Annotated in this window: 56 protein-coding genes and 1 riboswitch (1 of these 57 cut by a window edge); of the genes, 41 read left to right on the top strand and 15 right to left on the bottom strand. The window is 67.3% G+C overall.

The genetic code is table 11. The features are described 5' to 3' along the window. From ubiB to K5880_RS18540, 19 genes are all read left to right on the top strand, one after another. Nucleotides 1-1470: ubiquinone biosynthesis regulatory protein kinase UbiB (ubiB, locus tag K5880_RS18450; protein ID WP_297655741.1), on the top strand; the 1470-nt coding region annotated here is incomplete at its 5' end. A gap of 129 nt (nucleotides 1471-1599) precedes the next feature. Further along, entirely contained in the window at nucleotides 1600-1938 is a 339-nt protein-coding gene (locus K5880_RS18455) for an FmdB family zinc ribbon protein (protein ID WP_297655743.1), read from the top strand. A 10-nt stretch (nucleotides 1939-1948) separates the two neighbouring features. Next, nucleotides 1949-2626, top strand: coding sequence for a DUF502 domain-containing protein (locus tag K5880_RS18460; protein WP_297655745.1), 678 nt, complete (start codon nucleotides 1949-1951; stop codon nucleotides 2624-2626). Nucleotides 2627-2673: 47 nt separating this feature from the next. Then, on the top strand, nucleotides 2674-4476 hold the full coding sequence (gene aspS / locus K5880_RS18465) for an aspartate--tRNA ligase (RefSeq protein WP_297655747.1): 1803 nt from the start codon (nucleotides 2674-2676) through the stop codon (nucleotides 4474-4476). A 136-nt stretch (nucleotides 4477-4612) separates the two neighbouring features. After that, nucleotides 4613-4933, top strand: a complete 321-nt coding sequence (locus K5880_RS18470; protein WP_297655749.1) for a YqjD family protein — start codon at nucleotides 4613-4615, stop codon at nucleotides 4931-4933. Between the two features lie 16 nt (nucleotides 4934-4949). Beyond that, entirely contained in the window at nucleotides 4950-5336 is a 387-nt protein-coding gene (locus K5880_RS18475) for a phage holin family protein (RefSeq protein ID WP_297655751.1), read from the top strand. After that, nucleotides 5333-5638 (top strand): YqjK family protein, encoded by a 306-nt coding sequence (locus tag K5880_RS18480; RefSeq protein ID WP_297655753.1) that lies wholly within the window; start codon nucleotides 5333-5335, stop codon nucleotides 5636-5638. Before K5880_RS18475 ends, K5880_RS18480 begins: the two co-directional genes overlap by 4 nt. A 13-nt stretch (nucleotides 5639-5651) precedes the next feature. Continuing rightward, the gene (nudB, locus tag K5880_RS18485; protein ID WP_297655756.1) at nucleotides 5652-6104 is read left to right on the top strand and encodes a dihydroneopterin triphosphate diphosphatase; all 453 of its coding nucleotides are present in this window, start codon (nucleotides 5652-5654) and stop codon (nucleotides 6102-6104) included. Nucleotides 6105-6147: 43 nt separating this feature from the next. Beyond that, nucleotides 6148-6876, top strand: coding sequence for an endonuclease/exonuclease/phosphatase family protein (locus K5880_RS18490; protein WP_297655758.1), 729 nt, complete (start codon nucleotides 6148-6150; stop codon nucleotides 6874-6876). Then, nucleotides 6876-8165, top strand: a complete 1290-nt coding sequence (clsB, locus tag K5880_RS18495) for a cardiolipin synthase ClsB (protein WP_297655760.1) — start codon at nucleotides 6876-6878, stop codon at nucleotides 8163-8165. The genes K5880_RS18490 and clsB overlap by 1 nt, the downstream gene beginning before the upstream one ends. 106 nt (nucleotides 8166-8271) lie before the next feature. Continuing rightward, nucleotides 8272-8982: a GTP cyclohydrolase I gene (gene folE, locus K5880_RS18500; protein WP_297655981.1), complete on the top strand. Its 711-nt coding sequence runs from the start codon at nucleotides 8272-8274 to the stop codon at nucleotides 8980-8982. A gap of 8 nt (nucleotides 8983-8990) precedes the next feature. Next, nucleotides 8991-9416: a BLUF domain-containing protein gene (locus K5880_RS18505; protein ID WP_297655762.1), complete on the top strand. Its 426-nt coding sequence runs from the start codon at nucleotides 8991-8993 to the stop codon at nucleotides 9414-9416. Nucleotides 9417-9486: 70 nt separating this feature from the next. Then, on the top strand, nucleotides 9487-10368 hold the full coding sequence (locus tag K5880_RS18510; protein ID WP_297655764.1) for a DMT family transporter: 882 nt from the start codon (nucleotides 9487-9489) through the stop codon (nucleotides 10366-10368). Between the two features lie 7 nt (nucleotides 10369-10375). Then, a complete protein-coding gene (locus tag K5880_RS18515) occupies nucleotides 10376-11221 on the top strand; it encodes a DUF429 domain-containing protein (protein WP_297655767.1) in 846 nt (281 codons plus the stop codon). A 78-nt stretch (nucleotides 11222-11299) separates the two neighbouring features. Next, nucleotides 11300-11469, top strand: a riboswitch (FMN riboswitch). Nucleotides 11470-11558: 89 nt separating this feature from the next. Continuing rightward, complete coding sequence (locus tag K5880_RS18520; protein ID WP_297655771.1) at nucleotides 11559-12056, top strand: 6,7-dimethyl-8-ribityllumazine synthase; 498 nt, start codon at nucleotides 11559-11561, stop codon at nucleotides 12054-12056. Nucleotides 12057-12123: 67 nt separating this feature from the next. Next, nucleotides 12124-12972, top strand: a complete 849-nt coding sequence (locus tag K5880_RS18525) for an AraC family transcriptional regulator (RefSeq protein ID WP_297655774.1) — start codon at nucleotides 12124-12126, stop codon at nucleotides 12970-12972. A gap of 77 nt (nucleotides 12973-13049) precedes the next feature. After that, nucleotides 13050-13508 (top strand): VOC family protein, encoded by a 459-nt coding sequence (locus tag K5880_RS18530; protein WP_297655778.1) that lies wholly within the window; start codon nucleotides 13050-13052, stop codon nucleotides 13506-13508. A gap of 149 nt (nucleotides 13509-13657) precedes the next feature. Next, on the top strand, nucleotides 13658-13879 hold the full coding sequence (locus tag K5880_RS18535) for a hypothetical protein (protein WP_297655781.1): 222 nt from the start codon (nucleotides 13658-13660) through the stop codon (nucleotides 13877-13879). A 38-nt stretch (nucleotides 13880-13917) separates the two neighbouring features. Next, nucleotides 13918-14409, top strand: a complete 492-nt coding sequence (locus K5880_RS18540; RefSeq protein ID WP_297655783.1) for a thermonuclease family protein — start codon at nucleotides 13918-13920, stop codon at nucleotides 14407-14409. 11 nt (nucleotides 14410-14420) lie between these two features. Here the strand turns inward: K5880_RS18540 and moeB are convergent, their stop codons facing one another. From moeB to gpmA, 3 genes are all read right to left on the bottom strand, one after another. Continuing rightward, nucleotides 14421-15173 (bottom strand): molybdopterin-synthase adenylyltransferase MoeB, encoded by a 753-nt coding sequence (gene moeB, locus K5880_RS18545; protein ID WP_297655786.1) that lies wholly within the window; start codon nucleotides 15171-15173, stop codon nucleotides 14421-14423. A gap of 43 nt (nucleotides 15174-15216) precedes the next feature. Continuing rightward, nucleotides 15217-16698, bottom strand: a complete 1482-nt coding sequence (locus K5880_RS18550) for a S41 family peptidase (protein ID WP_297655984.1) — start codon at nucleotides 16696-16698, stop codon at nucleotides 15217-15219. 149 nt (nucleotides 16699-16847) lie between these two features. Then, nucleotides 16848-17591, bottom strand: coding sequence for a 2,3-diphosphoglycerate-dependent phosphoglycerate mutase (gpmA, locus tag K5880_RS18555; protein WP_297655789.1), 744 nt, complete (start codon nucleotides 17589-17591; stop codon nucleotides 16848-16850). Between the two features lie 136 nt (nucleotides 17592-17727). Between gpmA and K5880_RS18560 the strand changes: the two genes are divergently transcribed. The 4 genes from K5880_RS18560 (at nucleotide 17728) to K5880_RS18575 (ending at nucleotide 20058) form a co-directional block, all read left to right on the top strand. Further along, a complete protein-coding gene (locus tag K5880_RS18560; RefSeq protein WP_297655792.1) occupies nucleotides 17728-18138 on the top strand; it encodes a rhodanese-like domain-containing protein in 411 nt (136 codons plus the stop codon). Between the two features lie 40 nt (nucleotides 18139-18178). Then, a complete protein-coding gene (gene grxC / locus K5880_RS18565; RefSeq protein ID WP_297655795.1) occupies nucleotides 18179-18436 on the top strand; it encodes a glutaredoxin 3 in 258 nt (85 codons plus the stop codon). Between the two features lie 113 nt (nucleotides 18437-18549). Further along, a complete protein-coding gene (gene secB / locus K5880_RS18570; RefSeq protein WP_297655798.1) occupies nucleotides 18550-19008 on the top strand; it encodes a protein-export chaperone SecB in 459 nt (152 codons plus the stop codon). Nucleotides 19009-19035: 27 nt separating this feature from the next. Next, complete coding sequence (locus K5880_RS18575) at nucleotides 19036-20058, top strand: NAD(P)H-dependent glycerol-3-phosphate dehydrogenase (RefSeq protein WP_297655801.1); 1023 nt, start codon at nucleotides 19036-19038, stop codon at nucleotides 20056-20058. Between the two features lie 12 nt (nucleotides 20059-20070). Here K5880_RS18575 and panC read toward each other — a convergent pair whose 3' ends face one another. Next, entirely contained in the window at nucleotides 20071-20937 is an 867-nt protein-coding gene (gene panC, locus K5880_RS18580; protein ID WP_297655804.1) for a pantoate--beta-alanine ligase, read from the bottom strand. A 109-nt stretch (nucleotides 20938-21046) separates the two neighbouring features. Next, nucleotides 21047-21934 carry a 3-methyl-2-oxobutanoate hydroxymethyltransferase gene (gene panB / locus K5880_RS18585; RefSeq protein WP_297655807.1) on the bottom strand — a complete coding sequence of 296 codons (888 nt, stop codon included), beginning with the start codon at nucleotides 21932-21934 and terminating at the stop codon, nucleotides 21047-21049. 74 nt (nucleotides 21935-22008) lie between these two features. Here panB and nadC point away from each other — a divergent pair, with 74 nt between their 5' ends. Continuing rightward, the gene (gene nadC / locus K5880_RS18590; RefSeq protein WP_297655809.1) at nucleotides 22009-22872 is read left to right on the top strand and encodes a carboxylating nicotinate-nucleotide diphosphorylase; all 864 of its coding nucleotides are present in this window, start codon (nucleotides 22009-22011) and stop codon (nucleotides 22870-22872) included. Nucleotides 22873-22899: 27 nt separating this feature from the next. Further along, complete coding sequence (gene nadA, locus K5880_RS18595) at nucleotides 22900-24015, top strand: quinolinate synthase NadA (protein WP_297655812.1); 1116 nt, start codon at nucleotides 22900-22902, stop codon at nucleotides 24013-24015. 6 nt (nucleotides 24016-24021) lie between these two features. Here nadA and nadB read toward each other — a convergent pair whose 3' ends face one another. The 4 genes from nadB to K5880_RS18615 all read right to left on the bottom strand — a co-directional run bounded on the left by nadB (nucleotide 24022) and on the right by K5880_RS18615 (nucleotide 28436). After that, entirely contained in the window at nucleotides 24022-25620 is a 1599-nt protein-coding gene (gene nadB, locus K5880_RS18600; RefSeq protein ID WP_297655815.1) for an L-aspartate oxidase, read from the bottom strand. A gap of 18 nt (nucleotides 25621-25638) precedes the next feature. Then, the gene (locus tag K5880_RS18605) at nucleotides 25639-26472 is read right to left on the bottom strand and encodes a ScpA family protein (RefSeq protein ID WP_297655818.1); all 834 of its coding nucleotides are present in this window, start codon (nucleotides 26470-26472) and stop codon (nucleotides 25639-25641) included. A 29-nt stretch (nucleotides 26473-26501) separates the two neighbouring features. Further along, on the bottom strand, nucleotides 26502-26714 hold the full coding sequence (locus tag K5880_RS18610; RefSeq protein WP_297655821.1) for a DUF3460 family protein: 213 nt from the start codon (nucleotides 26712-26714) through the stop codon (nucleotides 26502-26504). Between the two features lie 78 nt (nucleotides 26715-26792). After that, nucleotides 26793-28436: a SulP family inorganic anion transporter gene (locus K5880_RS18615; RefSeq protein WP_297655823.1), complete on the bottom strand. Its 1644-nt coding sequence runs from the start codon at nucleotides 28434-28436 to the stop codon at nucleotides 26793-26795. 103 nt (nucleotides 28437-28539) lie between these two features. Here K5880_RS18615 and K5880_RS18620 point away from each other — a divergent pair, with 103 nt between their 5' ends. Then, entirely contained in the window at nucleotides 28540-29064 is a 525-nt protein-coding gene (locus K5880_RS18620; protein WP_297655826.1) for an outer membrane protein assembly factor BamE, read from the top strand. Between the two features lie 13 nt (nucleotides 29065-29077). Here K5880_RS18620 and K5880_RS18625 read toward each other — a convergent pair whose 3' ends face one another. Both K5880_RS18625 and metG read right to left on the bottom strand, forming a co-directional pair. Next, nucleotides 29078-29818, bottom strand: a complete 741-nt coding sequence (locus tag K5880_RS18625; RefSeq protein ID WP_297655828.1) for a YoaK family protein — start codon at nucleotides 29816-29818, stop codon at nucleotides 29078-29080. A gap of 11 nt (nucleotides 29819-29829) precedes the next feature. Beyond that, nucleotides 29830-31917 carry a methionine--tRNA ligase gene (gene metG / locus K5880_RS18630; protein WP_297655830.1) on the bottom strand — a complete coding sequence of 696 codons (2088 nt, stop codon included), beginning with the start codon at nucleotides 31915-31917 and terminating at the stop codon, nucleotides 29830-29832. A 157-nt stretch (nucleotides 31918-32074) separates the two neighbouring features. Between metG and apbC the strand changes: the two genes are divergently transcribed. Further along, nucleotides 32075-33166 (top strand): iron-sulfur cluster carrier protein ApbC, encoded by a 1092-nt coding sequence (gene apbC, locus K5880_RS18635; protein ID WP_297655832.1) that lies wholly within the window; start codon nucleotides 32075-32077, stop codon nucleotides 33164-33166. 61 nt (nucleotides 33167-33227) lie between these two features. Here apbC and K5880_RS18640 read toward each other — a convergent pair whose 3' ends face one another. Both K5880_RS18640 and K5880_RS18645 read right to left on the bottom strand, forming a co-directional pair. Next, on the bottom strand, nucleotides 33228-34799 hold the full coding sequence (locus tag K5880_RS18640; RefSeq protein WP_297655834.1) for a benzoate-CoA ligase family protein: 1572 nt from the start codon (nucleotides 34797-34799) through the stop codon (nucleotides 33228-33230). Nucleotides 34800-34833: 34 nt separating this feature from the next. Then, nucleotides 34834-36417, bottom strand: coding sequence for a 3,4-dehydroadipyl-CoA semialdehyde dehydrogenase (locus tag K5880_RS18645; protein ID WP_297655835.1), 1584 nt, complete (start codon nucleotides 36415-36417; stop codon nucleotides 34834-34836). A 197-nt stretch (nucleotides 36418-36614) separates the two neighbouring features. Between K5880_RS18645 and K5880_RS18650 the strand changes: the two genes are divergently transcribed. The 9 genes from K5880_RS18650 (at nucleotide 36615) to K5880_RS18690 (ending at nucleotide 47188) form a co-directional block, all read left to right on the top strand. Then, the gene (locus K5880_RS18650) at nucleotides 36615-37541 is read left to right on the top strand and encodes a helix-turn-helix transcriptional regulator (protein WP_297655987.1); all 927 of its coding nucleotides are present in this window, start codon (nucleotides 36615-36617) and stop codon (nucleotides 37539-37541) included. Between the two features lie 148 nt (nucleotides 37542-37689). After that, nucleotides 37690-39363 carry a 2,3-epoxybenzoyl-CoA dihydrolase gene (gene boxC, locus K5880_RS18655; protein ID WP_297655837.1) on the top strand — a complete coding sequence of 558 codons (1674 nt, stop codon included), beginning with the start codon at nucleotides 37690-37692 and terminating at the stop codon, nucleotides 39361-39363. Nucleotides 39364-39401: 38 nt separating this feature from the next. After that, complete coding sequence (boxB, locus tag K5880_RS18660) at nucleotides 39402-40829, top strand: benzoyl-CoA 2,3-epoxidase subunit BoxB (RefSeq protein ID WP_297655839.1); 1428 nt, start codon at nucleotides 39402-39404, stop codon at nucleotides 40827-40829. A gap of 115 nt (nucleotides 40830-40944) precedes the next feature. Then, a complete protein-coding gene (gene boxA, locus K5880_RS18665; RefSeq protein ID WP_297655841.1) occupies nucleotides 40945-42246 on the top strand; it encodes a benzoyl-CoA 2,3-epoxidase subunit BoxA in 1302 nt (433 codons plus the stop codon). A 201-nt stretch (nucleotides 42247-42447) separates the two neighbouring features. After that, the gene (locus tag K5880_RS18670) at nucleotides 42448-43074 is read left to right on the top strand and encodes a DUF3305 domain-containing protein (RefSeq protein ID WP_297655843.1); all 627 of its coding nucleotides are present in this window, start codon (nucleotides 42448-42450) and stop codon (nucleotides 43072-43074) included. Continuing rightward, entirely contained in the window at nucleotides 43071-43913 is an 843-nt protein-coding gene (locus K5880_RS18675) for a gamma-glutamyl-gamma-aminobutyrate hydrolase family protein (RefSeq protein ID WP_297655845.1), read from the top strand. The genes K5880_RS18670 and K5880_RS18675 overlap by 4 nt, the downstream gene beginning before the upstream one ends. After that, on the top strand, nucleotides 43910-44527 hold the full coding sequence (locus K5880_RS18680) for a DUF3306 domain-containing protein (RefSeq protein WP_297655848.1): 618 nt from the start codon (nucleotides 43910-43912) through the stop codon (nucleotides 44525-44527). The genes K5880_RS18675 and K5880_RS18680 overlap by 4 nt, the downstream gene beginning before the upstream one ends. After that, a complete protein-coding gene (locus tag K5880_RS18685) occupies nucleotides 44454-46556 on the top strand; it encodes a 4Fe-4S binding protein (protein ID WP_297655851.1) in 2103 nt (700 codons plus the stop codon). Before K5880_RS18680 ends, K5880_RS18685 begins: the two co-directional genes overlap by 74 nt. Before the next feature lie 14 nt (nucleotides 46557-46570). After that, nucleotides 46571-47188, top strand: coding sequence for a molecular chaperone TorD family protein (locus K5880_RS18690; protein ID WP_297655854.1), 618 nt, complete (start codon nucleotides 46571-46573; stop codon nucleotides 47186-47188). Here K5880_RS18690 and K5880_RS18695 read toward each other — a convergent pair. Together K5880_RS18695 and K5880_RS18700 are read right to left on the bottom strand one after the other, a co-directional pair. Then, complete coding sequence (locus K5880_RS18695; protein ID WP_366883233.1) at nucleotides 47185-49398, bottom strand: cache domain-containing protein; 2214 nt, start codon at nucleotides 49396-49398, stop codon at nucleotides 47185-47187. The genes K5880_RS18690 and K5880_RS18695 overlap by 4 nt on opposite strands. Further along, a complete protein-coding gene (locus tag K5880_RS18700; RefSeq protein ID WP_297655860.1) occupies nucleotides 49313-50701 on the bottom strand; it encodes a sigma-54 dependent transcriptional regulator in 1389 nt (462 codons plus the stop codon). Before K5880_RS18700 ends, K5880_RS18695 begins: the two co-directional genes overlap by 86 nt. A gap of 488 nt (nucleotides 50702-51189) precedes the next feature. On the opposite strand from K5880_RS18700, the gene K5880_RS18705 reads away from it, so the two are divergent. The 5 genes in view from K5880_RS18705 to K5880_RS18725 are tightly spaced (at most 18 nt apart) and all read left to right on the top strand, a layout consistent with a single transcriptional unit that may run on beyond the window. Beyond that, nucleotides 51190-51420, top strand: coding sequence for a formate dehydrogenase (locus K5880_RS18705; RefSeq protein ID WP_297655863.1), 231 nt, complete (start codon nucleotides 51190-51192; stop codon nucleotides 51418-51420). An 18-nt stretch (nucleotides 51421-51438) separates the two neighbouring features. Continuing rightward, nucleotides 51439-54402, top strand: coding sequence for a formate dehydrogenase subunit alpha (locus K5880_RS18710; RefSeq protein ID WP_297655865.1), 2964 nt, complete (start codon nucleotides 51439-51441; stop codon nucleotides 54400-54402). Nucleotides 54403-54417: 15 nt separating this feature from the next. After that, entirely contained in the window at nucleotides 54418-55020 is a 603-nt protein-coding gene (gene fdh3B, locus K5880_RS18715; RefSeq protein WP_297655869.1) for a formate dehydrogenase FDH3 subunit beta, read from the top strand. Beyond that, nucleotides 55017-55268, top strand: a complete 252-nt coding sequence (locus K5880_RS18720; protein WP_297655872.1) for a hypothetical protein — start codon at nucleotides 55017-55019, stop codon at nucleotides 55266-55268. The genes fdh3B and K5880_RS18720 overlap by 4 nt, the downstream gene beginning before the upstream one ends. A 9-nt stretch (nucleotides 55269-55277) precedes the next feature. Beyond that, on the top strand, nucleotides 55278-55945 hold the 5' portion of the coding sequence (locus K5880_RS18725; RefSeq protein WP_297655875.1) for a formate dehydrogenase subunit gamma. The gene runs 562 nt beyond the window's last position; the window shows 668 of its 1230 coding nt (coding positions 1-668); the start codon lies at nucleotides 55278-55280; the stop codon falls past the right edge of the window.

Raw genomic sequence — 55945 nt, forward strand, 5'->3', positions numbered from 1 at the left:
CGCCTGCTCACGCGCATCGTCTCGATCGGGCGCAGGCTCGACGCGCCGCGCGGCGCGCGCCTGCGCGAGGCGCTCGAGCGCCTCGGACCGATCTTCGTGAAGTTCGGCCAGGTGCTCTCCACCCGGCGCGACCTGCTGCCGCCCGACATCGCCGACGAGCTCGCCCACCTGCAGGACCGCGTGCCCCCATTCCCCAGCGAGGTGGCGGTGGCCAGCATCGAACGCGCGTTCGGCAAACCGCTGTCCGAGGTGTTCACGCATTTCGAACAGGTGCCTGTGGCCAGCGCGTCCATTGCCCAGGTGCACTTCGCCACCCTGCGCGACGGCCGGCACGGCGGGCGCGAGGTGGCGGTGAAGGTGCTGCGGCCCCACATGCTGTCGGCGATCGAGAAGGACCTCAGCCTGATGCGCATGATGGCGGGCTGGGTGGACCGCCTGTCGGCCGACGGCAAGCGCCTCAAGCCACGCGAAGTGGTCGCTGAGTTCGACAAGTACCTGCACGATGAGCTCGACCTGCTGCGCGAGGCCGCGAACGCTGCCCAGCTGAGGCGCAACATGCAGGGGCTGGATCTGGTGCTGATCCCCGAGATGCTCTGGGACTACTGCCACACCGATGTGATGGTGATGGAGCGCATGCACGGTATCCCCATCAACAAGGTCGACGAGTTGCGCGACCTGGGCGTGGACATCCCCAGACTGGCGCGCGATGGCGTCACGATCTTTTTCACCCAGGTGTTCCGCGACGGCTTCTTCCACGCCGACATGCACCCGGGCAACATCCAGGTGAGCACCGCGCCGGCCACCTTCGGGCGCTACATCTCGCTCGATTTCGGCATCGTGGGCACGCTCACCGAATTCGACAAGGAATACCTGGCGCAGAACTTCACCGCCTTCTTCCGGCGCGACTACAAGCGCGTGGCAGAGCTGCACATCGAGTCCGGCTGGGTGCCGGCGAAGACGCGCGTGGACGAACTCGAGTCGGCCATCCGCGCGGTGTGCGAGCCCTACTTCGACCGGCCGCTGAAGGAGATCTCGCTCGGCATGGTGCTCATGCGCTTGTTCCAGACCTCGCGCCGCTTCCATGTGGAGATCCAGCCGCAACTGGTGCTGCTGCAGAAAACCCTGCTCAACATCGAGGGGCTGGGGCGGCAGCTCGATCCGGAGCTCGATCTCTGGAGCACCGCCAAGCCGTTCCTGGAGAAGTGGATGGTCGAGCAGGTGGGGCCGCAGAAGCTGCTGCAGCAGCTCAAGGAAGAGGCGCCGCAATACGCCAAGCTGCTGCCCGCGCTGCCCCGTCTGCTGCACGACTATCTGCAGCGCAAGCCGCACGAACTGCGGCACGAACTCGACGCCCTGCTGGCCGAGCAGCGTCGCACCAACCGCCTGCTGCAGGGCATCATCTACGGCGGGCTTGGCTTTCTGCTGGGGCTGATCGCGATGCAGGTGCTGCTGCGCATTCGCCTCTGGTAGATCGGAGCCCCGCGGGACACCCCTCAATTTATAATGACGGGTTTTGTTCCGCGCCTTGAGTGGGAGCACCCGGCGCGCGCCGGTGTCCGATTGCCCAAGGCAGCTTTGCCCTTCTTTCAGGTTCATGCCATGCCCATCTATGCCTACAAGTGCGAGTCCTGCGGCCATGCCAGGGACGTCCTGCAGAAAATGTCGGACGACCCACTCAGCGTGTGTCCGGCCTGCGGGCAACCCAGCTTCCGCAAGCAGCTGACGGCCGCTGGCTTCCAGCTCAAGGGCTCGGGCTGGTACGTGACTGACTTTCGCGAAGGCAGCAAGCCCGCGCCCGCCGCACCCACTGTCGGCGCCGATACGGCCCCCGGGGCCGCGGCCACGCCCGCCCCCGACAGTGCGCCAGCGCCAGCCGCCCCGGCCGCAGCAGCACCTGCCGTATCCGCGCCTGCCAGTCCCCCGACCGCGTCCACCTGAGCCGTCGTCAATGCCTTCCCTGCGCAAATGGCTGTTCTCGGGCCTGCTGGTCCTGGTGCCCCTGATCATCACCCTGTGGGTGCTGGAATGGGTCGTCAGCACGCTCGACCAGACACTGCACATCCTGCCGGTGAGCTGGCAGCCAGACCAGATCTTCGGGGTGCACATTCCCGGCCTGGGCGTGGTGTTCGCGCTGGTGGTGGTGCTCTCGATCGGTGCGCTGGCGTCCAACATCATCGGCAACCGGCTGGTGAACTGGTGGCATGCGCTGTTGCACCGCATCCCGGTCGTGCGCTCCATCTATTCGGGCGTCAAGCAGGTCTCCGACACACTTTTTTCCGAAAAGGGCAATGCGTTTCGTCAGGCCTTGCTGGTCGAATGGCCGCACGATGGCATGTGGACCATCGCCTTCCTGACCGGATCGCCCGCCGGTGACGTGCTGAAACACTTGCGTGGAATGCCCGGTGCGGGGGAGCACGACGAGTTTCTGAGCGTGTACGTGCCGACCACGCCCAACCCCACCGGCGGCTACTTCGTGATGCTGCGCAAGAGTGCGTGCATCGAGCTCCAGATGAGCGTGGACGAAGCGCTCACCCACATCGTCTCCATGGGGGTGATCGTGCCGGGTGGCCCGCGCAATCCCCAGTTCCGGGCCGTGACCTCTCCCGTCACCCCGCCCGCATCCTGATGTTTCCCGCGGGCCCGCCCCGCGCACCTGTTGAAAGAAGAGTCGAAATGGCGATGCGTTCCCACTATTGCGGTCTGGTGACCGAGGCCCAGCTGGGCCAAACCGTGCAGCTCTGTGGCTGGGTCAACCGGCGGCGCGACCACGGCGGCGTGATCTTCATCGATCTGCGCGACCGCGAAGGCTACGTGCAGGTGGTCTGCGACCCCGACCGCGCCGAGATGTTCAAGACCGCCGAGGACGTGCGCAACGAGTTCTGCGTGCAGGTCACAGGGCTGGTGCGCGCGCGCCCTGCCGGCACCACCAACGACAAGCTCAAGAGCGGCCAGATCGAGGTGTTGTGCCATGAACTCAAGGTGCTCAACCCCTCCGTCACCCCGCCGTTCCAGCTCGATGACGAAAACCTGTCGGAGACGACGCGCCTCACCCACCGCGTGCTTGATCTGCGCCGCCCCTACATGCAGAACAATCTGATGCTGCGCTACCGCGTGGCCATGGAGGTGCGCAAGTTCCTCGACGCCAACGGTTTCATCGACATCGAGACGCCGATGCTCACCAAGAGCACGCCCGAGGGAGCGCGCGACTACCTTGTGCCCAGCCGCGTGCACGATGGCCACTTCTTCGCCTTGCCGCAGTCGCCCCAGCTGTTCAAGCAGTTGCTGATGGTCGCCGGCTTCGACCGCTACTACCAGATCACCAAGTGCTTCCGCGACGAGGACCTGCGCGCCGACCGCCAACCCGAGTTCACGCAGATCGATATCGAAACCTCGTTCCTGACCGAGGAGGACATCCGCGACATGTTCCAGGGCATGATCAAGACGGTGTTCCAGAACACGCTCGGGGTGGATCTGGGCGAGTTCCCGGTGATGGCCTACAGCGAAGCGATGCGGCGCTTTGGCTCCGACAAGCCTGATCTGCGCGTCATGCTCGAGTTCACCGAACTCACCGACGTCATGGCCGACGTGGATTTCAAGGTGTTCAGCGCACCGGCCCAGATGGCCAACGGCCGCGTGGTGGCCCTGTGTGTGCGTGGTGGCAGTGACATGAGCCGCAGCGAGATCGACGCCTACACCGAGTTCGTGAAGATCTACGGCGCCAAGGGCCTGGCCTGGATCAAGGTCAATGACGCGACCCAGGGCCGTGACGGCCTGCAGAGCCCGATCGTGAAGAACCTGCACGACAAGGCCGTGGCCGAGATCCTCGCGCGCACCGGCGCTCAAAGCGGCGACATCATCTTCTTCGGCGCCGACAAGGCCAAGGTCGTCAACGACGCCATCGGCGCGCTGCGCCTGAAGATCGGCCACAGCGAACTGGGGAAGAAGAATGGCCTGTTCGAGGACCGCTGGGCGCCGATGTGGGTGGTGGACTTCCCCATGTTCGAGCACGACGAGGAAGCCGACCGCTGGACGGCGGTGCATCACCCTTTCACCGCGCCCAAGGATGGCCACGAGGACTGGATGGTCAGCGCGCCCGAGAAGTGCATTGCCAAGGGCTACGACATGGTGCTCAACGGCTGGGAAATCGGCGGCGGTTCGGTGCGTATCCACACCGCGGCCGTGCAGCAGAAGGTGTTCGATGCGCTCAAGATCACTCCCGAGGAGGCGCAGCTCAAGTTCGGTTTCCTGCTTGATGCGCTGCAATACGGCGCGCCGCCGCACGGTGGTCTGGCTTTTGGCCTGGACCGTATCGTGACGCTCATGACCGGCGCCGAGTCGATCCGCGACGTGATCGCCTTCCCCAAGACCCAACGCGCGCAGTGCCTGCTGACGCAGGCTCCCAGCCCGGTGGATGAGAAGCAGCTGCGTGAGCTGCACATCCGTCTGCGCAATGTGGATCTGGCCAAAACGGCCTGACTGCGGCCATCGCCTCCGAAAGGGCGCCTGTTGGCGCCCTTTTGTCTTTTATCGCAGCGTTTTCTTCGGTTATCTGCTGGCAATTTTCGGCAATTGGCTGACCTTGTTACCATGGACCTTTAAAAGGAGTCCATTCATGCCCAAAACCAGCCAAGACACTCTCGCCGGCAAGGAGAAGCTCATTGCCGACCTCCAGCGCGTGATCGCCGACGCCGAGGAACTGATGCAGGCCACCGCCCACCAGACCGAAGGCAAGGTGGTGGAGTTGCGCGAACGCATCAACGACAACCTGCGCCAGGCCCGCCACAAGCTGGCGGACGCGGAGGACGCCATCAAGGAAAAGACACGGGAAATGGCGCGTGCCACCGACGATTACGTGCACGAGCACCCCTGGCCGTCCATCGGTGCGGCCGCAGGCGTGGGCCTGGTCATCGGCCTGCTGATCGGCCGCCGCTGAGCTCCGGGCGCCATCCATGGCTTCGCCGCAGCGCCTGACGTCTTCCGTGAAGGGCCTGGCAGCCACCGTGCTGGAGCTGGTGCAGCTGCGCATCGAGCTGTTCAGCATCGAAGCCCAGGAGGAAGTGCTGCGTGTCGGCGCCCTGCTGGTCTATGGCGCGGTGGCCGTGGCCTTTCTCAGCCTGGGCGTGGTGCTGCTGGCGCTGCTGATCACGGTGGCGCTGTGGGACAGCCACCGCCTGCTTGCGCTGGGCATTTTCACGGGGCTGTTCCTGCTGACGGGCGCTGTCGCCGCCTGGTTGGCGCGCGAGCGCGTGCGCTCCGGCACGCAACTGTTTTCGGCCAGCGTGGACGAGCTGCGGCAGGACCGAGAGGGTCTGCGCTCCACCAAGGACGCGGCGTGAGCCCACGCGGAGCCGGGTTGGCCAGCCGGCGCGAGCGCCTGGTGCGCCGCTCGGGTCAGTTGCGCCGGCAGATGGTCAACGAGTTGCAGGACTTGCAGCCGGCACTGTTGTGGGCGGACCGCTTGTACGACGTCTGGCGCTGGCTGCGCGCCCACCCCCTGGTGGCCGTTGCAGGGGGCGTGGGGCTGGCTGCCTCGCGTCCGCGGCGCTGGCTCGGCCTGGGCCTGCGTGCCTGGTCGATGTGGCAACTCGTGCAGCGGCTGCGTGCCGCGGGCTCGACGGTGTCCCGCCAGTCCCGCTGAAGACGGTACGTCCGTGAAGATTCCGCAGTCGGTGCTGGTGGTGATCCACACGCCGGCGCTGCAGGTGCTGCTGATCGAGCGCGCTGACGCCCCCGGTTTCTGGCAGTCCGTCACCGGATCCAGGGACAGCGTGGACGAGACCTTCGAGGCCACGGCGGCGCGCGAGGTCTGGGAAGAGACCGGACTCGATGCACATGCGCCTGGCCATGCGCTGACCGACTGGGGCCTGGAGAACGTGTACGAGATCTACCCCCAGTGGCTGCACCGCTATGCGCCGGGCGTCACGCACAACACCGAGCACCTGTTCGGCCTGTGCATCCCGCGTGCGGTGCAGGTCGCGCTGAGCCCGCGAGAGCACCGCGATCAGATCTGGCTGCCCTGGGCCGAGGCTGCGGAGCGCTGCTTTTCGCCATCGAACGCCGAGGCCATTTCCTGGCTGCCCCGGTTCGCGCTCAGCGGGCACTGAGAGGGGGCCTCGCCGTCTGCGGTGTTGGTGGCATCATTTGCGCATGGCCACTCTGCGCGTAGCGACTTACAACATCCACAAGGGGGTACAGGGCCTGGGTCCCGGGCGCCGGCTGGAGATTCACAACCTCGCGCACGCGGTGGAGCAGTTCGATGCCGACATCGTCTGTCTGCAGGAGGTGCGCCGCCACCACCGCAAGCTCGAGAGGCAGTTCACCCGCTGGCCTGACCTGGACCAGGCGGGCTACCTCTCGCCCGAGGGCTACGAATCGGTCTACCGCACGAACGCCACCACGCGCCATGGCGAGCACGGCAACGCGCTGCTCTCGCGCTGGCCAGTGATCGACGTGCAGCACTCCGACGTGTCGGACCACCGTTTCGAGCAGCGCGGCCTGCTGCATGTGAACCTGCTGGTGGACGGCATCGAGATGCATGCGATCGTGGTGCATTTCGGTCTCATCCATGCCAGCCGCGAGCGCCAGGTGCAACGCCTGGGCGCCTACATCCAGAGCACGGTGCCCGCGGGTGCGCCCCTGATTGTGGCTGGCGATTTCAATGACTGGGGCGCACAGCTCCTGCGCCCCATGTCGGCCATGGATCTGCACACCTTCGAAGGCATCCGACTGGCCACCTATCCGTCGCGCCTGCCCCTGCTGCACCTGGACCGGGTGTTCGTGCGCGGCCTGCGGCTGGTGTCGGCCAAGGTGCCGCATGGCCGGGTGTGGTCGCGCATGTCGGATCACCTGCCCCTGATCGCCGAGCTGGAGCTGTGATGGCCGCGCGCCACAGCCTTGTCAGTGGACGCGCCGCGCCGGGAAGTATGCGAGCTGGCCACCAGCTCCTGCTGCTGCAGGGAGGCGCGGAATTCTTTCCCGCGCTGGTCGAGGCGATGGACGCCGCGCGCATGGTGGTGCACCTGGAAACCTACATCTTCGAGTTCGCGGGATCGGCCCTGAGCGTGGCAGAGGCCCTGGAGCGCGCTGGGCGGCGTGGTGTGGTGGTGCGCCTGCTGGTCGATGGCGTGGGAACGCCGCATGTGCCCGAGGAATGGCAACAGCGCTTCGCCGACGCGGGCGTGACCCTGCGCATCTACGCCCCGCTGGGACGCCTGGGGCTGCTGTTGCCCAGCCGCTGGCGTCGGCTGCACCGCAAGCTCTGCGTGGTCGACGGGCTGGTGGGTTTTTGCGGCGGCATCAACATCATCGATGACCAGGACGATGTGGCGCTGGGTCGCCTGAGCGCCCCCCGGCTCGACTTCTCCCTGCGCGTGGTCGGACCGTTGGTGGAGGACATGGTCGAAACCATGGAGCAGCTCTGGTGGCGCATGCTGGCCGCGCAGCGCGCGCGACAGCGCGAGTTCAAGGCCGCATGGGACGCCTTGCGCGCGTCCAGGCCGGTCGGGGATTTCTCGCGCCTGCTGAATGCATTCGATGCCCCGGCTGCCCCGGCCGACGGGGAGACTTCGCCAGTGCCATTGGGCGTGGATGGCGCACGCGCCACCTTGCTGCTGCGCGACAACGTGAGTCACCGGCACGACATCGAACGTGCCTACCTCAAGGCGCTGGGCGAGGCGCGCCAGGACGTCGTGATCGCCAACGCGTACTTCATTCCCGGACGCAAGCTGCGCCGCGCCCTCATCATGGCCGCATCGCGCGGCGTGCGCGTGCGGCTGCTGTTGCAGGGCAAGTACGAGCACTTCCTGCAGTCGCGCTCGGCACGCCCGGTGTACCAGCATCTGGTGGACGCCGGCATCGAGATCCATGAGTACGCGCCCAGCGCGCTGCACGCCAAGGTGGCGGTGGTGGACCAACGCTGGTCCACCGTGGGGTCAACCAACCTGGATCCGCTGTCGATGCTGCTGGCGCGCGAGGCCAACGTGATGACCACGGACCGGCGTTTCTCCAGCCGGCTGCACAGCTACCTGAACGATCTCGTGCTGCACGCCAGCCAGGTGCTGGACGCGCAGGCGCTGGGCCGCCGGCCCTGGGGTCAGCGCCTGCTGGATCGTGTCGCGTTCGGTGTCATGCGCACCATGCTGTTCCTCACCGGGCACCGCTACTGAGCGCTGACCAGGATGCCCCCCGCCGCGGCAGGGCAAGGGCAGCCTGCTCACCGCCCCGCAAACGCCGGTGTTAGCATGCCCCATGCTGACGAAAACCGCATCCGACATGACATCCGAAGCCCCCCCTGATGCCGACATTGGCGTGCCCGTTTCCGTCAAGATCCGGGAGCGCGTGAAGGCCGCGCGCCAGCGCTTCCACTCCAACGACAACATCGCCGAATTCATTCAGCCCGGTGAGCTGGAGAAACTGCTCGACGAAGTGGCGGAGAAGATGCAGGGGGTGCTCGACGCCATGGTCATCGATACCGAGAACGACCACAACACCGGTGACACGGCGCGCCGCGTGGCCAAGATGTACATCAAGGAAGTGTTCAACGGCCGCTACGTCAAGGGGCCGAGCATCACCGAGTTCCCGAACGCCGAGCACCTCAACGAACTGATGATTGTCGGCCCGATCACCGTGCGCAGCGCCTGCAGCCACCATTTCTGCCCGGTCATCGGCAAGATATGGATTGGCGTCATGCCCAACGAGCACACGAACGTGATCGGCCTTTCCAAGTACGCGCGCCTGGCCGAATGGATCATGGGCCGCCCGCAGATCCAGGAAGAGGCGGTGGTGCAGCTGGCCGACCTGATCCAGGAGAAGACCCAGCCCGACGGCCTGGCACTCGTGATGGAGGCCAGCCACTACTGCATGGCATGGCGCGGCGTGAAGGACATGAACAGCAAGATGATCAACTCGGTCATGCGCGGCGTGTTCCTCAAGGACCCCAACCTGCGGCGCGAATTCCTCTCGCTCATTCCCCGTCAATCCTGAGGGCCATCATGCTGGTACGCCTGCTCTACGTCAGCCACGCAGTCGACAAGGACTGCTCCAAAGCGATCGACTCCATCCTGGAGGCCTCGCGCGCGCACAACATGGGCAACGGCATCACCGGCGTGCTCTGTTACGGCGGTGGGGTGTTCCTGCAGGCCATCGAAGGTGGCCGCAACGCGGTCAACGCGCTGTACAACCACATCGTGTCCGACCCGCGCCACACCGACGTGGTCCTGCTGCACTACGAGGAAATCACCGAACGCCGCTTCGGCGGCTGGACCATGGGCCAGGTCAATCTGTCCAAGCTCAACACCTCGATCGTGCTGAAGTACTCCGAACGTCCGGAGTTCGACCCTTATGCCGTCTCCGGCAAGGTGTCGCTGGCTCTGCTCGAGGAACTGATGGCCACCGCCAGCATCATCGGCCGCGCTTGATCCTCCTCCTGGGCCCGCAAGCCGCAGCCAGCCCGTCGGGCGCTGCGGCTTTCGCCATTTCGATGCCATCATGTCGTTGACAGCGTTCTGTCTCATCGTGCTGGCCGGGCTCATCCACGCCTGCTGGAACATCGCGGCCAAGAAGGCGGCGGGGGACGCGCGTTTCGCATTTTTCAGCGCATTTCTCATGATGCTGTTCTGGGCGCCACTGGGCTGGTGGCTCGGGCGCGATGAGGTGCCACGCTGGGGCACGACCGAATGGGCTTTTGTCGTCGCCAGCGGCGTGCTGCACGTCTTCTACTACGTCATCCTGTTACGCGGCTACCGCAAGTCCGATCTCACCGTGGTCTACCCGATGGCGCGCGGCTCGGGGCCGCTCCTCTCGTCGCTGGTGGCCATCGTGCTGCTGGGTGAACGAATATCGGCGCTGGGGGCCCTGGGGATCGCCGGCGTGGTGGGCGGTGTGTTCCTGATCGCCGGTGGCCCGGGCCTGCTGCGCGCCGCGCACGACCCGGCGGCACGCCGGCGCGTGCACAAGGGCATGGTGTATGGCCTGCTCACGGGCGTCTTCATCGCCTCTTACACGGTGGTCGATGGCTATGCCGTCAAGGTGCTGCTGATGTCGCCCATCCTGGTCGACTACATGGGCAACTTCGTGCGCGTGGCCTTGCTCGCGCCCAGCGTCCTGCGGGACCTGCCAACGGCCACGCAGCACTGGCGCCTGCAATGGCGCTTTGCCCTGCTGGTGGCGGTCGTGAGCCCGGTGGCCTACGTGCTGGTGCTCTACGCCATGCGCGAAGCGCCGATCTCGCACGTGGCACCCGCGCGCGAAGTGTCCATGTTGTTCGCCGCACTGATTGGTGGCCACCTGCTCGGTGAAGGCGACCGCGTCGCGCGCGTCTTCGGTGCCCTGTGCATCGCGGCCGGTGTGACCGCGCTGGCCCTGGGATGAAGCCCGGATGAGCGACGCCGCCACGCTTCAACTGCTGGGTTGCGACTTCACCAGCGCACCGGGCCGGCGAAAACCCATCACGCTGGCCGTGGGCCGCACCGATCGCGGGCGTGTGCTGCTCGACGGCGTCGAACGCATCGAGACACTCGATGCCTGGAGCCTGCGTATTTCCGCGCCGGGCCGCTGGGTGGGTGGCTTCGACCTGCCGTTCGGTCTGCCGCGCGAGCTGGTCACCACCCTGGACTGGCCAACGGACTGGGCGGCCTGCATGGCGCACTACGGCGGCATGTCGCGCGAGGCCATTCGCGAGACGTTCGCGGCGTTCTGCGACGCGCGGCCGGTGGGCTCGAAATTCGCGCATCGCGCCACCGACCGGCCTGCCGGTTCCAGTCCGAGCATGAAGTGGGTCAACCCACCGGTGGCCTTCATGCTCCTCGCCGGCGTGCCCCGGTTGATCGCTGCCGGCGTTACCCTGCCCGGCCTGCTGGCGGGTGACGGTGAGCGCGTGGGCCTGGAGGCCTATCCCGGCCTGCTCGCGCGCAGCGTGCTGGGCACCGTGCCCTACAAGAGTGACGAGAAGGCAAAGCAGACGCCGCAGCGCCTGATCGCGCGCAAGACCCTGATCAACGCGCTGGAGAACGGCCAGGCGCCGCTGCTGCAGGCCGACGGCCTGCGCCTCAAGCTCACGCACGCGCAGCGCGACGCACTCGCGGACGACGCCCGTGGTGACAGCCTGGACGCTGTGCTGTGCCTGCTCCAGGCGGCCTGGGCCGAACAGCGCCACCGCGCTGGCGACTCGCGCTGGGGCCTGCCCGATTTCGACCCGCTCGAAGGCTGGATCGTCAGCGCCTGACGGGGGTATCCGCACAGGTGACAGTGCCGGTGCGCCGCCTTGCCTACAATTCCGAAGGTCTGGCCTCGTGCCGGACACAAGCGTTCTCAGGGCGGGGTGCAACTCCCCACCGGCGGTGATGGCGGCGTGACATGACGACCGCACGAGTGCCGCGAGCGCCCGCGAGCCGGCTCAACCGGCATGCGGGGTCAGCAGACCCGGTGAGACCCCGGGACCGACGGTCACAGTCCGGATGAAAGAGAGCGCGAGCCATGCACCTGCGCGCGCCTTCGGCGTGGCGGCGGTGCATGCGCTTGTGCGCCCTGATTTGTTGGCCCCTCTTTCGTTCGAGGACACCATGAATCAGACCGAGCCTTCCCGACACCTTCACCTGCCCGCCGACCTGCGCTTCGCGTTCGTCGAGGCCGCCTGGCACGCCGACATCGTGCACCAGGCGCGCGATGCGTTCTTTGCCGAAATGGCGCTCGGCGGCTTCGGCGCCGGCGCCATCGACGTGTTCGACGTGCCAGGTGCGTTCGAGATCCCGCTGCATGCGCAGCGACTGGCCCGTTCGGGCCGCTATGCCGCCGTCGTGGGCAGCGCGCTGGTGGTTGACGGCGGCATCTACCGCCACGATTTCGTCTCGCAGACGGTGGTGCAGGCGCTCATGGACGTGCAGCTCGATACGGGCGTGCCCATGATCTCTGCCGTACTCACACCACACCACTTCCACGAGCATGCAGAGCATCGCAAGTACTTTCTGCGCCATTTCGCGGTGAAAGGCACCGAAGCCGCGCAGGCCTGCCTGCAGACCGTGGCCGGCCTGCGCCGGCTCGACGCGCTGTTGCCGGCCTGATACCCTGCGCACCGGGTCATGTGACCCGAAACCCCCTGGATCGCCCAGCCATGACCCGGCATGCGCCATGACCCTCCAACGATTGCCAACCCCCGCGTTGCGGCCGTTCGTGGCGCGGCTCTGGGCAAGCGACGACCCTGAGACCGCAGATCGTGCGGCGCCGGTGCGCGAGCACTTGCTGCCTACCGGCGCGATGCACGTGGTGTTACGGCTGACCGACAGCCCGTTGTACATCGTGGACCCGTTGTGCGGGCCGGATGCACTGGCGCTGGACCATGCCCTGGTGGGCGGTGCCCGCTCACGGTTCTATGTGCGCGAACTGAGCACGCCCGCCTGTTCGGTGGGCGCTGTGCTGCATCCTGGCGTGGCGGGCTGTCTGTTCGGTGTGGCGGCCGACGGTCTGGCCGGGCGTCACACGCCGCTGGAAGCGCTCTGGGGGGCATCGGCGCAGCAGTTGCGCGAGCGCCTGCGCGACACGGCGGGCGCCGAGGCCCGCCTGGGCGTTCTCGAGGCTGCGTTGCTGGCGCGACTGCCGCGTGTGCGAGGCCTGCACCCCGCCATTGCCGCTGCCCTTGCGCAGCTCTCGTGCGGGCGCACGGTGGCCGCGGCCGTGCAGGACAGCGGTTACAGCCACCGCCGTTTCGTCGCGCTGTTTCGCCAGGACGTGGGGCTCGGGCCGAAAAGCTGGCAACGTGTGCAGCGTTTCCAGCGCGCGCTGCCTGTACTGGCCGCGCCCGGCGACGAGGCTCCTTCACTGGCTGCGCTTGCCGCGGACGCGGGCTACAGCGACCAGTCGCACTTCAACCGCGATTTCCTGGCGTTTGCGGGTGTTACGCCCCTGGCCTATCGCGCGCGTGCGGGCATGGACGTCAATCACCTGCGCATCGGAGGCGATGCCACAGCCCGGCATGGTTGAGGTCAGATTTGTTCTATACCCATGCGCATGGCCCGAGGAAGATGCGGTCTCCGTTCACCATCCATCCGGGGAAGACCATGAAGATCGAAGAAGTGTTCGCTTATCTGTGCGTATCCGATACCGCAGCCGCCATCGATTTCTACCAGCGCGCCTTCGGCGTGAGCGAGAAGTTCCGTCTCACGGAACCTGGCGGGCGCATCGGGCATGCGGAACTCGCGTTCGGCCCCATGACGGTGATGCTGTGCGACGAGTTTCCTGAATTCGGCATCCGCTCGGCCACCACCATCGGTGCGACGCCGGTGTCCATCCACCTGCACGTGGACAACGCGGATCACATGATCGAACAGGCGGTGCGCGCCGGCGCCACGCTCGAACGCGAGGCGCAGGACGCGTTCCATGGCGAGCGCTCGGGTGTCGTGCGCGACCCCTTCGGGCACCGCTGGCTCATTGGCCACCACATCGAGGACGTGAGCACGGACGAGATGCAGCGGCGCTACACCGGGATGCCCGGTGGCGGCGAAACCCGCCCGGGTTGAACGGCGCGCAGCTTGCGGGCGCGCGACCCGTTGCCGGCGAAGACATCAAGTACATGGGTGCGCGCGCGCTTGGTGCATCATGGGCGCCAGCGCGGCGCCGCCGACAGTCCGGTCGAACGGTGCAAGCGCCATCACAGGAGCGAATCATCATGAACGCAGCCAAGCTGGTCGGCATTGTCCTCATCGTCGCGGGGGTGCTCGGCCTGGTGTACGGCAGTTTCAGCTACACCAAGGACACGGAAGCCGTGAAGCTGGGACCGCTGGAGCTGTCGGTGAAGCAGAAGGAAACCGTCAATGTGCCGGTTTGGGCGGGCGTGGGCGCCATCGTGATCGGCGCGGCCCTGCTGGTGCTGGGCGGCAGGAAGGGTTGACGGCGTTGCGGGTGACCCCGCCCGCGCACCAATGCCGTGTGCCAGTGCTGTGGTGGCTGGGCGCCTGCCTGGCTTGGCCCGTGTTCGCGGTGGATGAGGCCACGGCCTATGCCGCCCGGGTCACGCGCGTCTTCGATGGCGACACGGTGTGGGTCAAGCCCTTGCAGGGCGGTCGCTACCGCAAACTGCGGATCGATGGCATCGATGCCCCCGAGATCTGCCAGAGCGGAGGGGTCGCATCGCGCGAGGCACTGGCTCGGCGGGTGTTGAACCAGGTGGTGGAGGTGAGTGTGCACCGGCACGACGACTACGGTCGCGGGCTCGCCCGGCTCGCGCACCAGGGCGATGACATCGCAGCCTGGATGGTGACGCAGGGGCAGGCGTGGTCGTACCGCTGGCGGCGCAGCCTCGGCCCCTTCGCCGACCAGGAAGCGGCCGCACGTGCCCGGCGCCAGGGCTTGTTCGGGGAAGCGTCGCCGGAGCTGCCGCGCGATTTCCGCCGCCGCCATGGACCGTGTCAGCTGCCCTGAGTCGGCGGCGCTCAGTGCGCCTGACCGCACACGGCGCAATGCGGGTTCCGGGGGAGCCTGATCGAACTGAAGGCGAGGTCCTGCCCGTCCAGCATGAGCAACTGGCCGGTCATGCGTGAGCCCAGGCCGGTGAGCAGCTTGAGCGCCTCGGCCGCCTGCATGGTGCCAACGATGCCCACCAGCGGCGCGAACACGCCCATGGTGGCGCACAGCGCTTCCTCGACGCCGGAGTCCTCGGGGAACACGCAGGCATAGCAGGGACTGTCGGTGCTTCGGGCATCGAAAACGCTGAGCTGTCCGTCCATGCGGATCGCCGCGCCCGAGACCAGCGGCTTGTGGTGCTTCACGCAGGCGCGGTTGATGGCGTGGCGGGTGGTGAAGTTGTCGGTGCAGTCGAGCACCACGTCCGCCTGAGCCACCAGCGTGTCAAGCAGGGCGTCGTCCGCGCGCAGCAGCACGGGGGTGACCACCACGTCGGGGTTGACCGCAGCGATCGCCTCGCGCACCGATTCCGCCTTGGGCCGGCCCACGCGCGCCAGGTTGTGGGCAATCTGCCGCTGCAGGTTGGTTTCATCCACCATGTCGTGGTCGACCACCGTGATGTGGCCCACGCCCGCGCTGCCCAGGTACAGCGCGACCGGCGAACCCAGGCCGCCAGCGCCGATCACGAGCGCGTGCGACGCCAGCAAGGCCTCCTGGCCTTCGACCCCCACTTCATCGAGCAGGATGTGGCGCGAGTAGCGCAGGAGCTGTGTGTCGTCCAAGGGGTCTCAGCGCGGGCAGCCGGTGGCCTGCCCGTGTGGTCCGTCAGTTTTCTTTTTTCTCTTCCGTGCGAAGAGCCAGGGTCTTGCTGACCACGACCGGGCGGCCCTTGAGCTGGTTGATCGCCTGCTGGAGCTGGAAGTCCTTGTCGGTGCCGAATTCGGGCACCAGGCGCTGGTTCGGGTTCTTCTTCGCTTCTTCTTCCAGGCGCTGGCGCGCTGCTTCGCGTGCTTCGTCGCGCTGCTGCGCTGCGGCGCGCTCGGCATCGGTCATGCCCGGGCCACCTCGGGCGGCTTCCGGACCATTCTCCAGGTGTTTTTGCAGGTCGGCCTCGCGCGTGCGAAGGGCAGCGAACACGTTGCCTTCCAGGGTTTCGTCCACCAGCACGTCGGGCACGATGCCCTTGGCCTGGATGGAATTGCCCGAGGGCGTGTAGTAGCGTGCCGTTGTGAGCTTGAGGCCCGTGTCGGGACCCAGCGGGCGCACGGTCTGCACCGAACCCTTGCCGAAGGTCTGGCTGCCCAGGATGGTGGCGCGCTTGTGGTCCTGCAGCGCGCCGGCCACGATCTCGCTGGCCGAAGCGGAACCTTCGTTGACCAGCACCACCAGCGGCACGCGCTTGAGCGCGCCTCTGGTGTTCTCCGTCAGGCGTTTGATCGGGTCGGAGCCGCCGCGGCGCAGGTAATGCTGCGGGATGGCCTTGTAGGTGAACTTGCTGTCTTCCAGCTGCCCGTTGGTGGACACCACGGTGACGTTCTCGGGCAGGAAGGCCGCCGAGAGTGCCACGGCTGCGTCGAGCAGGCCACCGGGGTCGTTGCGCAGGTCGAGCACCAGGCCCTTGAGGTTGGGCTCGGCCTTGTAGATGTCTTCCACCTTGCGCGCGAAGTCCTCGATGGTGCGTTCCTGGAACTGGGACACGCGCACCCACGCATAACCCGGTTCCACCACCCGCGACTTGACGCTCTGTGTCTTGATTTCCTCGCGGGTGATCGTCACCGGGAAGGTGCGGTTCTCGTCCTTGCGGAAGATGCTGAGCAGCACCTTGGTGCGCGGCTCGCCGCGCATGAGCTTGACGGCCTCGTTGATGTTCAGACCCTTGACCATGGTGTCGTCGATCTTGGTGATCAGGTCACCGGTCTTGAGGCCGGCGCGGAAGGCGGGCGAGTCCTCGATCGGCGAGACGACCTTGACCAGGCCATCTTCCATGGTGATCTCGATACCCACGCCGACGAAACGGCCGCTGGTGCCTTCGCGGAATTCCTTGAACGACTTCTTGTCGAAATACTGGGAATGTGGGTCGAGGCTGGCCACCATGCCCGAGATTGCCTCAGAAATGAGTTTTTTCTCGTCCACGGGCTCCACATAGTCGCTCTTGACCATGCCGAAGACCGCCGCGAGCTGCTGCAGTTCCTCGAGCGGCAGCGGGGCCAGTGAGCCCCGCGCGACCGCCTGCAACTGCACCGTGGTCAATGCCCCGGCGATCGCACCAATGGCCACCCAGCCAGCGATCTTGAGCTTGTGACGCACCTGTTTAGCCATCGAAACACCCCAGTAAAAAAGCCCGTGCAGGGCCTGCGCGACCCTGTCGGGTCAATATACACCTTGGAGCATCCGGTGATGCTTCGGTTCCCCACACCCGGAACCGGTATTCCCACCGGGCGTGACGAAGGCCCGCGTCAGGCCTTGCCCTGGGCCGCCACGGCGGCCGCGGCCTGCGCGATGGCAGCGGCGTCGCCGAGGTAATAGTGCTTCAGCGGCCTGAGGTCCGCGTCGAGCTCATAGACCAGCGGAATGCCGTTGGGGATGTTGAGACCGACGATGTCCTGATCGGAAACGCCGTCGAGGTACTTCACCAGTGCGCGGATGCTGTTGCCGTGCGCGGCCACCACCACCCGCTTGCCAGCTTTGATGGCGGGTGCCATGGCCTCGTTCCAGAACGGCAGCACGCGCGCCACGGTGTCCTTGAGGCACTCGGTCAGCGGAATCTCTTCGGGCTTGAGGCGGTCGTAGCGGCGGTCACCACGCTCGCTGCGCGGGTCGCCCGGCTCCAGCGCAGGCGGCGGCGTGTCGTAGCTGCGGCGCCAGATCAGCACTTGCTCGTCCCCGTACTGCTTGGCCATGTCCGCCTTGTTCAGCCCTTGCAGCGCACCGTAGTGGCGTTCGTTGAGGCGCCAGCTGTGCACCACCGGCAGCCAGGTGCGGTCCATCTCGTCGAGCACGTGCCACAAGGTGCGGGTGGCGCGCTTGAGCACGCTGGTGTAGGCCAGGTCGAAGTCGTAGCCCTCTGCCTTGAGCAGGCGGCCGGCGTTCCTGGCCTGTTCCAGTCCGGTGGGCGTGAGGTCCACATCGGTCCAGCCGGTGAAGCGGTTTTCCAGGTTCCAGGTGGATTCGCCGTGGCGAATCAGGACGAGTTTGTACATGGGGGCGAGGGTCTCGAAGGGTGAAAACGGGCCGCGGGAGCAGGCGGGACGGCTTCCCGCCGCAGTGCCTGGCGGCACTTCCGGGATGGGCACAGCCATACATTCTAAAATCCCGGGCTTACTCGAAAGGTGCCCCGTGAGTTTCTTCCTCGAAAACTGGATTCTGATTGCCGTGGCTTTTTCCGCCGGTGCCATGCTGGTCTGGCCCGCCGTGTCGGCCGGCGCTCGCGCCGGCTCGCTCAACGCGGCGCAGGCGGTGCAGCTCATGAACCGCGAGAAGGCGGTGGTGGTGGACGTGCGCGACGCGGCCGACTTTGCCGCTGGGCACGTGATCGGCGCGCGCAACCTGCCGCTGGCCGAGCTGGAGGCCCGGTTGCCCGGCACTGTCAAGAACAAGGCCACGCCGGTGATTCTGGTGTGCGGCAATGGTGCCACGTCCAACAGGGGGGCGGCTATCGCGAAGAAGCTCGGCTACGAGAACGCCCATTCCCTGACCGGTGGCATGGGTGCCTGGCGCGCGGCCAACCTGCCGGTGGAAAAAGCCTGATCATCGGGGCTCTGTTCGTTCAGCCCACGCGGTTTTCCACATGGCAAGAGTCAAGATGTTCACCAGCGCCTATTGCCCTTATTGCAGCAGGGCCCGTGCCCTGCTGGACCGGCGTGGCGTGGCGGACGTGGAGGAGATCTTCGTGGACGGCAGACCCGAGTTGCGCGCCCACATGACCCAGCTGACCGGGCGCACCAGCGTGCCGCAGATCTTCATCGGCGACACCCACGTGGGCGGCTGCGACGATCTGCACGCGCTTGACGGCCGCGGTGGCCTGGAGCCCTTGCTGCAGGCCTGAATCACCGGGGTGACTTGCAGGGCTGACATAATCGGCCCAGTGCCCGCCGCAGGGACTTCGATCCCCGGCGGGTTTGTCTTTTTCCACTTCCCAGCATCCTTCGAGACAACACCATGGCAGAAAACCAGGACCCCGTCTTCCAGATCCAGCGCGTCTACCTCAAGGAAGCCTCGCTGGAGCAGCCCAATTCGCCAGCCATCCTGCTCGAGCAGGAGCAGCCCACAGTGGACATCCAGCTCGGCGTGGAAGCCAGCCCGGTGGCCGAGGGCGTGTTCGAGGTCTGCGTCACCGCCACGGTGACGACCAAGATCAAGGACAAGACCGTGTTCCTGGTCGAGGCCAAGCAGGCCGGCATCTTCGAGATCCGCCACCTGCCGGAAGACCAGATGGGCCCGATCATGGGCATCGCCTGCCCGCAGATCGTCTATCCCTACCTGCGCAGCAATGTGGCCGACATCGTTCAGCGCGGTGGTTTCCCGCCCGTGCACCTGGCCGAGATCAACTTCCAGGCCATGTACGAGCAGCAGCAGGCCCAGGCCGCCGCCGACGCGCCGCGCATCGTCACCCAGTAAGTCCGGCCGTCGGTTACCGGACACCCGATGAACATCGTCGTGCTCGGAGCGGGTGCCTGGGGCACCGCATTGGCCGTCAGCGCGGCTTCGCGAGATGGTGATTCCCGCCATGTGACGCTGTGGGCCCGCGACGTGCAGCAGGCGCAAGACATGCGTGCGCGGCGCGAGAACCGGCGCTACCTGCCTGATGCGGCGTTGCCGCCGTCAATGGTCATCGAATCCGGTCCGCTGGACCACTCCTCGGACTTCATGGCGCGGGCTGACCTGGTGGTCATCGGCACGCCCATGTCGGGTCTGCGCGGCATGCTGCAGGCGCTGGCCGGACACGCGGCACCCGTGGTCTGGCTCTGCAAGGGTTTCGAGGCACCGCGGGATGGCGATTCGCAGACCGGGTTGCTCGGCCATGAGGTGCGCGCGCAGGTAGCGCCAGATCTCAAGGCCGGTGTGCTCAGTGGTCCGAGCTTCGCGCAGGAGGTGGCGCGGGGGCAGCCCACGGCGCTGGTGGCGGCGAGCGAGCACGCCAGCGTGCGCGAGGCGCTGGTGTCGGCATTCCACAGCCCCAGCCTGCGCGTGTACGCCAACGACGACATCGTTGGCGTGGAAGTGGGCGGCGCGGTGAAGAACGTGCTGGCGATCGCCACGGGCTTGTGCGATGGCCTGGACTTGGGACTGAATGCGCGCGCGGCCCTGATCACCCGGGGCCTGGCGGAGATGACGCGCCTGGGCCTGGCACTGGGCGCGCGCGCCGAAACCTTCATGGGGCTCTCGGGTCTGGGTGATCTGGTGCTCACCGCCACGGGCGACCTCTCGCGCAACCGCAAGGTGGGCCAGTTGCTGGCTCAGGGGCTGAGTCTGCAACAGGCGGTGGATTCGCTCGGCCATGTGGCCGAGGGCGTGTACAGCGCACGCACCGTGGTGCAGCGTGCGCGCGGGCAGGGCGTGGACATGCCGATCAGCGAAGCCGTGGTGGCCCTGCTTGAAGGCCGCCTGCTGCCAGGGCAGGCCGTGGCAGCACTCATGGGACGCGACCCCAAGGAAGAGACGCGCTAGGGCGATCCCGTCCTAGACCTCGATGTTGTCGATCAGGCGCGTGCGGCCCAGGCGGGCCGCGCCCAGAACGACCAGCGACTGTGGCGTCTGCGCGTCGTCGGCGCGCGGCGGCTGCAGGTCGACGCGGCGGCGCACCGTGAGGTAGTCGGGCTGCCAGCCGCGCAGCGCCAGCGCGCGCATGGCCTGGGCTTCCAGTGCTTCACGTTTCTCGGGCAATGAGCCTGCGGCAGACAGCGCATCGCGCGCCAGCCCCCGCAGCGTCAGCGACAGCTGCACCGCCTCGGCGCGCTCGGCCTCGCTCAGGTAGCCGTTGCGCGAGCTCAACGCCAGGCCGTCGGCCGCACGCTGGGTTTCGCCCGCGACGATCTCGATCGGCATGCCGAACTGCCGCACCATGCGGCGGATCACCATCTGCTGCTGGTAGTCCTTCTTGCCGAACAGCGCGTAGCGCGGCCCCTTGGCCTCTGAGAAGACGCACTGGAAGAGCTTCATCACCACGGTGCAGACACCGATGAAGAAGCCGGGGCGGAAGTGGCCTTCGAGGATGTCCGCCAGATCGGCCGGTGGCTGGATCTTGTAGCCCTGGGGTTCGGGGTACAGCTCTTTCTCGGGTGGCGCGAACACCACGTCGCAGCCGGCCTGTTCCAGCCGGGCGCAGTCGGCCTGCAGCGTGCGCGGGTAGGTGTCGAAATCCTCGTGGGGCGCGAACTGCAGGCGGTTGACGAAGATGCTGGAGACGGTCACGTCGCCCAGCGGCTTGCCCGTGCGCACCAGGTCGAGGTGCCCGTCGTGCAGATTGCCCATCGTGGGCACGAAGGCCGGTGAGTTGTAAGGCCGCAGCGCGGCGCGCAGTTCGTCGATGGTGTGAACGAGCTTCATCAATGGCTCCGAAGGGGGCTTTAGGGGAACACCGCCGGGCTGGCTTTGCCGGACGGCTGGTGTTGCTCCTTTGAGGGAGGCGTCGAAGACGCTTCGGGAGTGGGCACCTTCACCAGGCGTGCTGGCTGTCGTCCGGGAAGCTGCCGTCCTTCACGGCGGCCACGTACGCGGCCATGGCATCGCGCACGCTGCTGGCGCCGTCCATGAAGTTGCGCACGAACTTCGGGTTCCTGCCCAGGTTGACGCCGAGCATGTCGTGCATCACCAGCACCTGGCCGGCCGTGCCCTTGCCCGCACCGATGCCGATGGTGTGGCAGTGCGGCAGCTGCTGCGTGATCTCCGCCGACAGCGCGGCCGGCACCATTTCGAGCACCAGCATGGTGGCACCGGCGTCCTGCAGTTCCAGCGCATGGCGCTTGAGCGTGAGCGCGGCGGCGTCGCCACGGCCCTGCACGCGGTAACCCCCGAGCGCATGCACGGTCTGGGGCGTGAGGCCCAGGTGGGCGCAGACCGGGATGCCGCGTTCGACCAGGAAACGCGTGGTCTCGGCCGTCCAGCCACCGCCTTCGAGCTTGATCATGTGCGCGCCCGCGTGCACCAGTTGCGCCGCGCTTCGCATGGCCTGTTCCTTCGATTCGTGGTAGCTGCCAAAGGGCAGGTCGCCCAGCAGCCAGGCCGTGCCCTGAACGCGACGCAGGCCACGCGCCACGCTCTCGACGTGGTAGGCCATGGTCTCCAGCGTCACGCCCGCCGTGCTGGCCAGACCCTGGCACACCATGCCCAGCGAGTCACCCACCAGGATGCATTCCACGCCGGCCGCATCGGCCACGGCGGCAAAGGTCGCGTCGTACGAGGTGAGCATGGCGATCTTCTCGCCGCGTTCGCGCATCTCGTTCAGGCGTGGCAGGCTCACGGGTTTGCGTTGTGGCAGCGGTGAGGCCACCGGCAGCGTGCCATAGGGCGTGGCCATGGGCGTGGGGTTCGTGGGGGTGCTCATGTCGGGTTCCCGCAGCGGGTGGGGGGTCGGTGAGAATGGGGGCACTATAGTCCATACCGGTATGCTTGCGGCCCATGAAACACCTCTCTGAATTCACCTTCGCCGACGTGCAGGAACTGGCCCGTCGCGACGTGGCGCAGGCACTGGCCGAGGACGTCGGTGACGGTGACCTGACCGCCGCGCTGGTGGATGGCGAGCGATCCGCGCGGGCGCGCATCCTGGCGCGCGAGGCGGCCGTGATCTGCGGTGCGCCATGGGTCGAGGCGGCCGTGCTGGCGCTCGATCCTCAAGCCACGCTGAACTGGCATGTGCACGAGGGCCAGCGTTGCGCGGCCGACCAGACCGTGCTCACCATCGAGGGCCGCGCGCAGGCGCTGCTCACGGCCGAGCGCACCGCGCTCAACTTCCTGCAACTGCTCTCTGCGGTGGCCACGCGCACCGCGGAATTCGTGGCGGAGGTGGTCGGCACGCGCGCGCAGATCGTCGACACGCGCAAGACCCTGCCCGGGCTGCGCCTGGCCCAGAAATACGCGGTGAAGACCGGCGGCGGCGTGAACCACCGCATCGGGCTGTACGACGCGGTGCTCATCAAGGAGAACCACATCGCTGCCGCCGGTGGCGTGGCCCAGGTGCTGCAGCGCGTGCGCAAGTCGGCGCCGCAGGCGCGCTTCGTCGAGATCGAGGTGGAAACCCTGGCCCAGCTCGACGAGGCGCTGGCCCACGGCGCCACCATGGTGCTGCTCGACAACATGGACATTCCCACCCTGAACGCGGCGGTGCGCCGCAACGCCGGGCGCGCGGTGCTTGAAATTTCGGGCGGCGTGAACCTGCAAACCGTGCGCGCCCTTGCAGAAACCGGGGTTGACCGCATCTCCATCGGAACCCTGACCAAGGACGTCAAGGCGATCGACTTTTCCATGCGCTTCCAGACGCTCTGAAGCGCCGGAAGACCAAGGCGGACCCACATGAACATCCCCGATTCCAGCGCCGACGTGATCGACGTCGAATACGAGCAACCGGCCTGCCCGACCCAGCATGCCTGGGCGCGCGTGCCGGTCGAGCCCGGCCCGAAGCAGCGCGCCGCGCTCAAGGATCGCATCCGCCAGTTGCTCAAGGAGCGCAACGCGGTCATGGTGTCGCACTACTACGTGCACCCCGACCTGCAGGACCTGGCGATCGAGACCGGCGGCATCGTCAGCGACTCGCTGGAGATGGCGCGCTTCGGGCGCGACCACGCGGCCACCACGCTGGTGGTGTCGGGCGTGCGCTTCATGGGCGAGACCGCCAAGATACTGAGCCCGGAGAAGACGGTGCTCATGCCGGACCTCGATGCCAACTGCTCGCTGGACCTGGGCTGCCCGATCGACGAGTTCAGCGCGTTCTGCGACGCCCACCCCGATCGCACCGTGGTCGTGTACGCCAACACCAGCGCGGCGGTGAAGGCGCGCGCCGACTGGCTCGTCACGTCCAGCTGCGCGCTCGACATCGTGCGCGCGCTCAAGGACAAGGGCCACAAGATCCTCTGGGCGCCCGACAAGCACCTGGGCGCCTACATCGAGCGCGAGACCGGTGCCGACATGGTGATGTGGTCGGGCTCCTGCATCGTGCACGACGAGTTCAAGGCCTTCGAACTCGAAGCACTCAAGAAGGAGCACCCGAAGGCCAGGGTGCTGGTGCACCCCGAGAGCCCGGCCGACGTGATCGCCCTGGCCGACGCCGTGGGTTCGACTTCGGCCATCCTGAAGGCCGCACGGACGATGGACGCGCCCGAGTTCATCGTCGCCACCGACAACGGCATGATGCACATGCTGCGCCAGCAGAACCCGGGCAAGGTGTTCATCGAAGCCCCCACGGCGGGCAACAGCGCCACCTGCAAGAGCTGCGCGCACTGCCCCTGGATGGCGATGAACGGCCTGGCCGGCGTGGCGCAGATCCTGGAAAAAGGACTGAACGAGGTCCACGTCGATCCGGCACTGATTCCCCGCGCGCGCCTGCCCATCGATCGCATGCTGGCCTTCACCGGCGCGCAGCGCAGTGGGCAGAACCCGGGTGCGCTGGTGCCGAACATCGGCGCGGCCTGAACCTGTTCAGCGCGCTGGCGGGACGAGAATCGTTGGCTTCGCCACGGGCAGCAGCCCCGGGTAGTCGCGGCTGAAGTGCAGGCCGCGGCTTTCGTGCCGCAGCATGGCCGACATCACGATCAGGTCGGCCACCTGCACCAGGTTGCGCAGCTCCAGCAGATCGCGCGTGACATGGAACTGTGAATAGAACTCGTGGATTTCGCCTTGCAGCAGCGCGATGCGGTGCGCTGCGCGCTCCAGCCGCTTGTTGGTGCGCACGATGCCCACGTAGTCCCACATGAAGCGACGCAGCTCGTCCCAGTTGTGCGAGATCACCACCATTTCGTCGGCGTCGGTCACGCGGCTGTCATCCCACAGCGGCGGGGTGGCCGGCACCGCGGTGGCTGGCGCGCCACGGATGGCGTTGACCGCGCCCTGCGCGAACACCATGCACTCCACCAGCGAGTTGCTGGCCAGTCGGTTGGCACCGTGCAGGCCGGTGCAGGTGGTCTCTCCCACGGCATACAGGCCTGGCAGGTCGGTCTGGCCGGCGAGGTCGGTCACCACGCCGCCGCAGGTGTAGTGCGCCGCCGGCACCACCGGGATCGGCTCGCGCGTGATGTCGATACCGAGTTCGGCGCAACGTGCCAGGATGTTCGGGAAATGTTCTCGCAGGAATTCGGGGCTCTGGTGCGAGATGTCCAGGTGCACGCAGTCCAGGCCGTGCTTTTTCATCTCGAAGTCGATCGCGCGTGCCACCACGTCACGCGGCGCGAGCTCGGCGCGCGGGTCGTGGTCGGGCATGAAGCGGTGGCCGCCCAGGTGCGGCGGCAGCTTGAGGTGACCGCCTTCGCCGCGCACGGCTTCGGTGATGAGGAAGCTCTTGGCGTGCGGGTGGTACAGGCAGGTGGGATGGAACTGGATGAACTCCATGTTGCCCACCCGGCAGCCGGCGCGCCAGGCCGCGGCAACGCCGTCGCCGGTGGCGGTGTCGGGGTTGGTGGTGTAGAGGTAGACCTTGCCCGCGCCACCCGTGGCCAGCACGGTGTGCGTGGCGCTGAAGGTCATCACTTCGTCGCGTTCGGTGTCGAGCACGTAGGCGCCGTGGCAGCGTGGCGTCTGTCCTGAGCCGGTGGTCCGTCGGTCGGTGATCAGGTCGACCAGCATGTGGTTCTCGAACAGCGCGATTTCGGGCGTTGCACGCACGCGCTCGATCAGTGTGGCCTGGACCGCCGCGCCGGTGGCGTCGGCCGCGTGCACGATGCGCCGGTGGCTGTGGCCGCCTTCGCGCGTGAGGTGCAGCTCGCCGCCTTCGAGCGAGAACGGCACGCCCAGCTCGCGCAGCCAGGCAATGGCCGCCGGCGCGTTTTCCACCGTGAACTGTGTCGCTTCAAGGTCGCACAGGCCGGCACCCGCCACCAGCGTGTCTTCCACGTGCGAGGCCACGCTGTCGCCTTCTGCGAGCACGGCGGCAATGCCGCCCTGCGCCCAGTTGCTCGAACCGTCGCTGAGCGCGCGCTTGGTGATGACGGCCACGCGGTGGCTGCGGGCCAGGTGCAGCGCGGCGGTGAGCCCCGCCAGGCCGCTGCCGATGATGAGGACGTCGAAGCGGTGAAGGTCGGTCATCGCAAGAAAAAAGAAGTGCTAGCTCGGCGTGTAGGCCAGGCGCACGTAGATGGGGGCAAAGGCTTCGGCCTGGGTCAGCTCGATCAGGGTTTCCTTGGCCAGCTCGAGCATGGCGATGAAGGTGACCACCAGCACGGGCGAGCCCAGCGTGGGGTCGAACAGCTCACCGAACTCGACAAACTTGCGGCCCTGCAGGTGGCGCAGCACGATGCTCATGTGCTCGCGCACCGAGAGTTCCTCGCGGCTGATGCGGTGGTGCTGCACGAGCCGGGCGCGCTTGAGGATGTCGCGCCAGGCGCTTTGCAGGTCGATCGCGCTCACGTCGGGGAAGCGCGGCGCGAGCGCCTGCTCCACGTAAACCTGTGCTCGCAGGAAATCGCGCCCATACTGCGGCACCTCGGACAGGCGTTGCGCGGCCAGCTTCATCTGCTCGTATTCGAGCAGGCGGCGCACCAGCTCGGCGCGCGGGTCTTCGGCTTCCTCGCCCTCGGCGGTCTTCCTGGGCGGCAGCAGCATGCGCGACTTGATCTCGATCAGCATCGCAGCCATCAACAGGTACTCGGCCGCCAGTTCCAGGTTGCTGGCGCGGATCTCGTCGACGTAGGTCAGGTACTGGCGGGTCACCGCCGCCATCGGGATGTCGAGGATGTTGAAGTTCTGCTTGCGGATCAGGTAGAGCAGCAGGTCCAGCGGGCCTTCGAACGCCTCCAGGAAGATCTGCAGCGCATCCGGCGGGATGTACAGGTCGCGTGGCATGGCGAACAGCGGCTCGCCATACAGCCGCGCCAGGGCCACGTGGTCCACCACCGAGGGCAGCACCTCATCGAGGCCCTGCGGGGCCTCGTCGAGCATGTGGGGCTCCGTGCTCATCCCCGGGGCGATCAGGCGTGGTCGGAGCCGGTCTGGTAGACGTAGGGCTGCTGCGGCACGCGGGCGGCCTCGGCGCGGGCCTGGAATTCGCGGTCGATGTTCTTGTCCCAGAGCAGTGCGCGGCCTTTGCGCTGTGCCTGCTCCAGACCGGGCTTGGCCGCCTTGAGCTGTTCGATGAACTGCGTCGTGTCGGAGGTGTAGTCGGGACGGCGGAAGAAGGACATGGTGGGCTCGATGGGACGGGATGGGAAGTGGCCGATTTTACCGGGCCGCCCCAACCGCCACCGGCCCGGCCTTCGGGTTCACTCGCAGGTGTGCAGCCGGGCGGCGAAACCGGAGCGCTCGATCAGCGAGCGCGGTTGCGGGTGCAAACCCACCATGCCGAGGTGCCCGCCGCGCTTGTGCACCGCCTTGTGCAGCTGTTCCAGGGCATCGAGCCCCGTGGTGTCGAGCGAAATCAGCTGGCTGGCGTCGAGCAGCACGTTGAGGGGTGTGGGCGAACGTTCCACGTCGGCCACGATGGGGTCGATCTTGGCCACGGCGCCGAAGAACAGCGAACCATAGAGCCGGTAGGTCGCCTGCTCGCCGGTGCGGGTCATCGGCTCGGCGCGGAAGATCTCGCTCTGGCGTCGCACGAACAGCACCACCGCCAGCACCAGGCCGAGTTCGACCGCCACGGTGAGGTCGAACACGATGGTTACCCCGAAGGTCGAGAGCAGCATCAGCCGGTAGTGGTTGCTGAACTGCCGCAGGCGGGCGAACTCGCGCCACTCGCCCATGTTCCAGGCCACGAACAGCAGCACGCCGGCCAGCACCGCCAACGGGATGTGGAAGGCCAGCGGCGCGGCGAGCAGCACCACCGCGGCCAGCGTGAACGCGTGCACCATGCCCGCCACAGGCGAAACAGCGCCGGAGCGGATATTGGTCACGGTGCGCGCGATGGTGCCGGTGGCCGGCATGCCGCCGAAGAACGGCACCACGGCGTTGGCCACACCCTGTGCCATGAGCTCCTGGTTCGGGTCGTGTTTGGGTGCGTCGCTGAGCTGGTCGGCCACGCGCGCGCACAGCAGCGATTCGACGGCACCCAGCAGCGCGATGGTCAGCGTGGGCGTGACCAGCAGGCGCACGGTTTCCCACGAGAAGTCGGGCAGCGCGAACGCGGGCAGTCCCTGCGGGATACCGTTGAATCGTGTGCCAATCGTCTCCACCGGCAGGCTCAGCGCCCAGGCCAGCAGCGAGAGCGTGACCAGCGCGACCACCGGGCCGGGCAGGCGCGAGGTCGCCCTGAGTGCGCTGACCGTGTCGAGGGATTCCAGCCGCTGGCGGAACTGCGAATCCACCGCCCACAGGCGCGGCCACACCACCAGGCCCAGCACGCACAGGCCCCCCAGGGCGAGCGCGAACGGGTTGAGGCTGCCGATGTGGCCCGCGATCGCCCCCATCTGGCCGAAGAAGCTTGCCGGCATGTGGACGATGTCCAGCCCCAGCAGGTCGCGCACCTGCGACAGCGCAATCAGCACCGCGATGCCGTTGGTGAAACCGATCACCACGCTCACCGGCACGTAGCGCACCAGCGTGCCCAGCCGGAACAGGCCCAGCAGGAACAGCAGCACGCCCGCGCTGGCGGTGGAGATCAGCAGATTGGCCACGCCATAGCGCTCGACGATGCCGTAGACGATCACGATGAAGGCGCCCGCCGGGCCGCCGATCTGCGTCGAGGTGCCGCCCAGGGCGGAGATCAGGAAGCCCGCGATGATGGCCGTCCACAGGCCCGCCTCGGGCTTGAGGCCACTGGCGATCGCAAAGGCCATCGCCAGGGGCAGCGCCACGATGCCCACCGTAGCACCGGCGCCCACGTCGCGCGCGAGCTTGTCGCGGTTGTAGCCCCGGATGTCCTGCAGCAGGCGGGGCCGGAAAGGCGCAAGCGGGGGCAGGGACGGCAACATGGGCCGATGTTACCTTTGGCAACGGTTCGCGAAACTGACAAGCCGGGCGGCCCGGTGCGCGGCGGTAGACTGCCCTTCCGATGAGCTGCGGCAAGGGATTCACATGCGAAGCGCGATGAACGGAAGCGGGCCAGGCGTGTTGCGCGGTGTGCTGGCGCTGCTGCTGGCGGGCTTGCTGGCGGCCTGCGATCTGCAGAACATCAGCGAGCTGGAAGAGGGCGTGTCCACCGAGGCCGACGTGCGCGAGCGCTTCGGCGCGCCCGAGGCGGTGTGGGAGGGCGAGGACGGTGCCCAGATCTACGAGTACAACCGCCAGCCCGCCGGGCACACCAACTACATGATCACCATCGGGCCGGACGGCAAGATGGCCGCGCTGCGCCAGGTGCTCAACGCCCGCACCTTCGCGCAGGTGCAGGCCGGCATGCCGATGGAGGCGGTGCGCCGCATGCTCGGCAAACCCATGAAGATCACCACCTATTCGCTCAAGCGCGAGACGCACTACGACTGGCGTTACCTCGAAGGGGCATCCGCCGACACCTCGATGATTTTTACCGTGGTGTTCGACACCGATCTGAAGGTGGTCTCGACGATGTCGACGCGCGACCCGGATCTCGACCCGGGCCGTTGACCGGCCGAGCGCCTCAGGCGGCGTGCAGCCGCTGCCAGTCGTCCAGCGCCGGGCGCATCACCAGCAGCAACAGCATCAGCGCGAGCGGCACCGTGCTGACGAATCCCAGGTGCTTGAAGCCAAGGGCGCCTGCGATCCCGCCCACGAAGAAGCAGGCGATCAGCTGGCCATGCACGCGCAGCCGATCCCGGTTGGCCCGCACGGGCCTGGCGTCGGGTTGGCGGTTCACGTACAGCAGCTTGCCCAGTTCGATCCCTAGGTCGGTGATCAGGCCGGTGACGTGGGTGGTGCGGATCACCGCACGGGATATCTTGGTGATCACCGCGTTCTGCAGGCCCATGATGAAGCACAGCAGCACCACGGTGAGCGGCAGGAACACCGGGGTCATGAAGCCGATCGCGGCACCGAACAGGCCGAAGACCAGCAGGGCGGCGGCCTCCAGTACCAGGGGCAGCCCATAGGCGCTGCGCAACTGGTGGCGCATGCCCCAGTTCACCAGCCAGGCGGTGGTCATGGCACCGAGCAGGAACGCCAGCACCGAGCCCGCCGCGGCCAGGGCCAGCGTGAGTTCGCCCAGCACGAGGTGGTCGGCCACCGAAGAGAGGATGCCGGTCATGTGGGAGGTGTACTGGCCCACCGCCAGCAGCCCGCCCGCATTGGCCGCACCGGCCACGAAGGCCAGCACCGAGCCGAGCTTCAGGTCGGTCTGCGGCGTGCGCTGCAGGCTGGTGAAACTGCGGATCGGCTTGAACAAGGCGGTGCTCTTCAGCGCACCCGCATGCCCGGCGTCGCGCCCGGCCAGGGGTTGAGGATGTGGATGCCGGGCTGCGCCTTCTCGTCGGCGTGGCTGGCGGCCAGCACCATGCCCTCGCTCACGCCGAACTTCATCTTGCGTGGCGCCAGGTTGGCCACCATCACGGTGAGCTTGCCTACCAGGTCCTCGGGCTTGTAGGCGCTGGCGATGCCGCTGAACACGTTGCGCGTGCGGCCTTCGCCCACGTCCAGCGTGAGGCGCAGCAGCTTGGTCGACCCCTCCACGGCTTCGCAGTTCACGATCTGCGCGATACGCAGGTCGATCTTCGCGAAGTCGTCGATGGTGAGGGTTGGCGCGATGGCTTCGCCACCGGGCAGCGAGTCTTCGCGCGGGCTCTCACCCCCGCCCTCTCCCGGAGGGAGAGGGGGTGAAGGCACATCGAACAGCGCGTCGAGCTGCTTCACGTCCACGCGCTGCATCAGGTGCTGGTAGGCGTTGATGGCGTGGCCCTTGCCCAGCAGGTGCGTGGTGTCGGCGAAGTGCAGCGGGCCGCTTTGCAGGAAGGCCTCGACCTGCGTGGCGAGCGCGGGCAGCACCGGCTTGAGGTAGAGCGTGAGCAGACGAAAGGCTTCGATGCAGGTGGTGCACACGTCGTGCAGCCGGCCGTCCATGCCCTCCTTCTTGGCCAGTTCCCAGGGCTTGTTCTGGTCCACGTAGGCGTTCACGCGGTCGGCCAGCAGCATGATTTCGCGCAGCGCCTTGCCGTATTCGCGCTCGGCGTACAGCTCGGTGATGGACGGCGCCGCACTCTGCAGGTGGTCGAGCAGTGCATCGCCGTCGGCCGAGACCTCGCCGAGTTTTCCATTGAAGCGCTTGGCGATGAAGCCCGCGGCGCGCGAGGCGATGTTGATGTACTTGCCCACCAGATCGCTGTTGACGCGGGCCATGAAGTCCTCGGGCGTGAAGTCCACGTCCTCGTTGCGCGCGCTCAGCTTGGCCGCGAGGTAGTAGCGCAGCCACTCGGGGTTCATGCCCAGACCCAGGTACTTCAGCGGGTCCAGTCCGGTGCCGCGGCTCTTGCTCATCTTCTCGCCGTTGTTGATGGTGAGGAAGCCGTGCACGAACACCGCGTTGGGCACCTTGCGGCCGCTGAAGTGCAGCATGGCGGGCCAGAACAGCGTGTGGAAGGTGATGATGTCCTTGCCGATGAAGTGGAACTGCTCGGTCGTCGGGTCGGCCATGAAGGCCTCGAAATCGCGCCCGGTCCTGTCGAACAGGTTCTTCAGCGAGGCCAGGTAGCCGATGGGCGCGTCCAGCCAGACATAGAAGTACTTGCCCGGCGCGTCCGGGATCTCGATGCCGAAGTAGGGCGCGTCGCGGCTGATGTCCCAGTCGCCCAGCTTGGTCTTGCCGCTGTCATCGGGTTCGATCCACTCGCCGATCTTGTTGAGCACCTCGGGCTGAACCGCACCGCTTTGCGTCCACTGCTCCAGGAAGGCCTGGCAGCGCGGGTCGGAGAGCTTGAAGAAGAAGTGCTCGGAGTTCTTCAGCACCGGCCTGGCACCCGAGAGCGCCGAGTAGGGGTTGATCAGCTCGGTCGGGCTGTAGACCTTGCCGCAGACCTCGCAGTTGTCGCCGTACTGGTCCTTCGCATGGCAGTTGGGGCACTCGCCCTTGATGAAGCGGTCGGGCAGGAACATGTTCTTCTCGGGGTCGAAGAACTGCTCGATGGTGCGCGTCTCGATCAGGCCGTTGGCCTTGAGCGCACGGTACACGTCCTGCGCCAGGGCGTGGTTTTCCGGGCCGTCGGTGCTGTGCCAGTTGTCGAAACCGATGTGAAAGCCGTCCAGGTAGGGCTTGCGGCCGGCAGCGATGTCGGCCACGAACTGCTGCGGCGTCTTGCCGGCCTTGTCGGCCGCGATCATGATGGGCGCGCCGTGCGCGTCGTCGGCGCAGACGAAGTGCACCTCGTGCCCCTGCATGCGCTGGAACCGCACCCAGATGTCGGCCTGGATGTATTCCATGATGTGGCCGATGTGGAAATGGCCGTTGGCGTAGGGCAGGGCGGTGGTGACGAACAGGCGTCGCGGCTGGCTCATGGGAGGGGCTTTCTGTCGGGGAACCCGTGATTTTACGGGGCGATGCCCTCATGCCGCCTGCGTGTATGACCTCCACCCGGGCGGGGCGTTAGACTTGCCGACGCCTTCCGATCCCGCAAGACCGATACCCCCACCCCCCCACCGGAGAACGTTCCCCATGCCCGTCGATTCCCAGGCGCTGCTGACCGCGCTGCAAGCCGTTGTCGATCCGAACACGGGCAAGGACTTCGTGTCCACCAGGGCGCTGAAGAACCTGCAGGCGGTGGACGGCGACGTGTCCTTCGATGTGGAGATGGGTTACCCGGCGAAGAGCCAGCTGCCGGCGCTGCGCCGCGCGCTGATCGCGGCGGCGCGCTCGGTGCAGGGCGTGGACAACGTCTCGGTCAACATGACGACGAAGATCATCGCGCACGCGGTGCAGCGTGGCGTGCAGCTCATGCCCAACGTGAAGAACATCGTCGCCGTGGCCTCGGGCAAGGGTGGCGTGGGCAAGAGCACCACGGCCGTCAACCTCGCGCTGGCGCTGGCCGCCGAAGGTGCCAAGGTTGGCATTCTGGACGCCGACATCTACGGCCCGAGCCAGCCCATGATGATGGGCGTGGAAGGCCGGCCCGAGAGCTCGGACGGCAAGACCATGGACCCGCTGGAGAACTACGGCGTGCAGGTCATCTCGATCGGCTTCCTGATCGACCGCGACGAGGCCATGATCTGGCGCGGCCCCATGGCCACCCAGGCGCTGGAGCAGCTGCTGCGCCAGACCAACTGGGCCGACCTCGACTACCTCATCGTCGACATGCCGCCCGGCACCGGCGACATCCAGCTCACCCTGAGCCAGCGCGTGCCGCTGACCGGCGCGGTGATCGTGACCACGCCGCAGGACATCGCGCTGCTCGACGCGCGCAAGGGCATCAAGATGTTCGAGAAGGTGGGCGTGCCCATCCTGGGCATCGTGGAGAACATGGCGGTGCACGTGTGCGAGAAGTGTGGCCACGTGGAGCACATCTTCGGTGCCGACGGCGGCAAGAACATGGCGGCCGAGTACGGCATGGACTACCTGGGCGCGCTGCCGCTGAACATGAGCATCCGCGTGCAGGCCGACAGCGGCATGCCCACCGTGGTGGCCGACCCCGAAGGCGAGATCGCCAACCTCTACAAGGGCGTGGCGCGCCAGGTGGCGATCACGATCGCGGCCAAGGCCAAGGACTTTTCCTCGAAGTTTCCCTCGATCAAGATTTCGAAGGACACCTGAGTCGCTGGTCCTTGCCGAAAAAAGCCGGCGCGAGCCGGCTTTTTCGTGGATGCAGTGTTGCTCAGGCGGCCTCGCGCTCGCGCAACCGGAAGCGCTGGATCTTGCCCGTCGCCGTTTTCGGCAGCTCGGGCAGGAACTCGATGAACCGCGGGTACTTGTAGGGTGCGAGTTTTTCCTTCACGAAGGCCTGCAGCTCGGCCTGCGTGGCCTGCGCGCCGGGCTTGAGCACCACGAAGGCCTTGGTCTTGGTCAGGCCGTCCGCATCGGTCTTGCCGATCACGGCGGCTTCCAGCACGGCCGGGTGCTGCACCAGCGTGGCCTCGACCTCGAACGGGCTCACATAAATGCCGCTGACCTTGAGCATGTCGTCGTTGCGCCCGGCGTAGGTGCAGTAGCCGTCGGCGTCGCGGGTGTACTTGTCGCCGGCCTTGGTCCAGCCGCCCTGGAAGGTGTCGCGGCTCTTGTCGCGGTTGTTCCAGTACATCAGCGCGGCGCTCGGGCCGCGGATGTAGAGGTCGCCGATCTCGCCATCGGGCACGGGCTGGCCGTCCTCGCCGCGCAGCTCGATCTCGTAGCCCGGCACGGGCTTGCCGGTGGTGCCGTAGCGCACGTCGCCCGGCCGGTTGGACAGGAAGACGTGCAGCATCTCGGTGGAGCCGATGCCGTCGATGATCTCGACGCCGAAGTGGTTCGTCCAGCGCTGGCCGATGTCCTGCGGCAGGGCCTCGCCGGCGGATGAGCACAGGCGCAGCGCGACGTCGCCTTTCTTTGGCAGGTCGGGGCTGGCGAGCATGCCGCCGTAACCGGTGGGCGCGCCGTAGAACACCGTGGGCTTGAGCTCTGTGAAGCGCTTGAAGCAGGCCTGCGGCGTCGGGCGCTCCGCCATCAACAGCACGCTGGCGCCCACGCTGAGCGGGAAGCTCAGCGCGTTGCCCAGGCCGTAGGCGAAGAACAGCTTGGCCGCGGAGAACACCACGTCGTCCTCGCGCAGCGCAAGCACGCCCTTGCCGTAGAGTTCGGCGGTCCAGTACAGGTTGGCCTGCGTGTGCACCGTGCCTTTGGGCGCGCCGGTGGAGCCGCTGGAGTAGAGCCAGAACGCGGGCTCGTCCCCGTGCGTGTCGGCCGCATCGGCGGGCGCCGCGTGGCTGCCCACCAGGGTGGTGAAGTGGTGCACGCCCGCGGGCAGGGCCTCGGTGGCGCGCGAGGCGATGACGTGCTTCACCTCGTGGCCCCCCTGCGCGGCGAGCTTGTCCAGCGCGGTCTGCAGCGTGGGCAGCAGCGCTGCCGACACCAGCGCGGCCTGGGCGCGGCTGTTGGCCAGCATGTAGGCGTAGTCCTGTGCCGTGAGCAAGGTGTTCACCGCCACCGGCACCACACCGGCGTGCAGCGCGCCGAGGAAGGCCACCACCCAGTCGCTGCTGTCGTGCATCAGCAGCAGCACGCGTTCCTCGCGCCGCACGCCGAGCGCGGCAAGCGCGCTGGCAAAGCGCCGCACCTGGTCGGCAAGTTCGCCGTAGCTCAGCGATCCCTGGTCGTCGGTCAGGGCTGTCTTGCCAGCGCGGCCGGCGTTGAGGTCGAGCAGGTGGCGCGCGAAGTTGAAGCGCTCGGGGGGCGGCGCGACGGACGTGGTCATGGACATGTCTCCTCAGAGGTACGCGGGTTCGTGCTCAGTATTTCAAGGCTACCGCCGAGGCGGCCAGCGCGTCCAGCGCGGCGCTGCTGGCCTGCACCGCGCTGCGGCGGTGGTAGAAGCCCAGCGCGCGCAGGCCGCCGAGTTCCTCGCCTCCACCGGCGCGGCCCGGCCCGCCGTGCAGCGACATGGGCATCACGTTGCCGTGGCCGGTCTGGCTGGCGGCGACGTCGGGCGAGATCGCGTGCACGCGGCCGTGGGCCGAGCCCAGCTCCAGCGCGGCGCGGGCGATGAAGGCCGGGTCGGCGCTGTAGACCGAGCAGACCAGCGAGCCTTCGCCGCGGCGGATGAGTTCATAGGCCTGTTCGATGCTGTCGCAGGCCATGAGCGTGGCCACCGGGCCGAAGACCTCGACCTCGTGCAGCAGCTTCGCCTTCGCGGGTTCGCGCGAGCCCAGCAGCATGGGTGCCACGCAGGCGGCCACGGCCGGGTCGGCGTCCACCAGGGGCGCGCCGCTGCCGTCGAACAGCACCTCGGCCTCGGTGCGCAGCTGCGTGATGCCTTCGAGCACGCTGGCTTTCTGTTCCTGGCTCACCAGCGAGCCCATGCGCACGGTCTCGTTGCGCGGGTTGCCCACGCTGGTCTTCGCAAGCTTGGCGCCGATGGCCTGCGCGGCCGCATCAAACAGCGCACGCGGCACGAACACGCGGCGGATCGCGGTGCACTTCTGGCCCGCCTTCACCGTCATCTCGCGCACCACCTCGCTCACCAGCAGCTGGAAGGCTTCGCTGTCGGGTGTGGCGGCCGGGTCGAGCAGGGCACTGTTGAGGCTGTCGGCCTCGATGTTGCAGCGCACTGACCCGGAGGCCACGGCCGGGTGGCTGCGGATGATGCGCGCCGTCTCGGCCGAGCCGGTGAACGAGACCACGTCGAAGGGCTGCAGCTGGTCCATCAGGCCGGCGGAGGAACCGCAGACCACGGAGAGCGCGCCGGGTGGCAGGATGTTCGCGTCGACCACGTCCTTCACCATGCGCTGGGTCAGCCAGGCGGTGGCGGTGGCCGGCTTGATGATCACCGGCACGCCCGAGAGCAGGGCCGGCGCGGCTTTCTCCCACAGGCCCCAGCTCGGGAAGTTGAAGGCGTTGATGAACAGCGCCACGCCGTGCGTGGGCTGCAGGATGTGCTGGGTCTGGAACACCGGGTCCTTGCCCATGCGGATGCGTTCGCCGTCGAGCAGCGCGCGCGCGCTGCCCAGGGCCTCGCCCTGCTTCGCGTAGTAGCCCAGGGTGAAGATGCCGCCGTCGATGTCGACCGCCGAGTCCTTGACGGTGGTGCCCGAGTTGGCGGTGGCGATCTCGTAATACGCATCGCGGTTTGCCTGCAGCACCTTCACGATGCCCGCCAGCAGGCCGGCGCGTTCGCCATAGCTCAGGGCGCGCAGGGCCCGGCCGCCTTGTTGGCGGGCGAAGTCGAAGCCGACGGCGAGGTCCAGCCCGGCGCTGCTCACGCGGGCCAGTTCGGTGCCCAGCACCGGGTCGAACAGGGGTGTGCCCGCGCCGGTGCCGGTGCCGGTCTGCCATTGGCCTGCGAGGTGGTTGGGGAGCAGGGCTGCGGTGGTCATGGTGTTGTCTCGCTGGTGGGGTGGGACGCGCGGCACTGGCCGCGGGGAGCGAATGGCGCTATAAATGCATTATCTTGCGTTCTTCGAATTGTGCATTAAAGTGCATGTTTTGCCACTTGGCAAGCCCTTCCAGCGTTTTCCGCGCTGCATTCCATTGAAAGGACAGGCACTTCATGAGCGTCGATGACAGCGGCGTGATGGCCTCCCCCGAGACCCGGTCAGCCGGCGCGGAGGAAGAAGCCCGTCACCCCTTCCTGGTGGCGCTGGGCGAGCGCGTGCGCACGCTGCGTTCGCGCCGCGGCATGACGCGCAAGGCCGTGGCCATCGCGGCCGACGTGTCCGAACGGCACCTGGCCAACCTGGAATACGGCACCGGCAATGCCTCCATCCTCGTGCTGCTGCAGGTGGCGCAGGCGCTCCAGTGCTCGCTGGCGGAACTGCTTGGCGATGTGAGCACAAGCTCACCGGAGTGGCTCCTGATCCGCGAGTTGCTGGAAAAGCGCAACGAGGCCGACCTGCGCCGCGCGCGCATCGCCATCGGCGGCTTGCTGGGCGGCGGCGCGGCCGCCGGCGGCGACCCCGGGCGCAAGGCGCGCATCGCGCTCATCGGCCTGCGCGGCGCGGGCAAATCCACCCTGGGCCAGCGCCTGGCCGACGACCTGGGTTTCGCCTTCATCGAGCTCAGCCGCGAGATCGAGAAGTTCGCCGGCTGCAGCATCAACGAGATCCATTCCCTGTATGGCACGCCGGCCTACCGCCGCTACGAGCGCCGTGCGCTGGAGGAGGCGATCCAGATCTACCCCGAGGTGGTGATCGCCACCCCCGGCGGCCTCGTGTCCGACGCGGCCAACTTCAACCTGCTGCTGTCCCACTGCACCACCGTGTGGCTGCAGGCCGATCCGGCCGACCACATGGGGCGCGTGGCCGCGCAGGGCGACATGCGCCCCATGGCCGCGAGCCGCGAGGCCATGGAAGACCTCAAACGCATCCTGGCCGGCCGCTCGGCTTTCTATTCCAAGGCCGACATGGCCTTCGACACCAGCGCCTACAACCTCGAAGACGCTTTTGCCGCCTTGCGCGTCCAGGTGCGCGAGGCCCTCGGCCTGGACGAAAAACATGCATGAAAGTGCATTGACCTTTTTGAGTTTGTGAATTATTATTCACATCACCAGGTTCGGACCGGCGTTTGAGTGCAGGTCAACGGGCCTGATCCCGCCGCCGGCCCGCGCCTGCGGATGCCACCGACCCGAGACACCTGCCCGGAGACACCCCATGAGCGCCACTGCCAACGCCGCCCCGACCACCGTCGACTACCGCACCGATCCCAGCCAGTACCGCCACTGGAAGCTGTCCTTCGACGGCGAGGTCGCCACCCTGGCGGTCGACATCAACGAAGACGCCGGCATCCGCCCCGGCTACAAGCTCAAGCTCAACAGCTACGACCTGGGTGTGGACATCGAGCTGCACGATGCACTCAACCGCGTGCGCTTCGAGCACCCCGAGGTGCGCACCGTGGTCGTCACCAGCGGCAAGGACCGCGTGTTCTGCTCCGGCGCCAACATCTTCATGCTCGGCCTCTCCAGCCACGCCTGGAAGGTGAACTTCTGCAAGTTCACCAACGAGACGCGCAACGGCATCGAGGATTCCTCGAAGCACAGCGGCCTGAAGTTCGTCGCCGCGCTCAACGGCGCCTGCGCCGGCGGCGGTTACGAGCTCGCGCTGGCCTGCGACGAGATCGTGCTGGTGGACGACCGCTCTTCCGCCGTCTCGCTGCCCGAGGTGCCGCTGCTCGGCGTGCTGCCCGGCACCGGCGGCCTGACCCGCGTGACCGACAAGCGCCACGTGCGCCACGACCTGGCCGACATCTTCTGCACCACCAGCGAAGGCGTGCGTGGCCAGAAGGCGGTGGACTGGCGCCTGGTCGACTCGATCGCCAAGCCGCAGAAGTTCGCCGACCACGTGAAGGAGCGCGCCGCCGCGCTGGCCGCGAAGAGCGACCGCCCGGCCTCCGGCAAGGGCGTGACGCTGCCACGCATCCAGCGCACCGACAGCGCCGACGGCATCGGCTACGCCTTCGTGAACGTGTCGATCGACCGCAGCAAGCGCAATGCCACGATCACCGTGAAGGCCCCCACCGGCGCGCAGCCGCAGGACATCGCCGGCATCGAGGCCGCGGGCGCGGCCTGGTGGCCGCTGCAGATGGCGCGCGAACTCGACGACGCCATCCTCTGCCTGCGCACCAACGAACTCGACCTGGGCACCTGGCTGATCAAGACCGAAGGCGATGCGGCGGCCGTGCTCGCCAGCGACGCGCTGATGCTCGCGCACAAGGATCACTGGCTGGTGCGCGAGACGCTGGGGCTGATGCGCCGCACCTTCGCGCGCCTGGATGTGTCCTCGCGCAGCCTGTTCGCGCTGATCGAGTCCGGCTCCTGCTTTGCCGGCAGTCTGGCCGAACTGGCTTTCTGCGCCGACCGCGCCTACATGCTGGCCCTGCCCGACGACGCCGATGCCGCGCCCCGGTTGCAGCTCGACGAATTCAACTTCGGCTACCTGCCCATGGTCAACGAGCAGTCGCGCCTGCAGCGCCGCTTCTATGAAGAGGCGGGCCCGATGGAAGCCGCCCGCGGCGCCATCGGCCAGGCGCTGGACGCCGATGCCGCGCTCGCGCTGGGCCTGGTGACGGCCGCGCCCGACGACATCGACTGGGCCGACGAGGTGCGCATGGCGCTGGAAGAGCGCGCGTCCATGTCGCCCGACGCACTCACCGGCCTGGAAGCCAACCTGCGTTTCGCGCAGAAGGAAAACATGGCCACCCGCATCTTCGGCCGCCTCACCGCCTGGCAGAACTGGATCTTCATCCGCCCCAACGCCGTGGGTGAGAAGGGTGCCCTGAAGGTCTACGGAAAAGGTGACAAAGCCGCTTTCGACTTCAACCGCGTCTGACCGATTCATCCCCGACACCGAAACCGAGGAAGCACAACATGAGCACGATCAACTACAGCGAAAAGATCCCCAACAACGTCAACCTCTCCGAAGACCGCACGCTGCAGCGCGCGCTCGAAGGCTGGCAGCCGAACTTCATCAACTGGTGGGACGACGTCGGCCCCGAGGGCTCGACCAACCACGAGGTCTACCTGCGCACCGCCGTGAGCGTGGACCCGCAGGGCTGGGCGCAGTTCGGGCACGTGAAGATGCGCGACTACCGCTGGGGCATCTTCCTGAACCCCGGCGATGCCGAGCGCAAGGTCCACTTCGGCGACCACCTGGGCGAGAAGGCCTGGCAGGACGTGCCCGGCGAACACCGCGCCAACCTGCGCCGCATCATCGTCACACAGGGCGACACCGAACCCGCGTCGGTCGAGCAGCAGCGCCACCTCGGCCTGACCGCGCCCAGCATGTACGACCTGCGCAACCTGTTCCAGATCAACGTGGAAGAGGGCCGCCATCTCTGGGCCATGGTCTACCTGCTGCACAAGCATTTCGGCCGTGACGGCCGCGAAGAGGCCGAGGCGCTGCTGCAGCGCACCTCGGGCGACCAGGACAACCCGCGCATCCTGGGCGCGTTCAACGAGAAGACGCCCGACTGGCTGGCCTTCTTCATGTTCACCTACTTCACCGACCGCGACGGCAAGTTCCAGCTCTCCGCACTGGCCGAGTCCGCCTTCGACCCGCTGGCGCGCACCACCAAGTTCATGCTGACCGAAGAAGCCCACCACATGTTCGTGGGCGAGAGCGGTGTCTCGCGCGTGCTGCAGCGCACCGCGCAGGTGATGAACGAGCTCAAGACCGACGATCCGCAGAAGGTGCGTGCGGCGGGTGCCATCGATCTCGGCACCGTCCAGCGCTACCTGAATTTCCACTACAGCGTCACCATCGACCTGTTCGGCGCCGACCAGTCGAGCAATGCCGCCATCTTCTACAGCTCGGGCCTCAAGGGCCGCTACGAGGAAGGCAAACGCACCGACGACCACGTGCTCAAGGGCCAGACCTACAAGGTCCTCGAAGTGCAGAACGGCCAGCTCGTCGAAAAGGACGTGCCCATGCTCAACGCGCTCAACGAAGTGCTGCGCGACGATTTCATCAAGGACTCGGTGGCTGGTGTGAACCGCTGGAACAAGGTGCTGGAGAAGGCCGGCGTCCCGACGCGCCTGACCGTGCCGCACAAGGCGTTCAACCGCCAGATCGGCGCGCTCGCGGGCATCAAGATGTCACCCGAGGGCCGTGTGGTGAACGAAGCCGAGTGGGCGGCGAAGAAGAGCGAATGGCTGCCGACACCGGAAGACTTCGCCTTCGTTGCATCGCTCATGGGCCGCGTGGTCGACCCCGGCAAGTTCGCCGGCTGGATCGCACCGCCGGTGATGGGCATCAACCGCCAGCCGGTGGATTTCGAGTACGTGCGGTTCGGTTGACGGACTTTCACCTTCCCCCCGGGGGAAGGCGGGGAGGGGGCGACGCGGCTTCTGAGAGACTCCGCAGGCCCCCACCCAACCCTCCCCCAGAGGGGGAGGGCTTCAGGAGACACCCATGAACGCCATCGCCGAACCCGCTGTCATCAAGCAGCACCTGATCGATCCCGAGATCTGCATCCGCTGCAATACCTGCGAGGCGACCTGCCCGGTGCAGGCGATCACGCACGACGACCGCAACTACGTGGTCGACGCGGACAAGTGCAACCTGTGCATGGACTGCATCTCGCCCTGCCCGACGGGCTCGATCGACAACTGGCGCAACATGCCGCGCGTGCGTGCCTACACGACCGAGGAACAGCTCACCTGGGACGAACTGCCACCCGAACTGCCGCCGGAGGAGCTCGAAGGCCTGGCCGATGCGGATGCCGACGTGGGCGTGGCCCCGGTGGCCGCGGCAGTGCCAGCCGTGGTCAAGGACCCGAGTGGTCAGGAGCCGTTCAATTCGTCGGCCTTCGGCGCGACGTTGCCACCCTGGTCGGCCGCGCACGCCTATGCCAACCTGTACGGCCCCAAGGCCAGCCAGAAGACCGTGACCGCCACCGTGGTCGGCAATGTGCGCGTGACCGAAGTCGGCAAGACCGCCGGCAGCGACTACGACACGCACCACATCGTGCTCGACTTCGGCGCCATGCCGTTTCCGGTGCTCGAAGGCCAGAGCATCGGCGTGTTGCCCCCCGGTACCGACGACAAGGGCCGCGCGCATCACGCGCGCCAGTACTCCATCGCCAGCCCGCGCAACGGCGAACGCCCGGGCTACAACAACCTCTCGCTCACCATCAAGCGCGTGCTGGAAGACCACCAGGGCCGGCCGGTGCGTGGTGTGGCGAGCAACTACATGTGCGACCTCAAGGTCGGCGACAAGGTGGAGGTGATCGGGCCCTTTGGCACCAGCTTCCTCATGCCCAACCACCCGCGCTCGAACATCGTGATGATCTGCACCGGCACCGGCAGCGCGCCCATGCGCGCGATGACCGAATGGCGCCGGCGCCTGCGCGCCTCGGGCAAGTTCGAGGGCGGCAAGCTGATGCTGTTCTTCGGCGCGCGCACGCAGGAGGAACTGCCGTACTTCGGGCCGTTGCAAAGCCTGCCCCGGGACTTCATCGACAGCAATTTCGCCTTCAGCCGCACGCCTGGGCAACCCAAGCGCTACGTGCAGGACGTGATGCGTGAGCGTGCCGCCGATCTGGCGGTGCTGCTGCAGGACCCGAACACCTTCTTCTATGTCTGTGGGCTCAAGAGCATGGAAGAGGGCGTGGTACTGGCCCTGCGCGACGTGGCGCAGGGTGCCGGCCTGAACTGGGACACGGTGGGCGGCGCGCTCAAGCGCGAGGGCCGCCTGCACCTGGAAACTTATTAGAAGCACCCCAGCGACGCCTTCGGCGCCTCCCCCTCAAGGGGCGACACCTTGAGCCGGCTCGGCCGGACCCCTGGTGTCTCTGGGCGGACATCACTTCGTGCGAGGGTTCTCAGGGTTTCCCCGGGCAATGTTGTGTGCCCGCCGGGGTGAAGCGCGGTGTGCCGTTCCGGATGCGGAGGGATGGCTTACAGTCGGTTCCGTATGGCCATTGAACAGATCCCCGCCCCCACCCGCAGCCGCCCCGCCATCGAGGTGAGTGTGGTGATGCGGCGCGAGCCGGTCAGCGGCCCGATGAGCCGCTGGCAGCCCTGGCGCTGGGTGCTGGCCGACGTCGTGGTCAGCAGCGACCCGGACGACACCGGCCCGGCGCCCGCGCACGAGGACCACGAACCTCAGGCCGTGGAGCCGGTGGATGCCGTCGCGGCCAGCACGCCGGCCGCTCACTGGCTGTTTCCGCGCTTTCGCGTCGAGCTGTTCCGCGACGACGCCGAGGGGTACTTCCTCAACCTCAATAGCCCGCAACCCTGCTTCTGGGTGTTCTGGCGTGCCGACGAGGAACGGCTGCTCGACGGCGAGCCCATGGCCGTGCCGCAGATCGTCACGCTGAGTTACCACGACGCCGGGCGCTGGCTCGACGCACAGGAGCGGGTGGACCAGGTGCCCGCCCCTGCCGAGGTGGTCGACTGGCTGCGGGGTTTCGTCGACGCCACCTACCAGCCCGAGCCGAAGAAGCGCAAGCGCCCCGTCAGCTTCAAGCCCCTGACCGATCGCTTCGGCCAGCCGGTGCGCATCTCGACCGAGAAACGCGGCCCGGGGCCGACGACATGACGCTGCGCATCGGTATCAGCGCCCGCCTGCTGCACAACCCGCCGCTCGGGCTGGGTCTGCCGCAGAAGCGGCTGCAGTTCCTGGAAAGCACCATGGCGCACTGGATCATGGCCCATCGGGCCATCGCGCTGATGGTGCCCTTTGTGGACGAGGAAAGCCCCTTGTCGGTCAACCGCGCGCCGATGACCGAGATCGTCGCCATGCTTGATGGGCTGGTGCTTCAGGGCGGCATCGACATCTGCCCCGAAACCTATGGCGACACGCTGCGTGATCCCGCCTGGGCGGGCGATGCGATCCGCGACCGCTATGAGCTGGCGCTGCTGCGTGGCTTCATCGACGCGGGCAAGCCGGTGCTCGGTGTGTGCCGCGGTGCCCAGCTCATCAACGTGTGCTTCGGTGGCAGTCTGGTGCAGGACATCCCGTCACAGAGACCGGGTTCCATCAATCACCAGGACACGAACCGGTATGACCGCCTGATGCATGAGGTGGAGTTCGAGCCGGGGTCGACGCTGGACGCGCTGTATGGCAGCACCACGCCGCACCGTGTCACCAGCATCCATCACCAGTGCGTGGACCGACTCGGCGCCGGGCTGGTGGTGGAGGCCCGCAGCCCCCGGGACGGCATCATCGAAGCCATCCGCCACGACGGGCCCGGCTACGTGCTCGGTGTGCAGTGGCATCCCGAGTTCCATCTTTCTCCCGGCGAGGAAACCGAAGGCTTGCTCGACAGCGGCCCGATGATGATGGACTTCCTGCGCTCGGCGCACGCACGGGCGGACCGCCATCAGAGTGGCGAAACCCAGGTGCACGCCGGCCTTGCCCTGCCGAAACGCGCATGACCACCCAGGACGACAGCAACTTTTTCTCGCGCTGGTCGCGCCGCAAGGTGCAGGTGCGCGCCAACGAGCCGCTGCCGCCCGAGCCACCACCGCCCCGGCCAACCGCGCCGGTGGTGGCTGTGGCCGCGCCGCCCGTGGCCACCGAACCGGTGCCGGCCGAGGCGCCTGCCGAACAGCCACCGCTGCCCACGATGGAAGACGTGGCCCGGCTCACCCCCGAATCCGACTACGCGTCCTTCGTGGCCCGGGGTGTGCCGTCCGACGTGCGCAACGCTGCCGTCAAGAAGCTGTTCACCGACCCGCGCTACAACGTGATGGACGGTCTGGACATCTACATCGACGACTACTCCAAGCCCAGCCCGCTGTCGGCCGCGCACATGGCCAAGATGGTCGGCGCGCAGTTTCTCAAGCTGGTGGACGATCCCGACGAACCCAAGCCGGAGAATGCGGCGCCGCCATTGCCTGCGCCGCCCGCAGTCGAACCCACAGTCTCCCCGGATACCTCCGACAACACCGCTTCCGCTCGCCCGGAGCCCCACGATGACAACGCTGATCTGCAACTGCAACCAGACCATGACCCTGAACCCGGACGTTCTGGGCCAGGCACTGGATGAAGACCTGAACCTGCACACCACCCTGTGTCGCCGCGACGCGCCGGCTTTCCAGAAGGCATGCCGCAGCAAGGACGAACTGGTGGTGGCCTGCACGCAGGAGAGCCGCCTGTTCACCGAACTCTCCGAGCAGACCGAAGGCGCGGTGCCGCTGGACGTGCGGCCGATCCATTTCGTGAACATCCGCGAGACCGGAGGCTGGGGTCGCGAGGGCGCGCAGGCCATGCCGAAGATGGCCGCGCTGCTGGCGGCCGCGCGTCTGCCCGACGCCGAGCCGGTGCCGACCGTCACCTACAAGAGTGCAGGGCGGCTGCTCATCATCGGCGCGCTGGACGAGGCCGAGCGCATCGCTGGCATGGTGTCCGACGTGCTCGAGGTCAGCCTGATGGCCACCGGTGGCGGCGGCGCGCAGGAGCGCCGTTACCCGGTGATAGCGGCCGCGTTGCCGCAGCTCAGAGGCTGGCTGGGCGCGTTCGAGGTGTCCTGGCACACGGACAACCCCATCGACCTCGACCTGTGCACGCGCTGCAACGCCTGCGTGGCCGCCTGCCCCGAGGACGCAATCGGGCTGGACTACCAGATCGACATGGACAAATGCAAAAGCCACCGCGCCTGCGTGAAGGCCTGCGAGGCCGTGGGCGCGATCAACTTCCAGCGCGAAGCCGTGGAACACAGTGAGCAGTTCGACATCGTGCTCGACCTGCGCGGCGAGCCCGCGTTCACGCAGCACGCGCACCCTCAGGGCTACTTCCACCTGGCCGGTGGACTGCAGGCGCAAGCCGCCATGGCCACGGTGATCAAGCTGCGCGACCTGGTCGGCGAGTTCGAGAAGCCGAAGTTCTTCACCTACAAGCAGAAGCTCTGCGCGCACGGCCGCAACGAAACCGTGGGCTGCAACGCGTGCGTGGAGATCTGCTCGGCGCTGGCCATCCGCAGCGAAATCAAGCGCAACCAGATCGTCGTCAACCCCAACCTCTGCGTGGGCTGCGGCGCCTGCACCACGGTGTGCCCCACCGGGGCGCTGAGCTATGCCTACCCGCGAGCGAGCGAGCAGGGTGTGAAGCTGCGCACCCTGCTGGCCACCTACGCCAAAGCCGGTGGCCGGGACGCTGCCCTGCTGTTGCACAGCCAGGAAGCGGGCAGCGCGCTCATTGGCGAACTGGGGCGCGCCGCTGCGCTCGACCGCAAGCAGGTGCGTGGCGTGCCCGCGCGCGTGATCCCGCTGCCGCTGTGGCACACCGCCTCCATCGGCCTGGACGTGTGGCTCTCGGCCTTTGCCTATGGCGCGTCGCAAGTCTGGGTGCTGATGACGGGCGAGGAAGCGCCGCAGTACCGCGAGGCGGTGCGCGCGCAGATGGGCGTGGCGCAGGCGATCGTGAGCGGCCTGGGTTACACGGGCACGCACTTTCGCCTGATCGAGGCGCGCGATGCGAAGGCGCTGGACGCCGCGCTCGGCGACGCTCCCGCGCAGACCGTCAAGCGACGCGCCACCTTCGCGGTGCAGGCCGAGAAGCGCGCCACCGTCGAACTCGCGATCGAGCACCTGCTGCAAGACAGTGCCGCGCAGCGCGCGCCCGCCGAAGCCATCGCGCTGCCGGGTGCCTCGTTGCTGGGGACCATCGTGGTGAACAAGGACAGCTGCACGCTCTGCCTGAGCTGCGTGAGCGCCTGCCCGGCCAGCGCGCTGCAGGACAACACCGAACGCCCGCAGCTGCGCTTCATCGAGAAGAACTGCGTGCAGTGCGGCCTGTGCGCGAGCACCTGCCCCGAAGACGCGATCACGCTGGAGCCGCGCCTGCTGCTGGGCGAACAGCGCAAGCAGTTGCGCGTGCTCAACGAAGCCCAGCCCTACCACTGCATCCGCTGCGCCAAACCCTTCGGCACGCTCAAGGGCATCGAGGTCATGCTGTCCAAGCTCTCTGGGCACGCGATGTTCCAGGGCGAGGCGCTGGAACGCCTGAAAATGTGCGGCGACTGCCGCGTGGTGGACCTGTACACCAACCCGGGCGAGACCCGCATCACCGATCTCTGAAGCACGCCAACGCCATGAACAACGCCATTCCCGTCTCGTCCGCGCTGGACGAGGAAACCGCCCGCGCCGAGGTCTACGGCCTGCTCGCCGCGCTGTACTATGCGCCGCCGTCACCCGATCTGATGTCGCAGCTGCGCGTGGCCGTGACCGAGGCGCCCGCCGCCGGCGGCTTTCTGGAAGAACCCTGGCGCGAGGTGGTGGCCGCGGCGCGTGCGATGGACGATGCGGCGGTGGCCGAGGAGTTCGAGGCGCTGTTCGGCGGCGTGGGCAAGCCCGAGGTCTACGTGTTCGGCTCGCACTACCTCAGCGGCTTCCTCAACGAGAAGCCGCTGGCACAGCTGCGCAGCGACCTGGCGGTGCTGGGCCTGGCGCGCGACGAGGCCATGCCCGAGACCGAGGACCACGTGGCCTACCTGTGCGAGGTGATGCGCTACCTCATCGCCGGCGACGACGTGGAGGTGGCCAACCTCACACAGCAGCAGAAGTTCTTCACCGCCCACGTGCAGCCCTGGGTGCCGCAGCTGTGCGACAACCTGGCCGCGCACCCCAAGGCCCGTTTCTATGGGGCGCTGGCCGGGTTCACCCGGGCGTTCGTCGGGGTCGAGGCGCAGGGTTTCGACATGCTGGCCTAAAGCCCCCCAGGGCGCCCATCCCGCGTGGGCGCTGCATCGGGTGCATGCGGCTCCGTGAGCAGTGCCACGCAGAACGATGCCCCCTGCCCATCCGGGCGGTTCCCTGCCGTGATGTGCCCCCCGTAGCGCTCCACCAGGCCCTGACTGATCCACAGGCCCAGGCCATTGCCGTCGTTCTTGGTGGTGAAGAAGGGCCGGAACAGGCGGTCCAGCACCTCCGGTGAAAGTCCGCTGCCGCTGTCCTGCACACAGAGCCGCACGCCCTCTCGCCCGGCTTCGTCGGTCCAGTCGCGCGACACCAGCTGCAGGGTGCCGCCCTGCGGCATCGCCTGGATCGCGTTGATCATCAGATTGATGACCACCTGTTGCAACTCCTGGCGGTTGCAGCCCACGCGCTGCGAGGCCAGCAAGTCGCGCTGGACCTCGATGTTCGTCTGCGCCAGCAGGTGACTCACGAGTACCAGGCAGTCTTCCAGTGTGCGGTTGATGTCCAGCGTCTCCACATAGCCCGCGTACTCGGTCGGACGCGCGTACTGCAGCAATTGCGTGACGATGATGCGCATGCGCTCGACCTGCTCGTCGAGCAGCTTGAGTTCGGCCCGTACAGGCTGGCCCGCGTCGCCCAGGGTTTCGCGCATCAGGTCCAGGTTGCCCTGCATCACCGCGATCGGGTTGTTGATCTCGTGCGCGATGCTGGCCGTGAGCTGGCCGATGGCGGCGAGCTTCTCGCTCTTGACCAGCTGCTGCTGCGCCAGTTGCAGGGATGCGTTGCTCGCCTCCAGTTCCTGCGTGCGCTCGGCCACCTTGTGGTCCAGCTCCTCGCCCCAGCGTTGCAGTGCGGCCGTCTTGTCGTCGATCACGTCGAGCAGTTCATCGAGGTGACCGGCGAGCGCGCCCAGCTCGTCGCGCGCGCTCAGTTCGCCCACGCGCGCGCCCGACTCGCCATCCTCCACCAGCTGCATGGTGCGGTTCATGCGCTGCACCGGCTGGAAGATGCTGCGAGCCCAGCGCAGAGAAAACCAGGCAGAGAGCACCATCACGCCGAGGAAGATCAGGCCGATGGCCGCCAGCATGGCGTAGCGCACGAAACGGAAGGGGGCCTCCAGATAGCCCACGTACAGCATGCCGATGCGCTGGTCGTGCGCGTCCAGCAGCGGTTCGTAGGCCGAGACGTACCAGTCGTTGACGACAAAAGCACGGTCCAGCCAGGTCTGTCCCTGCCCCAGAACGGCATCGCGCACAGTCTGCGACACGCGCGTGCCGATGGCGCGCTGGTCCTGGAACAGGCGCACGTTGGTGGTGATGCGCACGTCGTCCATGAACAGCGTGGCCGTGCCCTGGCTGCCGAAGGGCAGCGAGCCCTCGGGGTAGACGATGCGGTTGATGTGGTCGATGAAGTCGAGGTTCTGGTTCAGCAGCAGGCCGCCGGCGAGCAGGGCTATGGTCTGGCCCCGTGCATCGAGCACCGGATGGGTGGACAACATCACCATCGCGCGGTGTTCGGCCTGGCGCGTATCCGGGGCGGCGTTGCGCGTGGCCACCAGCGGGATGGCCAGGCGCTGCGCCAGGTGGGGTGCAAGCGCGTGCAGCGCGGCGGGCTCCAGCACAAGCAGGCTGGCGCTGGCGCGCGTCGGCGCAGTCGTGCTCGACAGAGCGCCACCCAGCGCCGCGGGCATCGGCGGTATGGGCGCGGCTGCGTCGGCTGCGCTCAGGCCCAGCGGCAGCGCGCGCGCCAGCGCGCGCCCCTGCGGGTCGTAGATCACCAGGAAATCCAGACCCAGCCGCTCGCGCTGGCGCGCCAGTTGTTCGTTCAGCCGGGTAGTGTTCGTCGCGCCAGAGCTTCCCAGCGCCGCGAACAATACCTGCGAGCCGGCCACGCCCAGCGTGCCCGAGCCCACGTCGCTCAGCACCTGTTCGAAGTAGCCGTGCGCCACAGCCAGGTCGCTGCGCACCTTGGTGATGAGCAGGCGGTCGTAGGCCACGTTGCTCCACAGGGCCAGGGCCACGACCAGCATGGGAAAGGCCACCAGCAAGGGCAGCAGCGCCATCGCCAGCAGCTTGTTGCGGACCGAGCCCGCGAGCCAGCGGGGCGTGCGCCACAGACTCATGCCCTGGCGCGCCGGCTCAAGCCGCGCCCCACTCGGCCACACGGCGCTCCAGCGTGCGGCGGGAGACGCCCAGCAACTGGGCCGCGCGGGTCTTGTCGCCATGCACCGAGTCGAGCACGCTCAGGATGTGCATCTTCTCCAGCGTGTGCAGGTCGGTGGGCCGCGCGGGCGCCTGGGTGTCTGCTGCGGGGCCGCGGGCCTCGCCGGGGTACAGCGCCGACACATTGAGGCTGCCCAGGATGAGCGAGCGCTCGATCAGGTTGCGCAGTTCGCGCACATTGCCCGGCCAGTCGTACTGGCGCAGGAAGTCCATCTCCTGCTCGCTGATGCGCAGCGGCTCCACGCCGAGCGAGGGCGCGAGCTGGGCGTTGAAGTGGGCGACCAGCTCGGCGATATCGTCCTTGTGCTGGCGCAGCGGCGGCAGCGTGAGGTCGACCACCTGCAGGCGGAAGTACAGGTCCTTGCGGAAGCGCCCCGCGGTCACTTCGTCGCTGAGCTGGCGGTTGGTGGCGGCCACGATGCGCAGGTTCAGCGGCACCAGCTGTTCGCTGCCCACCGGGCGGATGTTGAGGTCTTCGATCGCGCGCAGCAGCGTGGCCTGGATCGGCAGCGGCAGCTCGGCGATCTCGTCGAGGAACAGCGTGCCGCCCTGCGCATAGTGGAACAGGCCGTCGCGCGCGCGCGTGGCACCGGTGAATGCACCCTTGGCGTGGCCGAACAGCTCGCTCTCGATCAGCTCGGGTGAGACGGCCGCGCAGTTGACCGGCACGAACGGCCCGCCGGCGCGGCTGCCCAGTGCGTGCAGCTCGCGCGCCACCAGCTCCTTGCCGGTGCCCGATTCGCCCTGCAACAGCACCGTGCTGTTGACCGGGGCCACGCGGGCGATCGACTCGCGCAGCTGCTGCATCGACGCTGAGTTGCCGACCAGCGCGCCCAGCCCCGGCGTGCTGACGACGGCGCGGCGCAGCACGAAGTTTTCACGCCGCAGGCGCGAGCGCTCGTAACAGTGTTTCACCGCGTTGAGGATCTGCGGCACACGAAACGGCTTGAGGATGAAGTCGGACGCGCCGGCGCGCAGCGCCTCGATGGCGGTGTCGAGGTCGGCGAATGCGGTGATCAGGATCACCTCGCCGGTGAAGCCGTGTTCACGCAGTTCCTTGAGCCAGGCCACGCCGCTCTTGCCCGGCAGCGAGATGTCCAGGATCACCAGGTCCACGTGGTGGCCACGCAGCCAGTGCGCGCCGTCCTCGGCACTGGTCGCGCTCATGACAAAGTGGCAGCGCGGCGCCAGCGTCTTGACGAGAAAGTTGAGCATGCCCTGCTCGTCGTCCACGATCAGGATCGACCAGTCGGGCCAGCCTTCGAGCGTGCGCTCGGGCGAAGGGGGAATGAATGAGGTCTCCACCCGCGGGGATTCTACGGAGGAAGCCTACGAAATCAGTTGGGTATTCGCGCATTTCCGACGCCAGCGGCCGGGGTTGGACGCCGCAACGGGCCGGGACTGATGCGACAACTTGTCGCAAACGTGGCGGACAGTTTGGCGCTGCATGCTCGGGGTAATGGATTGGTTTGATGGGTTATCCCTTAGTCGGCGGACATGCATTCGTCTGCCCGGTTTGCGCGCCATCGCGTCAACAGAGGACGGGCTTCGCACAAGCGTTCCCCGACCTGAAGGGTACAAGGAAACATCGATCAGGTGGCACGCTTCTGGCTATGAAAACGGAAGCACGCATGCATGCTGCGGTGCGGCATTGAAAGATGCGAACGACTCGTATTCCGGTCTTGCGCGAGACCCGGTGAACGACTTGCGCGGGGGGTGGTGGCCGGTTAGATTCGACGTATGCAAAAGGTCCGCATGTTGTGATGCGGGGCCCTTCCAACCAGGAGACATGCATGAACAAGTCCCCACGATCCACGAACGAAGAAGGCCGCACCGGCCTCAACCGTCGCACCCTGTTTGCGGGTGCGTCCACCGTCGGGGCGCTTGCCGCCGCGGTCACCCTGATTCCGGGCGCGCCGGCCGAAGACACGGCCGCCGCCGAGCCCCGGCCCGCGCCGGCCAGGGGCGGTGGTTACTCGCTCAGCGATCACGTGAAGCAGTACTACCAGACCACGCGCATCTGAGCGAACAGGAGCCTCCCCATGTTGCTGACCAAAAAATCCTCGTCTGGTGCGCACGTCTCGCGCGCGTCATCGGGCTTCGTACACAAGCTGCAGCGCGGTCTCTCGTCCGCCCTGCCCACCATGGACCGCCGCGCCTTCCTGCGCCGCTCGGGCCTGGGTGTCGGTGTCGGTCTGGCCGCCGGCCAGCTCACGCTGGTGAAGAAGGCCAAAGCCGCCGAAGGCAAGTCCATCGACGGTACCGGCAAGATCGAAGTCAAGCGCACCGTCTGCACCCACTGCTCGGTGGGCTGCGCGACCGACGCCATCGTCGAGAACGGCGTCTGGGTGCGCCAGGAGCCGGTGTTCGACTCCCCGATCAACCTCGGTGCGCACTGCGCCAAGGGCGCCGCGCTGCGCGAGCACGGTCATGGTGAATACCGCCTGCGCTACCCGATGAAGCTGGTCAACGGCAAGTACCAGCGCATCAGCTGGGACGTGGCGCTCAACGAGATCACGGCCAAGATGAAGGAGCTGCGCGAAGCCAGCGGCCCCGATTCGGTGTACTTCGTGGGCTCGTCCAAGCACAACAACGAACAGTCGTACCTGATGCGCAAGTTCGTGAGCTTCTGGGGCACCAACAACTGCGACCACCAGGCGCGCATCTGCCACTCCACCACGGTGGCCGGCGTGGCCAACACCTGGGGTTATGGCGCCATGACCAACTCGTACAACGACATGCAGAACAGCAAGTGCGCGTTGTACATCGGCTCCAACGCCGCCGAGGCGCACCCGGTTTCGTTGCTGCACATGCTGCACGCCAAGGAAAACGGCTGCAAGATGATCGTGGTGGACCCGCGCTTCACCCGCACCGCGGCCAAGGCCGACGAGTACGTGCGCATCCGCTCCGGCACCGACATCCCCTTCCTCTTTGGCCTGCTGTACCACATCTTCAAGAACGGCTGGGAAGACAAGAAGTACATCAACGACCGCGTCTATGGCATGGAGGACGTCAAGAAGGACGTCATGGCCAAATGGACGCCGGACAAGGTGGAAGAGGCCTGCGGTGTGGGCGAGGCACAGATGTTCAAGGTCGCCGAGATGATGGCCAAGAACCGGCCGTCCACCCTGGTGTGGTGCATGGGCCAGACGCAGCACACCATCGGCAACGCCATGGTGCGCGCATCGTGCATCGTGCAACTGGCGCTGGGCAACATTGGCAAGAGCGGTGGCGGTGCGAACATCTTCCGCGGCCACGACAACGTGCAGGGCGCGACCGACGTCGGCCCCAACCCCGATTCGCTGCCGGGCTACTACGGCCTGGCCGCCGGTTCGTGGAAGCACTTCGCCGCCGTCTGGGGCGTGGACTACGAGTGGATCAAGAAGCAGTACGCCGAAGGCATGATGGAGAAGCCCGGCATCACGGTCTCGCGCTGGATCGACGGTGTGCTGGAGAACAACGAGCTGATCGACCAGGGCTCGAACCTGCGCGGCGTGTTCTTCTGGGGCCATGCGCCGAACTCGCAGTCGCGCGGCCTGGAGATGAAGCGCGCGATGGACAAGCTGGACCTGCTGGTGGTGGTGGACCCTTATCCATCGGCCACGGCGTCGATGGCTGCCATGCCCGGCAAGCCCGAAGACCTCAACCCCAACCGCGCGGTGTACCTGCTGCCGGCGGCCACACAGTTCGAGACCAGCGGCTCGGTCACGGCGTCGAACCGCTCGTTGCAGTGGCGCGAGAAGGTGATCGAGCCGCTGTGGGAGAGCCGCAGTGACCACATGATCATGCACCAGTTCGCCGAGAAGCTGGGCTTTGCCGCCGAGTTCTCGAAGAACTTCAAGATGCAGAAGGTCAAGGGCATGGACGAGCCCGTGATCGAGGACGTGCTGCGCGAGATCAACGCCTCGGTCTGGACGATTGGCTACACCGGTCAGAGCCCGGAGCGCCTGAAGGCCCACATGCGCAACATGGGCGCCTTCGACATCAAGTCGCTGCGCTGCAAGGGCAAGGTGGTGGACAAGGAAACCGGCTACGACATGAGCGGTGACTACTTCGGCCTGCCCTGGCCCTGCTACGGCACGGCCGCCATCAAGCACCCCGGTTCGCCCAACCTGTACAGCACCGAGCGGCACGTGATGGACGGTGGCGGCAACTTCCGCGCCAACTTCGGTGTGGAGCGCGACGGCCAGAACCTGCTGGCCGAGGACGGTTCGCACTCGCTGGGCGCCGAGATCACCACCGGTTACCCCGAGTTCGACCACGTGCTGCTCAAGAAGCTCGGCTGGTGGGGCGACCTGACGGCGGACGAGCAGAAGGCCGCGGAGGGCAAGAACTGGAAGACCGACCTCTCCGGCGGTATCCAGCGCGTGAGCATGGCGCACGGCTGCCATCCTTTCGGCAACGCCAAGGCGCGCGCCGTGGTGTGGAACTTCCCCGATGCGATCCCGCAGCACCGCGAGCCCATCTATGGCATCCGCCCCGACCTCGTGGCCAAGTACCCCAGCCACGACGACCAGAAGACCCGCTGGCGCCTGCCCATCCTCTACAAGTCGCTGCAGACGAAGAACGTCGAGGAAAAGATGCACGAGAAATTCCCGCTCATCATGACCTCCGGCCGCCTGGTCGAGTACGAGGGTGGTGGCGAGGAAACCCGCTCCAACCCCTGGCTGGCAGAGCTGCAGCAGGAGATGTTCGTCGAACTCAACCCGGCCGCCGCGGCTTCGCGCGGCATCCGCAACGGCGAGCGCGTGTGGGTCAGCACCCCGACCGGTGCGCGCATGAACATGCAGGCGCTGGTGACCGAGCGTGTCGGCCCCGACACGGTGTTCATGCCGTTCCACTTCTCCGGTCGCTGGCAGGGCATGGACATGAAGCCTTACTACCCCGACGGCGCCTTCCCCGTCGTTCGCGGCGAGGCGGTCAACACCGGTACGACCTATGGTTACGACATCGTCACGATGATGCAGGAAACCAAGACCACGATCTGCAACGTCGAAAAAGCGTAAGACCAGGAGCACAACATGGCACGAATGAAATTCATCTGTGACGCGGAGCGCTGCATCGAATGCAACGGCTGCGTCACCGCCTGCAAGAACGAGCACGAGGTTCCCTGGGGCGTCAACCGCCGCCGCGTGGTCACGCTCAATGACGGTGTGCCCGGCGAGAAGTCGATCTCGGTGGCTTGCATGCACTGCAGCGACGCGCCCTGCATGGCGGTATGCCCGGTCAACTGCTTCTACCGCACCGACGAAGGTGTGGTGCTGCACGACAAGGACGTCTGCATCGGCTGCGGCTACTGCTCCTACGCCTGCCCATTCGGCGCGCCACAGTTCCCCTCGCAGGGCACCTTTGGCGTGCGCGGCAAGATGGACAAGTGCACCTTCTGCGCCGGTGGCCCCGAGGCCCATGGCAGCCAGGACGAGTTCGAGAAGTACGGGCGCAACCGCCTGGCCGAGGGCAAGCTGCCGGCCTGCGCGGAGATGTGCTCGACCAAGGCTCTGCTCGCCGGCGACGGTGATGTCGTGGCCGACATCTTCCGCAGCCGCGTGATCCAGCGCGGCAAGGGCGCAGAGGTATGGGGCTGGGGCACGGCCTACGGTACCGCACAGGGGACCAAGTCATGAGCATCCAACGCCTGTTCCTCTCCACCGCGATTGCGGCCACCTTGCTGGGCCTGGCGGCCTGCTCGGACGAACCCCAGGTGCTCACCGGCGAAGGCGTCAAGCAGGACGGCGCGCCCTACCAGGGCGTGGGCAGCAGCCAGTACGTGCAGACCGGCTGGACGCCGGGCGACAAGGGCAGCTGGGAGCAGCAGCTCAAGACCCGCGCGCAGTATGGGCAGAACGACTACACCCGCATGAGCAACAAGTAAGGACCCGCTATGCACAGGCTCCTCACACAGGGCATGCGCCGTCTGGCGTCGCCGCTCTTCTGGTCCACGGCCTTGCTCGCCCTGAGCGCTGGCTGGGCCAGTGCCCAGACCCAGCCGGTGGAAACGGTGCGCGACGATCCGGCGCCGCCGGCTGCCACCGCGCCGGCCCAGGGCACCGGTGGCATCCGCAGCGCCAACATCTTCGAGATCGCGCCAGACGCCGCCACCGACCCCAAGTACGCGGAACAGAGCAACGCCGAACGCGGCAAGGTCCAGCCGGGCAACAACGCGCCCATGTGGCGCGACGTGGGCAAGGGTGTGACGGGATACACGAGCCTGCCGTATCCAGAAGCGGGCAACATGATCCAGCCGTTCGTGCAGTACCCCGGTTCGCGCGTCACCACCGCCGGAGAAGCCTGGCGCCAGGTGCGCAACGACTGGATCCTGCCCTATGGCGGCTCGGTGCTGCTGATCGTGATTGTTGCCATCGGCCTGTTCTACGCTGCCAAGGGCTCGATCGCGTTGCACGGCACCGAAACCGGGCGCAAGATTGAGCGATTCACCTACTTCGAGCGCGCGGCGCACTGGACCAATGCGATCGCCTTCGTGATCCTGGCGGTCTCGGGCATCGTCATGGCCTTCGGCAAGTTCTTCCTGTTGCCGGTCATGGGCAGCAC

Origin of the sequence: Hydrogenophaga sp., assembly GCF_025699295.1 — a bacterium.
GTDB lineage: Bacteria > Pseudomonadota > Gammaproteobacteria > Burkholderiales > Burkholderiaceae_C > Hydrogenophaga.

Bases quoted from the DNA above. Each gene is read 5' to 3' on its own strand.
- K5880_RS18455 (WP_297655743.1), top strand. From the start codon at position 1,600: ATGCCCATCTATGCCTACAAGTGCGAGTCCTGCGGCCATGCCAGGGAC.
- K5880_RS18460 (WP_297655745.1), top strand. From the start codon at position 1,949: ATGCCTTCCCTGCGCAAATGGCTGTTCTCGGGCCTGCTGGTCCTGGTG.
- aspS (WP_297655747.1), top strand. From the start codon at position 2,674: ATGGCGATGCGTTCCCACTATTGCGGTCTGGTGACCGAGGCCCAGCTG.
- K5880_RS18470 (WP_297655749.1), top strand. From the start codon at position 4,613: ATGCCCAAAACCAGCCAAGACACTCTCGCCGGCAAGGAGAAGCTCATT.
- K5880_RS18475 (WP_297655751.1), top strand. From the start codon at position 4,950: ATGGCTTCGCCGCAGCGCCTGACGTCTTCCGTGAAGGGCCTGGCAGCC.
- K5880_RS18490 (WP_297655758.1), top strand. From the start codon at position 6,148: ATGGCCACTCTGCGCGTAGCGACTTACAACATCCACAAGGGGGTACAG.
- clsB (WP_297655760.1), top strand. From the start codon at position 6,876: ATGGCCGCGCGCCACAGCCTTGTCAGTGGACGCGCCGCGCCGGGAAGT.
- folE (WP_297655981.1), top strand. From the start codon at position 8,272: ATGACATCCGAAGCCCCCCCTGATGCCGACATTGGCGTGCCCGTTTCC.
- K5880_RS18505 (WP_297655762.1), top strand. From the start codon at position 8,991: ATGCTGGTACGCCTGCTCTACGTCAGCCACGCAGTCGACAAGGACTGC.
- K5880_RS18510 (WP_297655764.1), top strand. From the start codon at position 9,487: ATGTCGTTGACAGCGTTCTGTCTCATCGTGCTGGCCGGGCTCATCCAC.
- K5880_RS18515 (WP_297655767.1), top strand. From the start codon at position 10,376: ATGAGCGACGCCGCCACGCTTCAACTGCTGGGTTGCGACTTCACCAGC.
- K5880_RS18520 (WP_297655771.1), top strand. From the start codon at position 11,559: ATGAATCAGACCGAGCCTTCCCGACACCTTCACCTGCCCGCCGACCTG.
- K5880_RS18525 (WP_297655774.1), top strand. From the start codon at position 12,124: ATGACCCTCCAACGATTGCCAACCCCCGCGTTGCGGCCGTTCGTGGCG.
- K5880_RS18530 (WP_297655778.1), top strand. From the start codon at position 13,050: ATGAAGATCGAAGAAGTGTTCGCTTATCTGTGCGTATCCGATACCGCA.
- K5880_RS18535 (WP_297655781.1), top strand. From the start codon at position 13,658: ATGAACGCAGCCAAGCTGGTCGGCATTGTCCTCATCGTCGCGGGGGTG.
- gpmA (WP_297655789.1), bottom strand. From the start codon at position 17,591: ATGTACAAACTCGTCCTGATTCGCCACGGCGAATCCACCTGGAACCTG.
- grxC (WP_297655795.1), top strand. From the start codon at position 18,179: ATGGCAAGAGTCAAGATGTTCACCAGCGCCTATTGCCCTTATTGCAGC.
- secB (WP_297655798.1), top strand. From the start codon at position 18,550: ATGGCAGAAAACCAGGACCCCGTCTTCCAGATCCAGCGCGTCTACCTC.
- K5880_RS18575 (WP_297655801.1), top strand. From the start codon at position 19,036: ATGAACATCGTCGTGCTCGGAGCGGGTGCCTGGGGCACCGCATTGGCC.
- panC (WP_297655804.1), bottom strand. From the start codon at position 20,937: ATGAAGCTCGTTCACACCATCGACGAACTGCGCGCCGCGCTGCGGCCT.
- panB (WP_297655807.1), bottom strand. From the start codon at position 21,934: ATGAGCACCCCCACGAACCCCACGCCCATGGCCACGCCCTATGGCACG.
- nadC (WP_297655809.1), top strand. From the start codon at position 22,009: ATGAAACACCTCTCTGAATTCACCTTCGCCGACGTGCAGGAACTGGCC.
- nadA (WP_297655812.1), top strand. From the start codon at position 22,900: ATGAACATCCCCGATTCCAGCGCCGACGTGATCGACGTCGAATACGAG.
- nadB (WP_297655815.1), bottom strand. From the start codon at position 25,620: ATGACCGACCTTCACCGCTTCGACGTCCTCATCATCGGCAGCGGCCTG.
- K5880_RS18605 (WP_297655818.1), bottom strand. From the start codon at position 26,472: ATGCTCGACGAGGCCCCGCAGGGCCTCGATGAGGTGCTGCCCTCGGTG.
- K5880_RS18610 (WP_297655821.1), bottom strand. From the start codon at position 26,714: ATGTCCTTCTTCCGCCGTCCCGACTACACCTCCGACACGACGCAGTTC.
- K5880_RS18615 (WP_297655823.1), bottom strand. From the start codon at position 28,436: ATGTTGCCGTCCCTGCCCCCGCTTGCGCCTTTCCGGCCCCGCCTGCTG.
- K5880_RS18620 (WP_297655826.1), top strand. From the start codon at position 28,540: ATGCGAAGCGCGATGAACGGAAGCGGGCCAGGCGTGTTGCGCGGTGTG.
- metG (WP_297655830.1), bottom strand. From the start codon at position 31,917: ATGAGCCAGCCGCGACGCCTGTTCGTCACCACCGCCCTGCCCTACGCC.
- apbC (WP_297655832.1), top strand. From the start codon at position 32,075: ATGCCCGTCGATTCCCAGGCGCTGCTGACCGCGCTGCAAGCCGTTGTC.
- K5880_RS18640 (WP_297655834.1), bottom strand. From the start codon at position 34,799: ATGACCACGTCCGTCGCGCCGCCCCCCGAGCGCTTCAACTTCGCGCGC.
- K5880_RS18645 (WP_297655835.1), bottom strand. From the start codon at position 36,417: ATGACCACCGCAGCCCTGCTCCCCAACCACCTCGCAGGCCAATGGCAG.
- K5880_RS18650 (WP_297655987.1), top strand. From the start codon at position 36,615: ATGGCCTCCCCCGAGACCCGGTCAGCCGGCGCGGAGGAAGAAGCCCGT.
- boxC (WP_297655837.1), top strand. From the start codon at position 37,690: ATGAGCGCCACTGCCAACGCCGCCCCGACCACCGTCGACTACCGCACC.
- boxB (WP_297655839.1), top strand. From the start codon at position 39,402: ATGAGCACGATCAACTACAGCGAAAAGATCCCCAACAACGTCAACCTC.
- boxA (WP_297655841.1), top strand. From the start codon at position 40,945: ATGAACGCCATCGCCGAACCCGCTGTCATCAAGCAGCACCTGATCGAT.
- K5880_RS18670 (WP_297655843.1), top strand. From the start codon at position 42,448: ATGGCCATTGAACAGATCCCCGCCCCCACCCGCAGCCGCCCCGCCATC.
- K5880_RS18675 (WP_297655845.1), top strand. From the start codon at position 43,071: ATGACGCTGCGCATCGGTATCAGCGCCCGCCTGCTGCACAACCCGCCG.
- K5880_RS18680 (WP_297655848.1), top strand. From the start codon at position 43,910: ATGACCACCCAGGACGACAGCAACTTTTTCTCGCGCTGGTCGCGCCGC.
- K5880_RS18685 (WP_297655851.1), top strand. From the start codon at position 44,454: ATGACAACGCTGATCTGCAACTGCAACCAGACCATGACCCTGAACCCG.
- K5880_RS18690 (WP_297655854.1), top strand. From the start codon at position 46,571: ATGAACAACGCCATTCCCGTCTCGTCCGCGCTGGACGAGGAAACCGCC.
- K5880_RS18695 (WP_366883233.1), bottom strand. From the start codon at position 49,398: ATGGCGACAAGACCCGCGCGGCCCAGTTGCTGGGCGTCTCCCGCCGCA.
- K5880_RS18705 (WP_297655863.1), top strand. From the start codon at position 51,190: ATGAACAAGTCCCCACGATCCACGAACGAAGAAGGCCGCACCGGCCTC.
- K5880_RS18710 (WP_297655865.1), top strand. From the start codon at position 51,439: ATGTTGCTGACCAAAAAATCCTCGTCTGGTGCGCACGTCTCGCGCGCG.
- fdh3B (WP_297655869.1), top strand. From the start codon at position 54,418: ATGGCACGAATGAAATTCATCTGTGACGCGGAGCGCTGCATCGAATGC.
- K5880_RS18720 (WP_297655872.1), top strand. From the start codon at position 55,017: ATGAGCATCCAACGCCTGTTCCTCTCCACCGCGATTGCGGCCACCTTG.